Origin of the sequence: Vibrio azureus (assembly GCF_002849855.1) — a bacterium.
GTDB classification, from domain to species: domain Bacteria; phylum Pseudomonadota; class Gammaproteobacteria; order Enterobacterales; family Vibrionaceae; genus Vibrio; species Vibrio azureus.
The window spans coordinates 55,203-108,596 of record NZ_CP018619.1 but is presented as its reverse complement, the minus strand read 5'-3'; the positions used below and the strand labels follow the sequence as shown (position 1 = coordinate 108,596).

Below are 53,394 nucleotides of genomic sequence, written 5' to 3'. Positions count from 1 at the left end.
ACAAAAACTGTGTTTAATGTATTGGAAGATTAAACACAGTTCACTACCACAATGTCTTTAATGTCGGTAATGGTTAGAGTATCTGACAGACAGTCCGGTCCGTTTTATTTACTTCTAAGAGCCACAGACAAAGATTCACGCTCTCGTTCGGATAGAGACAAGTCGCTTTGCAGTTGAGATATTTGTCTTTGCAGCTCAACCAGTTGACCTTGTGCCGCGGCTAATTGTTTACTGTCAGATTTCGCGTCTGTCAACTCTCCAGATAAACGCTCAATTTCCGCTTTGCGGCTTTCTTCTTGAGTTCGTAACTGAACGACAGTTGTACGCTCATTAGCCAGTAGATGCAGTGCTTCATCGTGTTGGAGTTGTGTCTTTTCATGGAGAGCTTGCTCAATCTCTCTTTTGGCTTGATCGACAGTGAGCAACTTCACTTGCTCTCGTAAGCCTGTGCATTCTTGCTCAGCTTTATCGGCTCGTAGGTTTGCCGCTTGTACCAGGCTTTGTGCTTCACTTTTTGCGTTGAGGACTAAAAGCTCACATTTATTTTCATTATCAGAAATCGACTTTTCAGTTTCTTTCTTAGCTTCTTCGCTCAAGGCTATCGCTTCGGTCGCCCTTTGCTCGGCCTTGTCGACTTGTTCAAGGGCTTTGGTTGCTTTTTCATTGGCTTCATTGATTAATTGGGTTGCTTTAGCTTCAGCCATTTCAATACGGTGGAGGCAGTCTTTTTCTTTTTCCTCCAATAGCTCTATAGCCTCATCTAACTGAGCTTTTTGGTCGGAGAGCATTTGTTGAAGAGTCGCAGTTTTACGTTCGACAACGCTCTGCATTTCATCCGCTAATAACTGAGCAATCTTACTACTACCTAGCTCATCAGCCATCTTTAACACTTCAGCATTTCGCTTGTCGTTAAAGTCGCGTAAAAGCTTGGAGACGGTTTCAGTCTTGCCACCTGTCACTTGCATAACATTGCGAACCGATGGTTTAGTCCCTTGATTTAACATTGCAGTGGCAGCTTTTGATACCAAATCAAAGGTCACGCCTGATTGTTCCGCCATGGTTGAACACTCCAAATAAACTTAACTGAATAAATTATAGCCCATTGGGAAACGGGTAACAAGTGTTTCCCAACAAAAACGTTTCCCATGTGAGCCTAAAAAAACCACCATGACGGTGGTCGATTCAAGGGTTTGAAGGGATACGGATACTGAATGAAGGCCAGTTTGATTTTTGATTACGTCGTGATGAGTCGAAACTGAGGATGCAGTAGAGTTCCGCCTTCCTCAATGAACTCTTCAATATCTTTGGAATTTACGCATGAAAAGAGGTGCTCAGATAAGCACCTCAGTCACATCTACTATTTTTACAACTATCCTTGTAAAAGTGTGCTTGGTGTATTGGAAAATTAAACACAGTTCACTACCACAATGTCTTTAATGTCGGTGTAGTAGTTCTCCAGCTCTAACATTTCTATTTCACCTTGTCGCTCTTGGTAGCCGCGTTGCTGGCTCGCAAAACCGATCACACCTTTACCGAAACGATCGTTCAGTATATCTAGGGTACTGTTCAAGGTGTCTTTGTTATCAAATCGATTAAATAGCTCGAACTGTTTTACCTCAGCATCAATAAGGCTAGGGGCACCGACACCAACTTTGTATATCGGTTGCTTGGCAAGGTTATCGGGGAGCAAATCTTCGAACAAGGCACGTAATTGTTTCAGAGCAAAACAGGTATCGGTTAGGCCGTTCTCTAGAGCGAGTTCACCACGACGATAAAACGGTGGGCAAAGGTCGTACTTTGAGGTGCTGACAAAGACGGAAAGAGTTTTCATCTCGCTTTTTTGGTCTCGTATTTTTCGCATTACTTCAGCGCAGTGGTGGGCTAATTCTGCAAAAAGGTCGTCTTGATGGTGTAGGCGATCACGGTAAGAAGCGGTAGACCATATCTGTTTTTTCTTTTCTCGCTCAGCGGAAAAGTCTAAACAGGTAATGCCATTGAGCTCTGATATCACGTTGGCTACGTTGATGGAATAACGTTTTTGATAGGTTTTGATATTGCACTGTTTGAGTTGGTAGGCTGTTACAATGCCTTCTTGTGTCAGGTGTTTATTCAGTTGTCTTCCAATGTTCCAAAGCTTACCTACGGGCATTTGCTTTAAAACCATATCGGTTTCTTTTTCACTGAGTAATACACATTGTCCCTGGTAAGGTTGGCAGTTCTTCGCCGCCCACGAGGCGACTTTGGCCAAGGTCAGAGTTTTACCGACACCTGCTCCTGTCGGTACGCCAGTTTCTTTGTAGATGGCTTTGCGTAAGTTTTGTACGTACTCATTAAGATCGACGTTAATGCGGTGCAGGTGGCTCAGATCAAAAAACATTTCATCTACGCTATAGCGCATGGAACGAGCACCTTCTATGCGCTTTTCAAGGGCTGTCATAAAGCGATCTGAATGGTGAGAAAAAGTGTTGAAGTTGGCTTTATACACAATGCCTTTGTGCATCCGTAATTGGTCTATTTCTTCCCAAATTGGGGTGAATTTTGCAACACCGATGTTAGTGCAAGCGCGGTTCGCTGCAATGGAGATCCCTTGGCCAGCTGTGACCAGTAATGGGGTGTTTCTTAGGGCGGGCTTGTAGGTCACACATGCTTCTGCATAAAAACGTGTGCCATCACACAAACAGATCATAAGGAAATAGGGCGGTGTAGCCGTAAGCTGTAACGTACAACGCCGTGTAGGCGAGTGTAATCGTCTGGGTTCATTTGGTATGGCTTGAAGCTGGGATTATCTGAATACAGGGTTCTGTTGTGCAGGTTGACGCGTTTTACGACAAGATCGTTGTTTAAGGAAAGCACGATAACGTCTTCATTCTCGGGGGTTAGGTGGCGCTCCAATACTAGAATATCTTGGTCCCAAATGTACGGCAGCATGGAGAGGCCAGCTGCACGACATAAGATGGTGGAATGCTCTTGGGTGATCACAAGTTGGTGTAGGTCGAGTTCGGTTAAATCATGGTGCCATGGTAATAACGGCGGTTGTCTGAAGTGATGGATAGAGAGAGTGATAACGCCAATGACATGTAAGTCATCCCACTCTTTGTCTGATGCAGCAATGTGTTGGCAAAGCTCGTTCCAACGAGTGATATGGTTTTCACCGTGTTGCTCAAATACAACAAGATCACTGTTTAGAGGCTGAAAGACACTATCTATGAGTAACCAGTCTCCTTTAGCGATCCCCAGCCTTTTGTAAGTACTATCGGCAGCCAGTAATCGCATAGATGAATGGCTATGTACAAACATTGTTTGTAGGTTTAGCGATTTTTTTCGAAAGCGAATTGTGGGGTTTTCAAATCCGGTGATCCCTGCCTGTACGTAAGTGTTAAGTGTAATCATTTTCAAATATAACTGTATGCATGTACAGTTATATTAGGATCATTTTGTGTAGGAGGCAAGGTTTGAGAAACTTGGCCATAACGCATTGCTCAGTGATGGACCATAGTTAAAGCTTGGCGGTTCGTGAGGTTTTTGCATCAAGCCCATGTAGATACTTGCGCATATAAGAATCGAATTCCATTTACGTTAAAACCGTACGGTGCGAGGTGTCAGTTATGGCCGATAGCAGCCAGTATCACTGTGAGAGTGACACATTTAAGGATGAGTGGGGAAAAGGATAGTGGCCTCTGGATCACAATCTACAAGCATCATTTCTAAGATATCGACATCAATTTCAACCATTTCCACTTTATCTGCTTTAGCTTGAGCAATAGTTTCACGCACTTTTTGAAGTTGTTCATTGATTTCTTGTTCTATCTCAGCAAGTTCATCATGCATCAGCTCCATGTTCGTATTCCTTTTTCTTCATGTTTCTAAAGCTAACCTACCACTTTGATTATGAAACCTGCCACTCAAGAAAAGAACTTTGCGTGATACTCACTGGTCCTTTGGAAACAAGATGTTGATTAGGTGATACATGGTGTGAGGTGTCTAACGTCGCTCAGGTTTGCGTAAATTGCACATAGAAATGGATTATTTGTCGAAACGACAAATAATCAGTTTTGTGAAAATTTATACAGTATGCTATGTTGCTTTTTGGATGATTAAGTAGTGATGGCATGTTACGTGGCCGATAAGTAAAGGGCGGTAGCATTTTGAATTTAAGGAATAGGGTAACGTTTGGATAAGCAGGAGTTTACAAGTTTCTTTAGAGCTAATTTTTGCCCCATTCCTACTAAGTGTTATTTATTTTGAGGGGAAACATTGTGACTGTTGTACGTGATGATGGTAGTTGGGTTGCCGATCCTAGCGGTCTTAAAGATGGCGATTTGGATGCATGGCGAGAGCGAATGTTTAATGAGTGTCCAACCCCAGCTATTGGAGACATTGTTGTTATCATCAATGAAAAAAATGGTAAGAAAATCGGGTATAGAGCATTAACATCTGATGGTTATGATACTCGTTGGCAAAGGGTATCCTCGGAAGATGTTGAAAAACATCTACGAATGATTGATGTTAAAGATGGCGGAGATGATCTTTATGGTGATCCAGAAGACTGGGTATATTTATCCGATGGCGTTTATGTTCACAAAGATGATTGCTGGCTCTGAGCCAATAAAATAAGGCTTAACAATGTATACGGCGCTTTTACGAACGATAAAATTAATGTCGATTATAGGTTGCCTCTCGGTTGTCGGGATGGTTGATGTGTGGTCTTTTGCAGGAGTAACAAATGCTTTAATGTCGTTCATCTATTCTAGCGGACTGGGATTTTTAATTTGGTTCGGCCTTGTCTTTGCATTATTTTTCATTTGCGAAATGATTAAAAGTGCGAGAAGTCGTTCAGAAAGTGGGGAGTTATTGATCGTGAAGAACTTGAAACTCTTAGTTTCTTGGTATTGCTCTATAACGAAGAAGCAACGAAATATCATTTGGATTTCGGCGCTAATTATTTGTGCAATACCAATTGTAGGATGGATGTTTGTTACTCCTTGGCTAATACCGTTGATGTTGTTTTTAGAGTACAAGCGCTCCTAATGAGGCTTTGCTCATAAAAAATAAGAATAAGTGTCGCGCAGTCGACACTTTATCTGGGTGTTGGACAAGCTCGCCCTTTATTAAGTCAATTCAAATCTGTAGGTGTATGTAAAAATAGATTGAAAATGATTAACCACAATATATAGTGTTTTATTGATGCTCATTTTCAATATCTTGGTGTCTTCCCCACGTACGTGGGGGTGTTTCTGGATATATTGAGAAATACACTAGAGCTGACACGTCTTCCCCACGTACGTGGGGGTGTTTCCTGGTGCGGTGGTTCAATTACTCGCAATGAAGGGTCTTCCCCACGTACGTGGGGGTGTTTCCTTGATAGCGATTTTATATGCAGCCAAGTCGTTGTCTTCCCCACGTACGTGGGGGTGTTTCTGTGCAGTCTGCTGGTAAGGTTTTTGTTAATGAGTCTTCCCCACGTACGTGGGGGTGTTTCTTAGCTTTTCAACATCATGCGATGTACTAGGGAGTCTTCCCCACGTACGTGGGGGTGTTTCCAAAGACTCTAACCCTATGATCGAATCAATCTCGTCTTCCCCACGTACGTGGGGGTGTTTCCGGCCCAATGATCATAAGCGATACGCTTGAAGTGTCTTCCCCACGTACGTGGGGGTGTTTCCTGGTCCGAGGGCGAAAATTACGTCGCATATCCGTCTTCCCCACGTACGTGGGGGTGTTTCCATTGCTGATATCTGGGAATGGGACGACAAGAAGTCTTCCCCACGCATGTGGGGGTGTTTCTGCGTTGTAATTTAATTTTATCAAGTCACGGTACCTTCCCCACGAATGTGGGGGTGCTTTTCTAGAGAGCGAGATGAACCTTCCTTTTCTTGTGCTGTAAAAGTGGCGGAACGGCTTAAGAAAATCTTCAGTAATTTATTTTAAGTTGCGGGGGGCGTTCTGATTAAATAATTATTCAATTAATTCTGAGGTGAAAATAAATTATTAATTTATATAACAATGGCTTATTGGTGTTTTCATGATGTTTGTTAAGTTTATTTAATACGTTTCGCTGTATGTTTTGTAGCAGTGTATCGTTTGTTTTTATTGCCAATTGAACGGCCGATAGATAAATAAAGATACATTTTATCTAATAGTAAAGCGTACATACTGTTTGCAACCAATTTTTCCTTTTGAGGGGGTGAGTTCGTCAATGAGGCGCAGAAAAATAAATACATTATCGCAAGTGCCTTTAGTCCCCTACGCTGAATGTCCAGCAAAAACCTTTACTGATAAATATGGTCAAGTGTGTTTAGGTCGGAGTGTGTTTAATCATTGCCAAATTGTTGGACATATTGCTAGAAAGCTATTGAGTCAATTGCCTGTCTCCCTAACAAACCAGCTCTTTCCGACAGGCTCTGAGCTACTTGCGGCTGCGCATGACATTGGTAAAGTCAGCCCTACTTTTTTTCTCAAACTGCACAGAGCTACGCATCATTCGTGTGATAGTAAACTTTCTAAATTCAGTCTTTTTTTTAGCCTAAACGAAACCAGTTGGGGAGGGCATGCTGGGGTCAGTGCTCTTACTCTGAAACAGGTTGGTTTTGATGGTCAAGCTCAGACCGTCGTTGGACAACATCATGGCTTTAATCCAGAAGTTAACATGCGAAGTGCCTCTGACGAATGTTTTGGCGGTGAAGTATGGCAAAAAGAGCGCAAAGCTTTACTTGATGCTTTGGGCGATGAGTTCGAGGTGAACATTCCAGAAAATCTTACTGAAGCACAAGTACGAGCCATATCTGGCCTGACAAGTGTGGCGGATTGGATAGGCTCGGGTTCCTGGTTTGATAATCCGGCCTCACCGTGGCAAATCAATATAGACAAAGCCATTACCAGCGCAGGCTATATACCGTTTAAGGTTCGAAAAGGGCTGACATTTTCGGACACATTTGGATTCAGTCCAAGAGAAGCACAAAGTAAGCTGCTTGCGACTTGTGATCAACCTGGCGTGTATGTTCTTGAAGCTCCAATGGGGTTAGGAAAAACAGAAGCTGCCCTTTATTGCGCTTATAAAATGTTGGCAACAGGTATCGCAACAGGTATCTACTTCGCGCTGCCAACGCAATTGACCTCCAATAAAATTTATGAACGCTTTAATCAATTTCTTACAACCATTCTTGATGAGGATTGCCCTCATCGGCGTGCTCTTTTGCTTCATGGCAGTGCATGGTTGGAAGAAACAGAAATGGCTGAAGAAGGGGCTCCGGGTAGCAGTTGGTTTAATACCAGTAAACGTGGTTTGCTTGCGCCTTTTGCTGTAGGAACATTAGATCAGGCCCTGATGGCGACGATGAATGTACGCCATGGATTTGTCCGTGCATTTGGTCTTGCTGGGAAAGTGGTCATACTCGATGAAATTCATAGTTATGACGCCTACACCAGTGTAATTTTAGATGAACTCGTCGCCCTTCTCGTTGAGCTGAAATGCACCGTGATTATTTTGAGCGCTACGCTCAGTCAGGCAAGGCGGCAGTCACTTCTTTCCATTGACGTTTGCAGTAAACACTATCCTCTGATCACTGCCGTTAAAAAAGACGTGGAAGAAATCCTGGTTTCACCGCCACCTGTTCAAAATGTGCATATCCAATTTGTCTCTAATGAGTCTATGGCTGTAGAAGAATCATTGCGTCGCGCAGAGCTTGGCCAGCAAGTCCTGTGGGTTGAAAATACGGTAAAAGAGGCCCAAGAGCGTTATCTTGACTTCGCTGCTCGATGCCATGAACTGGGCATTTCTTGTGGTTTATTGCACTCTAGATTTACACCTGACGATAGGGCTAGTTGTGAAGACAAATGGGTAACGGCCTTGGGCAAGTCCGGTTGGCACACTCGACAACAGAAAGGCTGCGTGATTGTTGGTACGCAGGTACTGGAGCAGTCATTAGATATTGATGCCGATTTTCTTATTACCCGTTTTGCGCCGACCGATATGATGTTACAAAGATTAGGGCGTCTGTGGCGTCATAACGATACCCCTCGTCCGGACTCTGCACGTTGTGAGGCATGGTTGCTCGCACCTTCTCTGAACTCAGCGATACACACACCACGAACCAGCTTTGGTGCATCGGCGGCGGTTTACAGTGAGTATGTTCTGTGTCGTTCACTAGAAGCGTGGACGAAAAAGCTCACCAAGACGAGCTTGATTTGTCTTCCCACCGATATACGTCCCCTCATCGATGACACTTATCACGAACGAAAAGAAGAGGGGCCGATGGCGGCGATGCGTTATCAACTTATGGAGGGCTCCCCTCATAAAAAAGGCCTGAATGCTCTACGACAACTGGCCAGGCTTACGCTTTCTGAAGCAGGGAAAGCTCGCTCAGATACAGACGCTCAAACTCGTTATAGTGAAGAAGATTCAGCAGAGATTTTGCTGTTGTCCTCCATGCTCCCTGACTCAGAAAACAAACAAACCAAGCTTACCTTATTGAACGGTGACCAACTTATTTTACCTTGGCAAAAACACCGCCTTAACGCTCACCAATGGCGCAGCCTTAGCCGTAAATTAATGCGGCAGGTGGTGCCTTGCAGGCGCTCTCAAATGCCACAGACTTTACCCCGTGAACGCTGCAGACAATTAGGTTTTGGTCACGTGTTTTATCTGGGGCATCCCGAGTTTGCTGAAACGGTGCCCTTTGCCATTGCAATTCAAAGCTTGGATAGAGAGCTACAAGGTTTTGAACAACGTCTTTCCGATCGTTTTACTTATCAGTACAGACAAGACATTGGCCTTCAAATTTTCAAAAATAAGGAATGATAGTGGAAAATCGCTTTAATCTCATTGATGAACCATGGATACCCGTAACAGACATTGGATTGGTGAGCTTGAGACAATTATTTTCAAGCAAGGATTATCGCTCATTGGGCGGGACACCTTTAGAAAAAATCGCGATGACCAAATTATTACTGGCCATCGCGCAATCAGCTCATACTCCGGACAACAATACCGACTGGGAAATGTTAGGGGCTGAAGGATTGGCTTCATCTTGTTTGGCATATCTTGAAAAGTGGTACGACCGTTTTTATCTCTATGGAAAGCTCCCCTTCCTTCAAGTACCAGCGGTAAAAGGGGCAGAAATCAAGTCGTTTGGGGCGGTGATGCCTGATGTTGCGACTGGTAATACTACCTGCTTGACACAGTATCATGCTGAGAAATCTCTAGATGATAGCCAGAAAGCACTTTTGCTTATCACGCAAATGAGCCTTGCCTTTGGTGGAAAGAAAACGGATAACAAAATTGTTTTAACTCCCGGATACAAAGGGAAGACAAACGACAAAGGCAAGCCGGCAACAGGAAAACCCGGTCCAGCCGTCGGGTTTATGGGGCTCCTACACAGCTTTGCCATCGGGCCAACGTTACATGTTTCTTTATGGCTAAATTTACTCACTCATCAAGATATTAAAGAGGTGGGGTTGTTTAGTCATGGTCTTGGTCAAGCGCCATGGGAGAATATGCCAGAAGGTGAAGACTGCGAAACAGCAAAAGCTCTCAAAAACAGTTTAATGGGGCGCATCGTTCCACTTTGTCGTTTTTGTTTACTCTCAAAAAATGGGCTTCATTACACCGAAGGACTGCATCACTTGGGTCATAAAGAGGGCTTGTTTGATTTAAGTATTACGACAAAACAGGCGGGAAAAGAACTGAAAGTCGTGTGGTGTGATCCCGAGCGAAGACCATGGCGACAACTCCCATCGCTGTTAGATTTCATTTCTCATCGAAATGGAAACGGCGGTTGCTTGCAACTGAAATACGCTTTTAAAAAAGCCGATTTACAGAATGGAGAATATGGCGTTTGGTCAGGGGGAGTCAAAGTTAACAGTAATGCCGGTGAGCAGTTTCTGAGTGGTAAAGACGATGTATTAGAGTCGAGCCTGCTTTTACCCGCTGGTAATCAAAAAGAATTATGGTTTGAGCTCTACACTGCTCAAATGGACGCGCTGGATCGATTAGCAAAACGTCTTTTTGGTTGTGTTAGCCATTACTACAAGGCCCAAAATAAAGACGGAAAAGAGCAGGCTGCTAACGCGACGTTGGTATTTTGGCAATTGTGCGAGCGTGATGCACAGGCGTTGCTCTACGACTGTGAAAATCCCGAGGCAATGGGAAGGCTTCGCCGCCGTTTTGCCACCTACCTGCAAAACACCTTTGACTCATTTTGTCCGAATCAAACGGCAAGGCAACTGGACGCATGGGCGCAATGTCGTCCGAATATTTCAGACTACCTGAAACAGGAATCATTATGACATCTGTACCTTCAAAAACAGATAAATGTTCCGCATTTATCGATTATCTCTTTGCTCAATGTGAGCGAGATAAAGGGTTCGCAGCTCGGCTTCGTCGAGCGGATAATTCAGCAACAGAATATCAGTGCTGGGAAACGCTCGCCAAGTTTAACATTAATCTCGATTTTTCATCTGAGCGTCTTCCACATGCACTGATTGCTGCTGCTGTGGCGAAAAGTCGCTCCGACAGTAACGGAACTCTTCCCTTAGGAAAGGCCATCGCTTTGGCATTTAATGATGGCGTTAAAAGTGATCAAGCAAATATGCGACTGCGTCGTTTATTAGCCTGTCATGATGTTGAAGAAGTTTGCCGAATTTTACGACCACTGATCACTTTAATACAAAGTCGAGTCACTTTGCCTTTGGATTTCACTGCATTATTGAAAGACTTGGTGTGGTTTAATCATGACCCACAACGTGCTAGAGCACGCTGGGCCCAGCAGTTCTATCAATCTGAACGATCTGGGCAAGTGGCGGAGGGGCAATATTGATGACGCTTTTTGCGAGTGTACTACGTCTTGACCGAGCAGCCAGTAAAGCTCTGAATATTAAAGATACCTATTCTCTACATCGTGTGGTTTATAGCCTGTTTGAAGATGTTCGTAATGAACAAGAAAAACAGGCAAGTAAGAGTAGTGGTATTCAGTGGGTAGACAAAGGCGGTGATGCTACTTGCCGTCAGATCTTGATGCTTTCTAATCGTGCGCCAATGGAGCAAGTCAACAACCAACACGGCGAAGTGGTCACGAAATGTTTACCTGAAGGGTTTCTTAACCATCGCACTTATCGTTTTGAGGTTGTGCTCAATCCAGTACGCAGAGATCGCCAGACAAAAAAGAATGTACCGATCAAAGGCCGTAAAGAAATCGTGCAGTGGTTTATCTCGCGTGGGCAAGAAAGCTGGGGTTTTTCTGTGAATGCAGATCAACTGCAGGTTGAACAAGTCCGCGTTCTTCAGTTTGAGGCAAAGCATCGTGTCACATTACAACAAGCTAAATTGAGTGGTTATTTAACCGTGACAGACTCCGAAGCGTTTGCCCACAGTGTTGCCAATGGCATTGGCCGAGGCCGCAGTTTTGGTTGTGGCTTATTACAAATTGTTCCTGTTATTGAATCGCCTTTATTTTAATCAGAGAGTTATCCCATGAATGCAGCAATGAAAAACACACGAATTGAATTTCATATCCTCCAGTCTTTTCCTGTAAGTTGCTTGAACCGTGACGATGTTGGAGCCCCCAAATCAGCGATGGTTGGCGGCGTAAGTCGAGCGCGAGTAAGTTCACAGTGTTGGAAACGTCAAGTACGCCTTGAAATGCAAAACTTTGGTATCAAACTTGGCCTACGTACAAAAAAAGTGGAAGCGTTGCTTGAAAAAGCTTGTTTGATATTGGGGGCAAGTGAAGACGCAGCAACAGCCTGTGCGCTGAAAATGGCCAAATCTTTGGCTGACGATACCCTTTTATTTATTAGTACGAAAGAATCGGAAGCCTTGGCAAGTTATGCACAAGAAAACGAATTTGATGCGAGCAAGCTCAAAGATAAGGACTTAGCGAAAAGAGCGAAAAAGGCCCTCAATCCTGCTTTTGATGCGTTAGATATTGCCCTGTTTGGGCGTATGGTCGCCAAAGCAACCGAGATGAATGTCGAAGCGGCAGCATCCTTTAATCATGCAATCTCAACGCATAAAGTAACCAACGAAGTTGAATTTTTTACCGCACTTGATGATTGCCAAGAAGAGCAAGGATCTGCACATATGGGGAGCCTTGAGTTTAACTCAGCAACGTACTATCGCTACGTCAGTCTCGATCTTGGGCAATTGGCGCAAACATTAGGTAATGAGGAGATGGAAGCAAGCGCTGAGCAACTTCAGCAGGCAATTGAAGCGTTTACTAAAGCATTATTTGTTGCTTTACCGTCAGCTCGCCAAACAACCCAGTCTGGTGCGAGTCCATGGGAGTTTGCAAGCGTGATGGTACGTCGTGGCCAACGTCTGCAAGTCCCGTTTGAAACCCCAGTTAAGGCGGAACAGGGGGGATACTTACAGCCTAGTATCACAGCACTCAAAACCTATCTTCAGAAAAAAGAAACCATGTCGGGTAGCTTATTTGGGAAGTTGGGTGCCTATGAATGGGGAGAAAATGAAGACTACAGTATCGATGCTCTTATCGCTGACTTAAAAGCGCACGTGGAGTAAGCATGACTCACCCATATATTTTGATGTGGCTAGAAGGCCCACTGCAAAGCTGGGGTTATGATTCGCGCTATGGCAGGCGGGATACCCTGAGCTTTCCGACCAAATCTGGTGTATTGGGCATTGTCTGTGCAGCGTTAGGAGCAGGGGGAGAACAAAAAGATCTGCTTGCAAAACTCGCTGAGCTCGATATGCAGATATTGGCCTTTCCAATGAAAAGGGAGGGTAAAGTTCCTTCTTTACCTGTATCGCTTCAAGATTTTCAAATGGTCGGAAGCGGGTATGATGATAAAGACCCTTGGCAATCACTGCTCATACCCAAAACAAGTCAAGGTAAAAAAGCGGTAGGCGGGGGGACAAAAATGACCTATCGTCACTATATTCAAGATATGGCTTATGCTGTGATGCTAGAGGTGCCTGTGGATATGGCCCCTATCATTTCTAATGCCTTGGTTGCTCCCGTATGGGATCTGAGCTTGGGTCGAAAAAGCTGTGTACCAACGGAGTTTATCTATCAGGGCACTCACAAAACAGCGCTCGAATGCGAGCAGCAAGCGTTGTTTCTTGCGGAAACAAAAGGTCGTGGCCTTGCCTTTGTTGTAAAACAGGGGGCCGTCGAAGGGGATGAGTTACTGACCCTTAATGATGTCCCTTTGCAGTTTGGTGAAAATAAGCGTTATCGAGACAGACAAGTGACTCTGATTTATCCAGAGGAGGCATAACGTTGTCACGTTTATTCGTCAAAGTGACTCGGGAGACGTTACCTCAGATCAAAGATAAGTTCCCTTTCATTTACCTTGAAAGGGGACGTCTTGAGATTGATGATTCAAGCCTGAAATGGCTGGATGCAGACGGTAATATTGTGAGATTGCCAGTAGCAACGATCAATACGATTTTGCTTGGGCCAGGTACATCTCTGACGCATGAAGCAGTGAAAACGGCAGCTGCTGCTAATTGTGCTATTTGTTGGGTAGGGGAAGATAGCTTGCTCTTTTACGCGGCGGGTTTTGTACCAACCGCGACGACTCGTAACCTTAAAAAGCAAATCAAATTGGCTTCAGGTCGTAATACTTCTATAGAAGTCGCAAGAAAGATGTTTAAAAAGAGATTTCCAAACGATGATCTCAGCGGTAAGTCTCTTAAAGAAATGATGGGCATTGAAGGCAGTCGAGTTCGTCAGCTTTATGAGATGAAAGCGAAGGATTATGGCGTGGGATGGAAGGGAAGGCAGTTCACTCCAGGAAAATTCCAGATGAGCGATATGACAAACCGTATCCTTACATCAACCAATGCAGCTTTGTATGGCATATTGTGTTCTTCTATTCATGCGATGGGGTACTCACCGCATATTGGTTTCATACATTCAGGCAGTCCAATGCCCTTTGTTTACGATATTGCGGACCTGTATAAAGAAGAATTAACGATTGATCTTGCATTTTCGCTGACACGAAAAATGGCGGGGCAGTATGATAAATATGTCGTTTCCAATGCATTCAGAGAAAGGGTTATAGAAATGGATATACTCCAGCGTGTTGGTAGGGATATCAGCGAATTTATGGGTATAGAGGAATGTTAGTGGTGATTGCAAATGATTTGCCTCCTGCCGTTCGTGGCCGCATGAAACTTTGGTTTGTAGAAGCAAAGCCGAATGTTTTTGTTTCAGGCCTAAAAGATTCGGTTGCCAATAAGGTTGTAGATTATCTGTTCCAACACTGCCCATCTCAAGCTGGGTTGACGATATTCAAAAGTATAAATAAGCCTCCAGGGTATGAGATAAGGACATTGGGTGAAACCAAGAGGTCACTCATTAACCTCTCAGGCTTGTTTTTGGTTTCTGAAAAGACCGTTAGTTAATCATTAAACACATCATATGGTGTTTTACTTGTGCTCTTTTACAATATGTTGGTGTCTTCCCCACGCACGTGGGGGTGTTTCCTGCGATGGTAAGATAGATGGCAAAGAGGCTTAGTCTTCCCCACGCACGTGGGGGTGTTTCTGAGAGAAAGCTCATTTCTGATACTAATGCGTTGTCTTCCCCACGCACGTGGGGGTGTTTCTGAGATCGACGGTCAAGAGCTTTTTGCACCCAAGTCTTCCCCACGCACGTGGGGGTGTTTCCCTTTTGCTTTTCGTTGTACCCGGCAAGGTCTGGTCTTCCCCACGCACGTGGGGGTGTTTCCTTCTGGGACGGCTCATATGGCGAGAAGTTTGAGTCTTCCCCACGCACGTGGGGGTGTTTCTGGGTACTTAATCAGAGCCGATCTCGCGGCTAAGTCTTCCCCACGCACGTGGGGGTGTTTCCTCTGCATAGCCTAGCTTCGCCAGCAGAGTATCGTCTTCCCCACGCACGTGGGGGTGTTTCTGTGTCTGATGCTAAGGTTTATCTGGGCATGGAGTCTTCCCCACGCACGTGGGGGTGTTTCCGTTATCCAGATCTATGATTGGAAAGACTTATTTTGTCTTCCCCGCACTCGTGGGGGTGTTGCTAAACATCACAACTTGCCAGATTTTAACTTTAAAATATAAAGCAGACGTGATTAACCCTCACGCTCAGCTTTCATTTTCTTAACTACACGCACAACCGTTCTGGCAGAGACGCCAATCATCTTGGCCGTTTCGTTGATGCTCATTTGGTTATCGACTCTTAACTTGTAGATTTTTTCATGCAGTTCTAGGTCAGGTTTCCTCCCTTTGTATTTCCCTTCGTTCATGGCCTTCTCGATGCCTTGCTTTTGGCGGCGGCGTCTATCTTCATAATCTTTTCTAGATATCGCGGCCAACATGTCCATCATCATGTTGTTGATGGCCTTGATCATCGAGTTGGTGAATTCATCAGAAATTTCTGGAGCCAGGGCAATATGACTGGTAGGTAAATCCAGGCTAATGACTTTCAATTCCTTCTTGTACAGCATTTCTTTTAATTTAGACCAACTAGCTTCATTTAAACGTGAAAGGCGGTCTATCTGCTCAATGATGATCACATCTCCTTTTTGAGCATCATTAAGTAATTGCAGCAATTTAGGTCTTTGCAGTGATGCACCAGATTCTTGCTCAACATACCATGCAGCAACTCGCATTCCTTTTTGTTCAACAAACTGTGAAAGTGCGCCTTTTGCCCTTTCTGCATCCTGCTCACTTGTTGATGCTCTGAGGTATCCAAATATGTACATAATTCACTTTCTATGACTTTTAGGTTATGACTTTATAGGGTGTGTCATTTATATTATGACATTAATGGTTTTTATGCCACAAAAGAATACTGTTCTTAGGGTATACCCTAATGACACAACTGGGTTTTAAATAAGTACGGAACTATGCTGTACAGTTTGTAATGGTCGTGTTTTTGTCGTATATTGACTATGTACAGAACTTATCCGTACGAAAGGAGATTAAAATGGCCACAACACGTTTAGACATTCGGCTTGATGAAGAAATCAAAGCGAAAGCAGAGAAAGCGTCTGCTTTGCTTGGGTTAAAAAGTTTGACTGAATATGTCGTCCGCCTTATGGACGAAGATTCAAGTCATGTGATCGCTGAGTATGAAAGTATCACAGTAAAAGATGATGTCTTCGATGAGTTTCTAGCGGCTTGTGATAAAGCTAAAGAACCTAATGAAGCTTTGATTTCTGCGGCTAAGTTTACGAAAGAGAGCGATATCAAGTGAGCTGGAGTAAAAAATTTGAAGAGTTGAGTAAAACCAAGCATGATCGTAATTCATTTGATTGCGGTGAGCATGAACTCAACCAGTTTATTAAAACTCAGGCAGTAAAACACATGCAAGCGGGTATTAGTCGCACAATGGTTCTTCCAAGTGATGTACCTATGATGAATCAAAAGTATCCGATTTGCTCATTCTACAGTGTTGCTCCAAGCTCTATTTGTCGGGAGACTTTACCTGAGAACCTAGCGAAAAAATTGCCTCGTTACCCTGTTCCAGTTTTCTTACTTGCTCAACTGGCGGTTCATAAAGAATTTCATGGTAGTGGTCTAGGCAAAATCAGCTTAATTAAGGCTCTAGAATATCTGTGGGAGGTTAATCATCATATGCGAGCATACGCGATAGTTGTAGATTGTTTGACAGATTCAGCGCAGACGTTCTACACCAAATATGGTTTTGAGGTTTTATGCACTCATAGTGGGCGCACCCGAATGTTTCTCCCCATGAAGACGGTAGAACAACTATTTATTTAATAATAAATTAATGGTAAAGATCCCGCACAACGTCATAATTCCCTCATTCAGGTTTTTCAGTATTTAATCTAAATTAATCGACTGGGAGGGATAGGGTAATGTGGAAGTTCACCCTAAGAACATCAAGAGGCGATGGCCTTGGTGAATATAGAAGAAAATTGAGCTTTGTAGTGTTATTGCTTATTTTTCCTTTTACCCATGATGTGGCTGCATCTCCCCCTTCATCTGAAGAGCCTATCAATATTTCCGCAGAGTATTACATGTTTGGCTTAATGTCTCCGGAAGTGATCAGATCAAAAAAATCTGCCTTGTCAGGTATCGCAAGAGCGTCCTTAGACTATAAAGCCTATGAAGAGGGTGAAGACAGTGGCTCATTCAAATTGAAAGTTGATCATAAACATTCGTATTCAAAAAACTCACCTTCCTCATTCGTTATGAATAACATTGGTGGCTTTGGTCTTATTGGCCCTGCTTTTAGTGATATAGGTTTCAGACTCACCCACTTATATTGGAAGCAGACTTTTAATGCACAGCAGACAGCGCTCATGGTTGGTTTTCTCGATAGTACGGATTACGTCGATATGTACGCATTAGGGAATCCGTATTTTGGTTTCTCAAACGTGCAATTCAGCACTGGGGCTGGAACTATCGCGATTCCAGATGAGTCAACGTTTGGCTTGTCTATGTCTCACTTTGTCTCTGACCGATATTATTTAAACCTGAGTTTGTCTGATGCTCTAGCCGATTCCACAGAACCCTTTGATGGACTGAGTCATTTCTTTAAAGACCATCAATTTTTCAAGTCCTTAGAAGTTGGTTTAGTTTCATCGCAAGATTCTTTTTTATACCAAAATATCCATCTTACGGTTTGGCACAGTGATGGTATTATGGAGCAAGCGGATGAAAATTACGGTTTTAACGTGTCTGCTGTTTATCAAACTGGCAATTGGATACCTTTTTTTAGAGCGGGTACTGCTAAAGGGCCTGAGTTGCTTTATCAATCTTCTGTCGTTGCGGGTTTCGGCTACAAAGACTTCGGTCCTGGTACCTTAGGGTTTGCAGTGGGGTGGGGTGAACCGAACAGCTCTGACGATGAGGTTTATAACGCTGAGCTTTTTTATTTAACCCATATTGGTCCAGTTTCTCTGACGCCGACTGTACAATATTTATCTCCTCTTCCTTTCAATTCTCGAGCGAGTGATGCTTGGGTATTTGGCTTGAGGGGGAGAGTGAGTTTTAGTTTGTGATGGGGGCTTTTGGCCACAAGGAGACACACGATGACTTACCGTTTTAGTCCAGCTCATGATCCTATGGATATTAAAGAACAAGAATATCAGAGCGCAAAAGAAGTGCGCTTTTCAAAATTTACCTCTTGTATTGGTGTGCTTGCTAAGAACGATGAGATTGTGACAGGAGTTCATCTCGTGATATGGTCAAAAGATGAGACGAGATTTGATGATGCCGCTGCCCGTGAAACGGTTGCTTTGTTATCCAGGTACCAGCAAGTTGTTGTTATCGGCCATACGGATTTATGGGAAAGCAATCTTAGTGAGCAATATAAATATTTGCTGTCACTTATCAAGGGGCCTCATATCATTAATACAAATGATGGGGTCTATGGAGGAAGAGTCCACAATGGCACTTTTCAAACCTATCAGAATGGTAAGTATGTGGACGTTTAATTGATTATTGCGTTAGCTATTCCCAAGCTTCTGAAAAGTTTTGGTCTTTAAACGCTTCCGCTAACCCAGTGATTTGCTGCATTCTCAGAACCTCATCTTTGTCCATGCCCAGTTCTTGGCCAATTTTCTCATCCGTCCATTCACTTTGTCGCAGCCGCATCACTAAATTGGCTGTAAGCTCAACTTGATGTTCTCCGCGGGCCATATTGTGACGAATAGAAGAAGACATTCTTTCCTCGTTACCTTTGTCTAAAACGACGACGGGAATGTAGTTCGCTAAAGATTGATTTATATCTGATTCAGTTTTAATAATGCGTGTTCGATGTGCTCCATCAATGACAACGTAACCACTGTTATGGGGGGACTTTCCCACGACCACAGGCATGGTTAAGCCGTCGCTTCTAATTGAGTGCTTTAGTAAACGGTATTCAGGGAGAGCCACAGAGTTTGGATTATAATCGTTATCTTGGATTGATTCCGCTTCTACTAATCTTACGTTTAAAGCAGGGTGAGACAGGCCTACAAGCTTTGATGATAAATCGGATATCAAGTTAAATATTCCCACTCGCTCTTTAAAGCTTAACTCCTCAATGTCATCAAAGTGGAGAGATATTTCATAAAGTAACTGCGCGGCTGTTCGTAATGATTTTACATTCATGATTTGTTCTTCCTTAAGTAATCACTATACAAAGAGATATATTCATCGGTGAGCTTTTTATTTGGGCTAAAGGAAAGCCCACGACACCAATAATCATTTTTTATAAGAACTTTACAAATACGGCGCCAACTGGGTACTTTCTTTTTCGCTTCTAACTCTTTTTCTGCGAAGTCTGGGATAGAATAAATGTTGTGCTTTTTCCCATTTTTTCTCCACCAATTTAGAAACTTAAATAATCGTTCACGATAATGTTTGGAAAGGTGTGGGGGCATAGTATCTAATAAGTACTTGCTGTAATCCCGGTAGGTATATCCATCTGGAAGCTCGAATTTATAATAACCAAGAATACGTCCTTGGTTTTTACAATATCTCGCCCCAAAATTACAGCCCTCCACCCTTTGTACTAATTTTTGCCAAGTTTGTGGCTCTAAAATATGATAAAGCCAAAGTCCTTTCCTTTGGTCGTCTCCAAATGGCTGGCAAAGGCGTTGTTGAGAGAGGGTAAGCCCTGCTTGATGCATGAGATCATAGGTATGATTATAGGACCAACCAAAACGGCTATTCGCGATCCATATATCGTCAACTTGCCAATCGTATATTGGATAAGCTTTGTAAAAAAGAGGAGTCACTTGTGTTGTCCAGTTATAATGTTCGAGCTTGCGTTTCTTTTTATTTTTTATGGTGTTGTATCGGTTAAGAGATTCATCAGACCGAATGGCGATGAGGCAAATACAACGTCCATTTTTTGTCTCCCCGTACCATTTCCCGAAACCAGTAACAAACTCTTCAAATTCCATTGCGTAAGTATAGAAGGGGAAGTAATCCATGTTCTTAATCACAGAACCATGGTTTGGCTTTTCTCTTACCCACAAAGATTGCTTATCTGGTTCCCAACAAATCCACTTTGGCTGGAATTGTGAGACAGCATTTCTCAAACTTAAGGGTAAACAGACCCAGAAAGCATTCACTTCATTTTTATTTACCATTTGTTCGATGTAACGCATCGTATGTTGATATTGAGCTTCTAAATCCACAATTAACACATCCACGGGCAAGCGCTCTCTTTTTTTCGCTTCTTCTATCACGAGATTTAGAAGAACTCCCGAATCTTTTCCACCTGAGAATGATAAATAGATATGTTCAAATTTATCAAAGATGACCCCAATTCTGGCTCGTGCGGCCTCGTTAACATCATGACTTAACCCTATCTTCATATGGTGACCATTGAACAATAAAATACCGTATATAAAAGTATTATAGAAAGATTTTAATCAATATATTTCATTGTAAAGGCCTTTAGAGTATTCGCTAAGCTTAAGTTTTTAATTTGTTAAATTAAGTTTATGTTTTATTTGTTGATATGGTTTTTAAATTTTAGCGAAGTTAGATTAATTTGTTTTTATAGAACAAAAATCACATCATGATGATTTGTTTTTAATTTTGTTGAAGGTTTTTTGATATTAATTGTAATTAACATAAAAATTATTTTCATTATTATAAATCAGTAACGCTCATAAATGATAAAATTAAAAAATACGATAAAATATTCATCCATAATTATTTTGCCGTAAGTAAACGTTTAATAGGATGATTAAAAATGGCTGATACATATACAATATACGTTGTTAATAACGAGACGAGTAACGAAACCTTTTGGTGCTTTCTACAGAAGCCTGAAGTAGATTTTGGCGAGAAGGTTTACGCAAACTCGAGCAATTTTCTCACGGTTAGACCTAAAAAAAGCGGTCAAACCTATATAAATAAGTTCGAGATACCACTGCAGTATATGATTAGCTCAGGTGCTGATACGAAAGCGGTTGGTTTAGAAGTCAGAGTCTCATCGGACTCAACCTTGAATGTAGATTTAGGCAATCAATCTGTCGCTAAATTCTATCCTGGTCCAGAGCATGAAGGGCCAGTTCTTAATGAAGATGGGAAAGGTAAAGATCCCAGTAAACTGTCCATTCATGTTTTACCATATAATCAATCTGACGAAGGTAAGAATCATTGGTGGGGGAATTTAGGTTTCGGCATTATGACAAGTAATGGTTTTATGGGAATGAACTGGTCACCTAGGCCAAATACATTGGTTACGATCAAGCCCAACCTTGCTTTTTATATTTCAACGGGAGATTTTACTCCAGGCGTGTTGGCTGATATGAGCACTGTCTCAGCAGAATCTCAGTTAGTGAAAGATACCGATTTTGATGAAACTCTAACTTGCACAGTCACGCTCACAAACGAAGGAATATTTGAAGTTGAACCAGGGTCTCCTTTGCGGTCGTTATAAGTGTTTTGTAAATTTTGTAGGCGGCCTTTGAGTCGTCTCATTTTTTGATATTAATGAGGCGTGTCGTGTTAATAATTAAAAAGCTTTTATCATGAAGGGTATGTCATGATAGAGCAGGAGCTGTAATTGAAGGTGGATTGACAGTAGCAATTACAAATCGAATTTAGACACAAGAACGGCTCCCATCAAGAGCCGTTCTTCGTTATAGGGGAGCGCGATTGAATATAATAATTGGATAATATTTTAGCTATTATTGAATTCTAAGCTGACAGGCAACTGCATGTGACCAGCCCGTTTGTTGATTGTATAGTTGCTGACTGCCTGTATATGAAGGTTCTTTATAGCCTCCATCTCCATCTTTCATAGTAAATCTCCAGCCGTTCTGAGCTAAAGGAGAGCCTTTAATTCTATTTTCAATATTTTGCTTAGTTGGTGCGCTTATCCAAGTTGTAGGCTGTTGGCTTAATCCCCCATTATTTGGTAGTTGGAAAGCCTCTACGACATTAAGCATCTCCCAGCCATCACCCAATGATGTCTGACACAAATTATCCAGTCGATCATAGTCTGCTTGCGAACTATATCCGTTATACGTTCCGTTGTCTGTTTCAACCAGATCTATGATATCAACTTGACCGTGTCTGGGGTTCTTGCATGACTTGAATGCTGTTGAGTCTGATACAACTCCCTTGTTGATCAGTTCATCAACAAGGGAGTTGTATGTTACACAGTCGGTATAATTTTCGTGGAGATATTGTTCTGTGACAGTGGTATTGCCACCTGAAAATGATGCTGAAGAAATGAGTACCGTAGATACTCCGAAGATAAAATAATTTTTCATTTGTTTAACTCCGCTCTTATAGTGTAGTTGTTTTGATAAAACAAACATTAATATATCGATTTTATTTAAAGGCACTTAATAAGCATCAAATCTGTAAATCTCAGTTTAAAATGTCTTTTTTAGGCTGTGAAGATACTCATTGGTACATAGATCGATGTTTAGTATGGAGAATAAATTTCTTTAAGTATTAATAACAAATAAGTTATTTGGTCAGGTGGATACCTCAGAAATTTTTCAGTTTTAGATGCTAAGATTATATGAGTTATCAAAGAAATCTATTTCATTATTTAAAATAATTTATTTTATCTATATATAGCCAAATCCTGGAGTTGTTTATAATCTTTTAACGCATTTTTTGTTTTTATGTAACCGACAGTACGTTAATAATAAAAGGATGATGTTATGAGTTTGTACATGAAAGCTGCTATTTTGATACCTTTACTGTTAGGGGCTGTAGCTAATGCAACTGAGCCTACGATAAAAGAACATTTTAATCAGCTAAATAATATATATGGGCTTATGGAGGACAGTAAAAGTAGGCTTACTATTCAAGAAGTTAATGGATTGATTTCTTGTGATGCTGATAGTAATTGGATTGACTCTCCTTCATTACCCGTTGATCCTCTTGCTTCAAGTGAGTTTGATATTATATGTAAATTTCATAAATTTGCTTGGCAGTCTTTCGCTTATTATACATCATTTGGAGAAAGCGCCCCAAAGTTCCTAGAATTAATGCCTAAAGAGCGTATATTCAAACGAATACCTGATGAGTGGGATTGGAATGGCGATAAAAATTTGGTTTTGGATAATATGTTACAAGCAGGTTCACAACAACCACTTATTGATTGGCAGGATAACCCTGTATTTTACCAACAAAGTGTCAATCAAATCTTTTATGATGATATTGTAAGTAATGAATTGAACAATAGTCAGTGTGTTGCAAAGGTTGATAGTGGTGAGTTTCCTTTTGACATATCCGCTGGCTCTACAGAAGTGAAGACTTCATGGAAAATCCTGTCACCGACAGATGACGAAGATAAGTTTTTTACAATTAATCGAAGTATTAATAAAAGTGGCGTGATAGAAGATGCTGTTAAATTAGGTTTAGTGGGAATGCATATTGTGCGGAAAACTCCAGCTCACCCAGAATGGATATGGACGACATTTGAGCATAAAGATAATGCACCAAATTGCGATGAGGTTGAAGATAATGTGACAGTAAACCCTACAGATAAGTGGCTGTTCTTCAATGAAAGCTCTTGGCAAGGTAAAAATGTTTATATTCCTAATAATCCCACTCAAGTATGTCGAAAAACTCCTTATGGAGCTGGATTTTTAGCCAAGGCAGGGTTAAGAGTAATTGAGGACATAGAAGATCTAAATCAAGATATGCAAAGTTATTATCAGCAAAGAGGCTCTATTTGGGAGAATTACTTTTTAGTTGGTAGCGCTTGGACTCAATCTATTAACCCATTTTCTACTAATGGTGAACTACCACCAACATGGAAGAATGAAATAGGGGGGTCTAGTTTGTTATCAAATACGACAATGGAAACATATAGGCAGAACCCTAAATGGTTTGATTTAGAGCATCCAACTAAAGATAGAGGTTGCTTTGGTTGTCATAATTACAACTCTACGAAAGAGAGCCCTATACATTTAAGCCATATGTTTAATGCCGCTAAGGATTATGGGGACTGTAAGGGGCTTGTTGCAAAAACCTCGCAGTCAGCCAGATTTTAACTATGATTCACCACTGAGCAATGCGTTATGGCCAAGTCTGAATTCAAATGGCAACTTTTTACCCTTGGACTTATCTTATGGTGTGTGGTGCTATGGCCGCGGGTTTGGTCAACGATTCAAAGTTTTGAGGGGATAAGGATGTTGAATAAAGGCCAGTTTGATTTTTTGTTACGTCGTGACGAGCCAAAGCTGAGGGTGCAGGAGAGATCCGCCTTCCTTAATGAACTCTTCAATATCTTTGGAATTTATGCATGAAAAGAGGTGCTAAGATAAGCACCTCAGACACATCTTCAATTTTTGCAACAAGCCCATTGTGGTTGCTAAATGTTCATATGTGGACAGCCATACCCAAATCACCCCCCTTAGCGTTTACCACAACCGTGCTCATAGGCATAATTTGTTATCATTCAGTTTCATAATTAAGGACATTTCATGATAGAGCAGGAGCTGTACGATTATGCGGTCTCTCTACTTTCCAAGCGAGATTACTCTTCTGGCGATTTAAGATACCAATTGTCGACACTTTCTTCTGATGAAAGCGTGGTTGATTCCGTCATGGAAAAACTGTTGTCACATCATTATGTCGATGATATGCGGCTAATTGAAAGAGAGCTTGAAAAGCAGTTAGCGAAGCTTCATGGGGAGTCACGGATCAAACAAGAACTCAGAAAAAAAAGATTGGATGTTTTACTGATTGAGCAAGCATTAGAAGATCTCGATGTTGATTGGTTCGAGCTTTGTCAAACCGCTAAAGAAAAAAGTTTGGTGGGGATGTACCCACAGATGCAAAAGAAAAGGCTAAAGTGATCCGTTATTTACAATATCGCGGTCATGCTATGAGTGCCATTATGGAAACACTTAACCCTTGAAAGGATTATAAAATATGACTGAAACAGTAACCAAGATCGTTCAAGAACTAAGTCGGTGGAGTTCTACATTTCCAGAAGAGACGCTAAATTCAGCAAGAAAAAACTGGCCAGAACTATTACCTGAAATTACCAGTTTATTTGATCATATTATTCAACGTAATCCGATAACTGAAAAGCAAGAGTCGTTTTTATTTTGGTCGATCTTACTCGTAGGGGATCAAGGTGAAAAAGCCTGCTTCGAACAGCTGATGGCTTTGCTTGAGCATGACAAAGAAAATGGATTAATATTGGATCGCGTCTTGGGTGATGCCACCACTGAAACCATGCCGGCTATTCTTTATCTACTCGGTGAGCATCATCCTAATAGAATGAGCCGAGTTGTTTCTGCAAGTGGTACCGACGAATATATCAAATCAGTTATCATGCGTGTGCTATTTAGTATGGTTCAAGACGGCAAGTTGAGCTCAGACTTATTTGCGACTCATGCGCCTATTTGGCTCGCTTCAATGACAAGCTGTGATGATACTTTTTCTGCGGCATGTTTAGGTAGTTATCTGATTCATTTTGAAATCGTCTCTTTTCAAAAAGAGCTCCTTGCTTTAGAGAAGGAAGGAAAAATTGACTCATCTATGCTGACTTTGGAAGAAATTCAAAATTGGCAGTTGTCTTACCCTTTAGACAGAAATGAGTGCGTGGCTCCCACCTTTGACATTATATCAATCAAAGATTGGGCGTGCTTTAGAAAAAACGAGTGGTCAATTGAAAAACCTTTTGTTAAATCTTTAGCCCCCAAAAGAAACGACCCTTGTTTCTGTGGGAGCGGGAAGAAATATAAAAAATGTTGTTTAAATTAAACGAATTGAAAACTTTCTCGTTGAGTCAGAGAAGGCTTTATGACAAGGGGATGATTGAGTTGGGCTTGTTGCAAAAATTCCAAAGATATTGAAGAGTTCATTAAGGAAGGCGGATCTCTCCTTCACCCTCAGCTTAGGCTCGTCACGACATAACCAAAAATCAAACTGGCCTTTATTCAACATCCTTTGTTGCAATCAGCATATGAGGAATTATGAAGCAAATTATGAGGGTATCTAACAATGTTTGATGAAATTGGAAAGATTAACTGGGCCGAGTTAAAACAAGCTAATGGCTATTCAGGCCATATCCCAGAAGCAATTAAGGGTCTTATTTCAGACGATAAGCTAGATCAGGAAGCTTCTTATTGGAAGCTTGATAACCACGTTGTGTTGCAAGGTGACTTGTATCAGGCTGCTTTTTATGTAGTCCCATTTTTGCTAGAAATCTTAGCTTCTAAAGTTAAAAACGGTCGAGCTTATACCTATGATTTACTCTTTGAAATAGCTAATGGATTCGCACTTGAAGAAACACCATGTGTTTATAATGGAGACACTCTACCTTTGACCGAAGCTTGTAAGAGTGCAGTTGTCGGTGGAGTAGATCTATATTTGAATGAAGTGTCTAATATCTCGTCAACTTGTAGGGAAAACTCACTAGAACTACTTGTTTCGCTCGGTGAGCGAGCAGAGTATATTCTAATTAATCTACAGAAGATTGAAGGTGAGGAAACTGATTCATATTTTCGTAGCAAGTTAAAAGAAGCCATAGTTGAAATTAGTGGTTAGTTTTAAAAAATTAGCTTGTCGTAAAATTTAAAGATCATCTAGGGGGGGCAAAGGTTAATTATTCTGCTTTTGAAGCCTCTATTTTATATACAAGTGCGTTGTTTGTTTGATTTTCGCGTGACTAAAGTCACATTTTTATCTGGTTATTATTGGTTGGAATAAAGTGGAATTTTGGCGCTTTTATGCATTTCTCCTAAAAATAATGCCACTTTGGATTCTATATCTAATGTTTTAGGTTTCTTAATTACATTTTATTAGTTTCTCATTCTGTTTATATCACTTTAAACATTATTTTTTGTTGTTATTATTATCTAAACCCACTTTGTGGGGACGATTATTAATTACCAAGTCGTTAAATTTAAGTCTAATCAGCTTAAGTTATCACCGTGACCTTTTTATTTAATGATTTGGTCACGGAGATCTCTCATGAATTCTAATGTTCGCTTTATTCCTAGCTCAAAACTATCAAAAGCGGAGTTACCTTTTGTTCTTACTCCTGATGAGTGCATAGACATATTTTCGCGTGTGCGAAACCCCAATGATATCCTGAAAAGTTTACCAAACGAGCTTTCGCAGAGGATCTCGTTGTCTGCAAAAAAATCCACTTCCGGATTGTTAAAATCTATGGAAGCCGAATTGGTTAAAGTCGACTGGATCGCAGTCTCTAATTCCCCACGCAGAGGGGCACTCAGTGATGCTCAAATCAATCGCTACCCAAAGTTAAAAACGTACATTCAATCGGTGATTTACACTGGCAAAACCAAGGTTAATAAAGCAAGTTATCAACCCGTAACTGATGATGTCGTTCTACCAAAAGATTATATTTACGTACCTTCCGATCCGATACCTGAGAACAAAATTGTTGTTGAAGTAGCGGGGCAAAGTCCTGCGAGTAATGCGGCTTTCTATCTCAGCAAAAGCAATGACTTATCAGCAAAAATTACTCAAGCCAAACCTGACAAGAAGGTGAGCCACCGTAGCTTGGTTAAATTTGAGCAACTGGAATCGGTCCCTCGTGATTTGTATCTACATATAAAGATGCAAGGTCATCCTAATCCACTGAGTTTACGTTTGGCAGAAGGTATTATGCCAGTAAGTAAAGAGACTGAGATGGCTGAATGGGATAATGTACTGGTTCCCGTTCGTCCACTTGCTTATCTTAACGAGGAAAAATCAAAATCTAAATCGGCTGAGCTTAAAGCTGGATATCTGTATATATTCTGGAAAGGTAAGTTGTGGCGTGAGCTATTCATCACCGATAAAAGTTATTATCAGGACATTGACGTCGAATACTTTCGCCACCTTGAGCAACAAGAAAAGAAGAAACAGAATCCTCAACCTATTACTCGTTATCCTGAAGGTTTTGATCAGCAGCATGTATTGCTCCCTTATAAAATCAAAGGAAAGCTGCAACAAGGTGAGAATGGCCTTAAGTTGCTATTCCGCCCACAGGCATTAACCTTTGCTCAAATTGAAAAGTTTGAGCAAGATAGTGCGAAGCTGGATAAAGAGAGTACTGCTCTTGATGACATCAATACCTATTCCGCGGAGCAGTCTTTTTCAGATAAAAACCATATTTTAGGTGTTTCATCCGCTCAAATACATGAAGTTTCTGAGAAGGATATGCCTTGGCTTTCAGATAATGCTGTCGTGGTTGACAGTTTAAAAGACACCAATATCGCTGTAGCTTATGTTGATGGCCACAATTCTGGGCTAAGGGTAGAGCTAAAAACGCTTGGGAAGTACCCTATTCCAGAAGCGGATTTTTTAATCCAATTTGAAGACGGCACTTCACAACAAGAGCGCTTAGACGAAGAGGGATTTCATTTCTTCGAAAGTATTCCTGAAGGTGAATTCACGATCACTTACAGTGATTATGATGATGTCTATGTTAAATCTGTTGCTGCTCATATCTGCGATGCCATTAAACACCGTAATAAAAGTAAAACCTTCCGTTTATTAAGTCAATCAACGGAAGCCATTCCAATGATTGTTGAAGCCTACGATAAGTACTTCAACAACAATCAAGGAAACGGACTGGTTAAAGACATTCTCCATCTTTTCACCAGACCAAACATTCGCGTTGCAGTCATTGGATTATTAGTTGCCGGGGGTGTCGATGTTGGAGGTGGTGAGACTTATTATCCTCCTGAGGCTACCCAAAATACGATACTAGCAATACAGGCTCAGCCTGCACTCAGCACTGTCATTAAAGACAGCGTTCTTAAGCTTAAGTTGAATCGGCAGCGGGCGATTGTTGAATCGACAAAAGCTTATTCTGAGTACAAATGGTTTATTGCACACAGTCAACAAGCCATTAAGGATGAAGGTGCTCCGCCTTTAGCTTATCTCGGAAAAGATATTGATATTGAATTTAAACCAGAATTCTATGGCCAACACATTATTATGTGTCGCCATCAATATCATCCTGGAGATGGCAGCACTAGACCTGCGGAATATTACAGCTACCCAATAAACGTAGGTAATGCGCATTCTATTCTCGCTCCTGATCTTGAAAAAGCAAAAGATGTAATTCAGCAACCTGAAACATCTCTTATTGCTGATCAGCGTTACATCGATACTCTCAAACAAATTGCCGATAATACCGAAATGGATAAAGAGGCAACGGAAAAGCATGAAGAAGAACTCGAGAAATTAGAGAATAATGCGGAGAGGTTGCGAGATCTACTTGAAGATTCTGCTGGCAAAACTCGTTATCCGATTAAAGCAGTTGCCATCTCCACAGACACACATGCTAAACAGCCTTTAAAAGCGTTTTTGTACCAAAAGCGTATTAAAGACAATTGGTTCAGCGATGATGAACATGTGTGGGGATTAGTTGATTGGACTTATTGTGGGCAGACGGCTTTTTGCGGAGAGTACGAAGGTACAGGTCGCAATGCTGAAGAAGCAATTTCAAACGCATTAAAAGATTGGGAATCGAACAGCCAAATTGCCGAAAGTCATATCAGCTATGAAGTTGATATTATCGATAACAATCAAGCTATCAATCTAAAAGGTGATTTAAAAACCAGCGGTGGATCCAGTTTAGATACGGCTATCGAGTGGTCTAGCAATATTGCGCTTGGTGCCACAGCAGTGGCACTTATATTCGCACCAGTACCAGGCTCAAGAGTAGCCAGTGCCGCGATATGGGCCAGTATTGCAACGAGTACAACGGCAAGTGCCCTGAGTATTTATCAGCGTTATGATAAAGGGTTTAGTAACGTAAGAGATGATGGTTTAGATACGCTTGCGATAGTAGGAAATATCTTTGGTGCTGGGTGGCTACGCCAAAGCTCGCTGAATTTCTCTGGAACGAATCAAGGACTGAAAGCAGGTAAATATCTACTTTACGGTCAGGTTGCTGCTGACGGTGCCAGTGCCATTGCCAATGGGGTTGTTTTAACTACTGAGGCGATGGATCAAATTGATGCTATCAAAGTCAACAGCTCTTTAACCCCAAGTGAGAAAACGCGTCAGATAGCAGAGCTTATTCGTTCGCTGTCATTAGCGGCTGGATTGACGGTTTTAAACGTAAAGGGTAACAAGGATGATTTAGCGAAGTTAAAAGCGGGTAAACCAGATACCTCTGTAGAGCCTCCTTCTTATGAGCTTAAAGGGCAATCAAGCAATAAAACTCATCAGAGTGTGGTGGAGCCTGAAAGAACGGATTATAAAGTCTACGAAAAAGATGCTGATGGCACAGTTAGGCCTACAACTCAACGTCTTGATCCGGACTTGCTGGAAAGAATAGAGATTGCCAAAAAGCATGCTTATGAATATGCTAAAGAAATTGATCAAAATTGGATTGGAGGGAAAGGTGAGAAAGGGCTTAAACCTGCCGAAGGGGCCAAAAAACCGGGCATGGTGTCTGTATTAGTCACCAAAGATGGGCAAATTTTTAAAGCTTACAGTACCAGAAAGGGGAATCCACATTACCCTGACCCTCTAGAACATGTAAAAGGTCGAGTTAAGAAAGCTTATGACGATTTAGAGGAAGAGCTAAAAAAGAGGCCGACTCATGGAAAGTGTGCAGAGGTTTATAGTATGCATAAGGCGCTACGTGCTAAAGCAGATTTAGATGGTGCAGTCAGTGTGGCCGTAATTGTAGGCAAAGATAAACTTGATGAAGCCTGTTTATCATGTTTCCCTGCAATGCAATCCCTTGGTGTATTTGACGGTGTAAGAATGGAGAAATAGATAATGCAAAAAAAAACTGAAGAGTATTTAACCTCCATTGGTTGGAGTAGTGAACGTATGGTTGAATTACCAGAAGAGTATTCAGCCTATTCAATCAATGACAATATCAAAAGAATTCTGAGAAATATATACGGTCTCACTTTAATTGATGACAAAGGTTATAAGAGGCCTTTACTTCTAACGAGTAAGGACTTTGATCGCGTAAAAGAAAATGTTGAGGAAATGATTGAGGATTATAAACTCCCTTTAGATTTGTACCCAATTGGCGAAGTGCCTGAATTTGCAGCTTACCTATATATAGATAAAAATGGGGACTTTTATTACTTAGATGGAGAACTATGCTTTTTAGGTTCAAATTTAGATGAGTTTCTTGAGACGATGGTTTTCTTTGAGAGGGATATGATCGGGATTGACGAGCCTGAACCTTATTGTTGTACCAACTATCCAGAGGGCGCTGAAAGCAAATTAACACCCTCGCAAAGGTTAACGTATTACAATTCGAAAACGCCGGCCCCTTGGTTGTATGACATCGAATTAGGTCTTATTCCGCTGTAAATCGCTTTTTTAAAACGTAAAGTTATATCTGGGGTGTTCTTATGAGCACCTCATTTTTATTCTCTGGTTAATAATATTTCCAGAGCCTGTGTCTCTACACCTACACATCGACCTATGTCTTGATGAGTATTGTCACAGCCTAAACAGGACATTTTAAAATTGCTCAAACCGGACATTACTAAATTGCGCCTACACCATTAATGCGTATTAATATAATTATGTTAAATAAAGTCGTTGAGCGCCCTTCTTTCAGGCATGATTAAGCAAAGTGATTTTAACCCAAGTTACAACGTAACCTAGGTTGTACCGCTTACCCACTTACCTAACCTTAGATCTTCAATCTTTAAGCTTTGCAAGCTGACGTTTGTATGATTCGTCATATTGAGCCTGAGTTGGAATAGGAGGGAATAATGCATCTAAATCTATATTATCGAATCTCGCTGCTAATGCTTGAGGAATATATATCTTTAGCTTAGAGTACCGAGTAAAATCCCCATCCTCATCTTGATTACCGTAAGAGTAAGTCATTATTTTAAACATCCCTGGGTCTCCTTGCTGACGGATACGATAGATATAATCGCCTTTCGCTTCCATATACCATTTGCCTGGTTGCAGCACGATACCTTCTGGCGCCTCTTCGATTAGAGTACTTGGGTCACTGAAGGCATAAACATAATTGCGTTTGCCTTCAATACACACAAAATAACGGTAAGCGGGGCCTGGCCTAAAGCCACGCTCACAATGTGGTGACCACAAATCTTGTAACCCAATCAGAGACAGATCTGAAAGGCGGTATAAAATCTGATCATGGCTTAGTATTTTATAACCATTTCCATCCAGATTTCTGCGTGTAGCGGTCCAGGTTAGTCGGTCCAACGCTTCATTGATGGCAAATGAACTTGTGTGAAGTGCTCGGTAAGTAACCCCTCCCTTTTCAAATTGGAGTGTAGCCGGTGTTAAATCTTCAACCTTGCCAGTACTCAGCTCTAAACGACTCACCCCGACAAAGGCTTTGCCACGGAAATAATAATATTTGCTATCTTGACTGAATTGAGCATAACCACAGTGATCGGTAGTTTGGAGCAATCGGCGTTCTTTTAAATCAAACACCATACAATCTGTACTGGCATTACCAAAGTAACTCATTTTTAAGTAACGACCATCAGGAGTTCGCTCAGCGGAACCAGGGTAAATTAATCGGTCACCTAACTCTTCTCGGCCCACAACTTTGCGTATATCAGTGCCATCGATGTTCATAGTAAATAAGGTCGAGTCTTTACTGTATGTGAACATTAATTGCGGCTGGGTATGTACTCTATCCCACGGCTCCATAGTAGGTTCTTGGGGAATATTAGAGATAATACTCCATCGTTCTATCTCTTTATTTTCTCTGTACTGCGCTGACTTATAAAATTCACGAACCTTAACTAGTAAATCTAAGTATTCTTGATAAGCGCTCGGTTCTTTAGGCTGACTGTGCATCTGCATCCAACCACCTACACCAGTGGCCAAAACAGTAATGGTGCCTAAGGCAACCCATAGTGTTGTTTTCTTCATGTACTTTAATATGACTAAGCTTTTATCACCCAAATGAAAGTGCGGTGTCTTTACATCTAATATCGAACCAAATTAGCACAGACAGTGATTGCGTTTTTACTGATTTGATAGCTGAAATGATGGTGTGCCCAAAAATTTTTAGCAAGCCCCAAAATAAAGCTTCAACTTGCATACTTTTTTGAACCCACCTAGAATCATAATCACATGGGTTCAAAAAAGTATGGTTTGTTATGCCAGTCTATTTAAGCTTTGGAAAGGATATCCAAGGGAACTTCTTTCACATTGATGCACAGAAATCAGGTAGGACTCCATTAATCTGTCCTTTTTGCTCTTGTTCCTTGATTGCTGTGAAAGGCGCTAAAAAATCAGCACACTTTCGTCATGATGGCGAAACGTGTCATGAGTCGCTCAATGAAATCCCTCAGATACCGGCTTGGCATCACTTTCACCTCAATTATCCATTGAAGGTTGTTGAAACATTGAAGCAAGGTTATGACGCGGAAAGTAAATCACCGAACGTCTTCAAGTTAAATGCCTCTCACCTGCCGCACTCGCTTCATCATGAACTGTTAGAACATGATGTTTGGAACGATAACGTAATATTTACCGAGACTGCAAAAGTCATACTCGGTAGTTTAACAATGGAAAAATTCAGTAAGTGGATGCGCGACCATTTACAGCAACGTATACAGGACTTACGTAATGCTATCGAGCAAGGTCAACAACATCGTGCTTGGTTAGAGATTGAATCGCATCGTCAACAATCGATACTCACCGCATCACTGTATTTATTTGAATATCAATTGGGGGATGGTTCAATCATTCATAAGGTAGGTCGGACATCGAGACAACCAGAGCAGCGCCTTAAAGAAACCGTCCAGGATCTTGAAAAAGCAACAGATCAAAGTGTGGTAAAAAGTAAGATTTTGCGTGTTGTTGCCAATTGTGGCCATGTTGAACAGTATGTCTTTCATCGCTATCGCAACCAAGTAGCGAAGGTGGGTTTGCACACGGAATACCTGGTTCTTGATAAACGAGCATTGAAGAAACTGAAATCGGAATTTACTAGGCTTGCCAACAGTACGGAGCCTTTCAATAAAAACGAAAGGTTCATTGCCACAGGTCGTTGGAAGTATGAAGAAAAACGTTTAATGGCTTCAAAACGTGGTATTGAGCTCACCCAGCGTGAAAATGGTAAGTTTGGTCGCCCGAAAGGCTCAACCTTAAGTCATGATGCGTTTCTAGAAAAACACTCCGATATTTTCGCCTACTTGAAGCTTGGAAAATCGATAAATCAGACGGCAGAAATGACTGGCAAAGGCCGTTCAACCGTGAAGCGTGTAAAGGCAGTTATGAACAAAAAACACGATGAAGTCGCTTTGTAATCACAGACATGACGGCCTTAGCTAGCTTAATTTTGGACAGTTACGAACCAGTGGTTAGTTTTACTCATCCACTACATATCGAAGTACCATAATTAAAGATGTTTAAGCGTTCGTTGATAAACCTTAAGCTAGGCCGACTACGAGCATTAAGTCCATCAATAATGCCAACCTCTTTTTTCGAATATTTCGAATGTTGACTTTTTTCGAATATTTCGGATAATGTTATTGTATGCAGATTTGTATACCAAGATACCAGAAACAAAAAACTAGAGAGAAACACGATGAATACAGCTACAAAATTGCCAAGCGCTGAAGACATGGCACTTGCTAAGCTTGGTAGCCAAGAGTTGTCAGCCGTTATAGAAATTAATGGTGAAGCTCAAAGGATTAATGTGGTCGATAAGTCTGGTAATACTCACGGGGTAACTATTCCAGCAAGCGCATTAAATATGATGATCGAGGTGCTTACTCAATTAGGTCAAGGTAACTCTGTTAGCATCACCCCTATTCATGCGGAGCTCACAACACAAGAAGGTGCTGATATGCTAAATATGTCTCGTCCTACTTTTATTAAGCTTCTTGATTCAGGTGATATTCCGTATAGTCGTACAGGCAATCGTAGAAAGGTAGCATATGTTGATCTTATGGAGTACAAGAACCGCCTAGAGGAAAATAGACTAGCTGATCTTGCTGAGTTATCTGCATTAGACCAAGAAATGGATATGGGATATTAATGGCGTCATATACGGTAATTCTAGACGCATGTGTAATGTACCCAGCTCCACTCCGCAGCTACCTAATGTACTTGGCCAATACTGGCCTATTTAGAGCGCGATGGACAGAACAAATACATGATGAATGGACTCGAAATTTACTGAAAAATAGGCCAGGGCTAAATGCAGAACAACTGCAAAAAATTCGACAGTTAATGAACGCGAATGTTCCAGACTGTTTGATTGAAGGATTTGAGCCTTTAATTGATGGCCTTACTTTACCCGATGTTAATGATAGACATGTTGTAGCGGCCGCCATTAAAGGTCAGGCTGAGTCTATCATTACTTTCAACCTAAAAGATTTCCCTCTTAACGAACTCGAGCCTTTAGGTCTATCAGCGATACATCCAGATGAGTTCCTGTGTGATATGTTTGAATTGGACAGTAGCGCATGCGTTAAGGCTGCCCAACAACAAAGAGCTTCATTAAAAAGACCATCAATGAACCAAGATGAGTTCTTAGCTTGCTTGCAAAAACAGAGACTCCCAAGCTTCATCTCATACTTAAAGAGCTTCAAGTTGATGCTTTAGAACTGATTTTTAACCTTTAAATTAGGTCGCTTAATTGCGGCCTTTTTTATACATTCATTCGTGAGAGGGTCAAATGTCGCGTTTCAGTGCGGCACTTTGATGCAATCACAAATCATCCAGAAAATGCACCTGACTACAAAAACAAGCCTTTTGATGTATACAGCGAATCTTAGATAGAATACGGCTTGAAATTTCAACACAGTGCAATTGGGCTTGTTGCAAAAACCTCACAACCCGCCAGACTTTAACTATGATTCATCACTGAGCAACGCGTTATGGCCAAGTCTGAATTCAAATGGCGACATATCACCCCTGAACTTATCTTATGATATGTACGCTGGTATGGCACTACCGCAATGAGCTATGCAAACCTCAGTGATATGTTGGCCGAACGCGGTGTATTCGGGAATCGCTCCACGATTTATCGTTGCTTTATCCACTATGGGCCTATCCTACATAAGAAGTTACGCCGTTATCAATTCACCCGTATTGATTCTTCTTGGCAGCTTGATGAAACTTGCGTCGAGGTGAAAGGCAAATAGCATTATCTCTATCGAGTCATCAATAAACGTGGGGAAACGGTGGATTTCTTCTTCTCTCATCAGCGTAATAAAGAGGCCGCTTACCAATTTCTGAAACCACTGCTTACGTCGCTATAAAGCCTCCTTTCATCCCAACGCATTAAATACTGACAAACATTCGTCTTATGGGAACGCCATTGCTCGTCTCAAGCGTGAAGGCCGCTTACGCCAAGATGTAGAACATCGACAAATGAAATATCTCAACAATGGTATTGAATCTGACCACGCTCCCGTTAAAAAGCTTCTCGAAGCCACCGGTGGCTTCAAAGTGCGAAAGCGGGCTTGGTCAACCATTCAAGGTTTTGAAGGAATACGGATGTTGAATAAAGGCCAGTTTGATTTTTGGTTACGTCGTGATGAGCCGAAGCTGAGAGTGCAGGAGAGATCCGCCTTCCTCAATGAACTCTTCAATATCTTTGGAATTTACATATGAAAAGAGGTGCTTATTTAGGCACCTCAGAAACATATTTAATTTTTGCAACAGGCCCATGTACAGTTCGTAGGTTATCAAAGATTGTCCAATATACTACAAAACTAATATCATATATGCTACAAAACTAATATCATGCTGAGGTATTGGATATGATGTAACGTCCAAGTAAGTGTTTTAAATTTTAGGTAAACGTTTGTCTGACAGCAATCGTTGACAAAGAAATCCGCCAAGCATCGACAGGAACTTACCTAGTCGCCATGTACAGCCTACTCCCCCTAAATGATATACAACGTTCATTAGCTTTATTGGCTCTACACTGTCCGTTGGAAAGATGATGTTAGGGTTGTGGGTTGAGTTTGTTTGGTTTTAGAAAGACTAATTGTTAAGATCGAATAATCATGAAATTACCCGAAACGTTAGTAGATAAGCTATCCCAAGGCAACGTTATCCCACTGGTTGGTGCCGGTGTATCAATGTCCATAAAAAATAAAAAAGGTGAAAGGGTTTTCCCATGCTGGAAGACATTACTAGTAAACGCAGCGAACAAAGCAGCTGAGGAAGGCAATGAAAGCGCCGTAAATGCAATTAACGCGCTAGTTAATATAGACGAATTACATACAGCTGCTCAAATGGCAAGGAAACACCTGCCAGACGCCACATGGTATGAATTTCTTAAAAAACAGTTTAGTCCTGACTTAGATCAACTTGATGAAACGAGTGCAAAATTACAACGTCTCATCTGGGATATAAGTCATAGAATCATTACACTTAACTATGACAAGTGTTTAGAATGGGCTCATCGCTCCCCAGCAAGCGTTACTAGCTTAGACAACTCTTATAAATCAAAATTAAGGGACTTTAAAGCAACTAACTCCACTGAAGATATGGTATGGCATTTGCACGGATTTATTGACATTCCAGAAAATATAGTTTTGACGCCTGAAAGCTACAACCATCTTTATTCTTCCGGAGAAGGTGAAGAAAACGAGGCGGCAATTACTACACTTCGAGATATTTTTTCCACAGAAACAATCCTGTTCATTGGCAGTTCTTTGGGTGACGTTGAGATATTAGAAGAAATGCACAAGCAGAATGACTTGTTTGCCAATAATACAGGTCCCCACTATGCTCTAGTAAAAGAATCCGATAGTTCTACTATAAAAACCAAACTTAAAGCAATAACAAATTCAATTCATATTATCCCTTTTGATGATTTCGGCGAACCTCTTGAAACTTTACTTAACTCTATCGCAAGCAATTCATTAAAAAACAAGCAAAAAAAAGAAGTTAAAGCTGATGAGCAGATCAAACAGATAGAGAGTTCAAAAAAAATTGAAGCGATTGATAAGATATCAGTTCTTATAGCGAACCCTCTTGACTATCAATTCGATTATGATCCATATGTAAAATCTCTTAAAAAGTTCAAGTCAGAACTTTTTATTAAACCTCTAAATGGTGAGACAATTTGGGATGAATCGGATTATATATTCATTTTGTCAAAATTAACAAAAAACGGACTTCAAATTGAAGATGACTCTTGTTGTAGGGACTTCCTAGAACTCAACGACCTATTTTACTCTTTACCTACAAATGCAAAAGGTATATTTATAATTGTCGAATCCATACCTAAAAACATAAGAAAAAATAATTTAGAAGAAATTACAAACCTCCCAATCGTAATTTTTGAAATTGACAATAAAAATAAAGACTCATTGAAGAAATTAGACCAATTATACTATCAAGTTTTCAAAAGAAAAAATCTTGGCTATATAGAAGGATCAATTGTTGTTAACGAAAATAATTTCAAATTTGACATAAAAAGCTCGACAAAAAATAAAGTTACTAGTAGCTCAGAATCAAGACTATACAATATTGACAAATCCACTACTACAAACTTTGTGGGAAGGCATAGTGACCTTTCTGCAATTAGCAGAGAAATTACTAGGATTGAAGATAAAGAATTGGTTCTTGTTATAAAAGGGAGTGGTGGTATAGGAAAAACCACTTTAATTAATAAACTTGCCATCGAACTATCTAAAAGAGATAAGTATAATGGTGGCATACATTTTATTGATTGTGAACCAATAGCAGACTTCAATCTGTTTTATCAAAAGATATCATCAATATTTAATCTTCAAAGTGCACAATATTTGATTGAGCATCTAAATGATTTTTTTGATGAAAAAAAACGACTGATAATCTTAGATAATTTTGAGTCGATATTAAACAATACTGAAACATCCAAAGATATAAAATCAAGGTATTTAACTTTAATTGGTGAGTTAAGTCAGTTTTCTTCTATAGTTATAACGACAAGGGAGTCTTGTGACGAGCCTTGGGAAGAAGAATATACTTTGCGATCACTGGAATCAGATGAAGCTATACAGTTATTCAATAAGATCACAAAAAATAAGTACTCATCACCAGGTGAGCAACTATATATTAAAAATAATATTATTGAAGAACAGCTAGATAGAAACCCACTTGCTATAAAATTAATAGCATCTAACATACCTCCGGGTAAAAGTACCCATGATCTAGAAAAGGATTTACAAGAACTTTTTTCTAGCATTGACTGTTTAGGTTACTTCAATCATAGTACAGATTTGAATATCAATAGAAAAAACTCCCTTCTTGGTTCCGTAGTTTACTCTTATCGAACTCTTAATGACATAGACCAGAAAGCATTAGAGCTCATTTCTTTCTTTCCTGATGGAATCAGTCTTAATTCTCTTAAAAAAATAGCTGAAAGCAAACATGATAGTCACAAGAACAAAAAATTCAAAAGCCTTATTACAGATAATTCAATTAAAACACTTTCTAATAAGTCATTGATAGAAGATTCAAGTAGAAACATAAAACTTCATCCAATAATTAATCGATTTGTTTTAATCAAGGCCAATCAAAATAACACCTATGATACATACTGGCAAAATATAGTAGATTATAATATGTCGTTTATGAAATTATTATATGACCTTAGACTCGATAAGGAAAATATAGGCTTTGATATAGCACTATCGAACATAAACAATTTCTTACTTACTTTAGAAATGGGTCATAAGACTAACTTTGACATTATAGACCCTACTGAGTATTTGGACTTTATCGATTCACTTTCAGCATTTTGTGTTGATTTATGTTTATCTAAATCATTTTCTGATAAACTTTCTATTTTCATTGAAAGTATTGAAAGTGAAGCAATCGCTATTCCTAATTTTTTGCTAGAATCATTCAAGGTACAGCTCTGTTCTAGTCTGTACTTTAGTGGAAGCTTTGATAATGCATTTGAGATGTTACAAAGCTTATTCCCTTATGAAAAAACAATTGCTATAAACCCTGAAGTAAGGCATGAATATATCAATTCAATGGTAGCACACTCCATTTACTCTATGGAAGGATATACTAACTTTGACTTGGAGCATTTAGTTAAAATTCAGCAAGACAGTCCACGTCGATATCCTCCGGTATTATATGAAAAGTGCATATTTCATACAGTGTATTTAAATAATTGCGATAAAAACTTGTCTTACTATGAATCTAATCGATTACTTAACACTATTAATATAGATGATTTGAAATCAACAATTTGTTCTTTACACCCAAATCTACATTTAGAAAAATGCCAACTTAGCTATATTCTTCACTTAGTATGTCCCTTATCAGACTCTGAAATAAAAAAACTTGTAAGTGTAAATCCATTTACAAGTGGGTTAAAATATCTAATGCTTGCTATTAATGAGGAAAGAAGTTCCTTTGATATCTCTAGCGAAACTATACAGAGCCTAAGTAACATAGAAAGTCTATATAAAAAGGCATCAAGTTGCCTTTTTCATATAAAATATTACTACATACACTGCCAATATCATCATTGCAAGTTCTTACTAAAATCTGGCTCATTAGATAAATTTAAAAAAATTAAAGATGAAGCATTAGAGTTATGTAAATGCTATGGCTATCCATTTTGGGTACATGAGTTTGAGAATTTGTTATCGCCAAAGCCATATCAATTCAAAATAAATGAACATTTAAGTGATAGTGATATTGTCAATTTTATTAACCGTAGCATGAAAAACACTCGACGTAATAAAACCACCTCAGCTAAAGTCAGTTAATTATCAAACCCGTTGTAAACCTTCGCCCTGCTGAGGGCGAAGATATACACTAAAGTGCGATAGTACTTTAAGATAGACAGAATATATTTAGTTGGTAAAACGTTCGAACCTAGATTTTTAGATAATTTAGTCTAATTGATATAGAAGCAAAAATTACCGGCCTTGTTGCTTAAATCAATGGAACTAAATCTAGAAGCTACACCCATCAATCGTCGTAGTCTCATGCCTAAACCTTGTTACAAAACAACCAACTGGAAGCAGTATAATAAAGCCTTAATCAACCGCGGCTCTCTGACCTTTTGGATTGATGAGGAAGCGATAGCCGAGTGGAAGCAAAACAAACAAGGCAAGCGTGGTAGACCTCGCCGATTCAGCGACTTAGCCATTACTACCGCTTTGATGGTGAAACGCGTTTTCTCTATGCCATTGAGAGCGCTGCAAAGTTTTCTAGACTCCGTGTTTAAGCTGGCTAACATCCCGCTGGTTTGCCCCCACTACACCTGTATAGGCCGTCGTTCTATGGATGTTGAGGTTTCATTTAAAACTAAAACCAGAGGTGCGATACAACACCTAGCCATTGATGCCACTGGTCTCAAGGTTTATGGCGAAGGTGAATGGAAGGTCAAGAAGCATGGAACTGATGGGAAGCGCAGAGTCTGGCGTAAGCTGCACATCGCAGTAGATACAAACACCCACGAAATAGTCGCCGCAGAGCTGAGCTTATCTAACGTAACCGATGCCGAAGTGCTCCCCAACTTACTCAAGCAGACACGTCGTAAAATCATTGAGATATCAGGTGATGGCGCTTATGACACAAGGAGTTGCCATGATGCCATACGGATCAAGCGAGCGGTTCCGCTTATCCCGCCACGAGAAGGTGCAGCCTTCTGGGAGCAAGGGCACCCTCGCAATTTAGCTGTGGGTTGCCAGAAGCTCTTCGGCTCCAACGAGAAGTGGAAAGAGCGGTATGGTTATCACAAGCGTTCGCTCTCCGAAACAGCCATGTATCGAGTGAAACAGTTATTAGATGGGAAATTAAGCCTAAGAAATTACAACGCCCAGGTTGGTGAAACTTACGCCATGATTAAAGCGCTGAACAAACTTACAGGGCTTGGTATGCCTGAAACTCAGTATTTTGTATAGGAATCAATAAATTGCAGGCAGTTTGGTTCTCTGGCCGAATTACGCAACAAAGCCAATTAAATGAAGTCAGTGATGTGGTAACTTTATTACCGACAACATCAATATAACGTGAGACAATGATTATGGCAGTATTAAACCCGTTTAGTTTACCAAGTGATTACACAATAATTTTCGACGAACCCTATTTGGGAATAAAAAAGTTTGACCAAGATGTGGATGTACCGTTTAAAATAATCAAAAATAATAAAACACTTATTATGCAAAAGGTTAGGCCAATATTATTTGGTCGTCCGAACATACCAGGATATACAGTTTTTCAAATCGAATTACCACTTTCTGCTGCTAAATGGTTAGTAGATACAATTGAAAATAAGCTCTGGAAAAGTGCGGCCCAAGGTGGTTTACCTTCAGGTGTTAATTCTTATAAGGGGCATGTTGAAGGTGAAAAGCTAGCTCTTTACCGTCAAATGCATGTAGAGGATGAAAATCAAAAAGGGTTTCTACTAACCAACTTTAGTCGTAAATCTCCAATGTTTCGCGAAACGAATTACCAAGATTTTCATATTACTGACTGGATGCTAATTGATGGTAAATTGCTTGATTTTTTAAAAACGTTGTAGCCATCCAAGGGGCTTGCTACAAAAATTTAAGATCTATCTGAAGTGCCTAATTGGGGCTTGTTGCAAAAATTGAAGATGTGTCTGAGATGCCTATCTGAGCACCTCTTCTCATGCGTAAATTCCAAAGATATTGAAGAGTTTCTTTGGGGAAAGTGGCTATTTTCTGCCCCCTCAATTCTAGGGAGGGTTACACAGGTATGGAAAAGTGCTAGTACCATGAGCAAAGTGATCTCAACCCAAGTTACAACGTAACATAGGTTATGCTACTTACTCACTTACCTAACCTTAGGTCTTCAATCTTTAAGCTTTGTGAGCTGACGTTTGTATGATTCTTCATGATCCGCTTCAATCGTAATACGAGGAAATAAGGCATCCAGATCCATGCTTTCAAAGTTTTAAGCAAGTACCTGAGGGATAAATAAAGTCATCTTCCGGTACTGCTCAAAACTGCCATCACTATCTTCATATTCATAGTAATAAATCATGCTTTTGTATTTCCTTGGGTCTCATTGCTGACGAATTCGATAGATATAATCACCTTGCGCTTCCATACACCATTTGCCCGGTTGCAACACGATACATTCTGGCGTCTCTTTGATTAGAGTGCTTGGAAGTGCCACTGTTTAATGAATGTAAATGCGAAAGTTATCTGATTTAGTTGTTTAGAATAGACAAGCGTGTACCTCACGCAGCAACGTTCTGGATTTGACTTGATCAACAAACAAGATGTTTGCGATACGTTTCAGAAGCCACTAATACAGATTAAAAGTTGTTTACCCATCCATAAGTCACCAGTAGCAAAATATTCACAGATTAATCATTGAAATCATATGACATTAGGAAAGTAGACTTTAATAACCCTGCCTCAATTATTCGACTGCTCAAATAGTCATCATCCGCATGGATCAAAGGTTGCCGAGTAAGAAATTGCTCAAAGTTCTAACAAAAAACACTCCACTGGAAATAGAATATTCGATTAAAATCACACGCTTAACGTAAAAATTTCAAGGACTGGGTATGAATAATCAGGGCTGGATTCACTATTGGCGTAATTCTCTTGCCGATGCCGACAGCGCGAAAGGTGCATTAAGAAAACAAGATCTGAAGAATTATGTACGAGCGACAACTGACGAGTTCAAAGAAGGTAAGCTTAAACCTGATTCTACATTGCTAGAAGATCTGTTTCGCAATGAACCAGATACCCTAACCGCCGTACAAATTCATCATCGACCGATCACCTATTATCTTCGTAAAGTTCATGGCAAAGATTACAGTGGTAATATGCCTGTTGTACTGACACCGATTGTCTGCTCTTTATGGGTCAATCGTGAAGGACTATTATTTCCTCACACAGCGCCATTAATACCTCGTGATTTGCTTGCACCTCAAGGAGACGACACTTTTACTATCGCTGACGTTTATAAGATCGATGAATTCCTGACAACAAATGAAATTCCAGCGCTGTCTAATGAAAGTATTCCAGCCAAATTCGAACAAGAAGAAGAGTATAAAAACCATCAAAAAGATTGGCACAACTACTATGGACTCACTAAACAATTATTTGCCAATTACTGCGATAGAAATCGAATCGAGCAGTTCTACGAAGACATTGAAAGTCGTGGCTTGGTCAACAAAACCAACGAGTGCTCGGGTGCTTCAAAGCATATTTTAAAATTGTACGATAACCTTAGCAATTCACGCATATCCTTGCCTCTGCTTGATAGCTACGCGGTAAAAACAGTAATCAATCACGATGAATGTATTGATGTATCTCATACGGTGAATTCGCGTTTTGGCCACTCAAATAGTCAATTCCCGCTAGCTAAAGCACAATGCGATGCTTTGGCCCATACCTTAGCTATGCAAGAAGGCGATATTCTTGCGGTAAATGGTCCTCCTGGCACAGGTAAAACAACGTTTGTTCTATCTGTAGTCGCATCACTTTGGATCGAATCTGCGCTAAAAGAGAGTCAGCCGCCGCTAATCATTGCGGCATCGACTAATAATCAAGCAGTAACCAACATCATTGATGCCTTTGGTAAAGACTTCGATGAAGGCGACGACGAACTATCGGGTCGATGGTTACCTGACATTTTTAGCTATGGTGGCTATCTGCCATCAGCGTATGGAGAAATGGAAGCTGCCAAAAGTTACCAAACTAAGCATTTCTATGAAAAAGTCGAGCAGTTGGATTTTGTCGATCAAGCCCAAGCGCATTATTTGGATAGAGCAAAACAGGCGTTTCCACAACAGAATTTTGCTGATGTAACGCAAGTTAAAGCGTATCTCCTTGCTGAATTGCGCCAACATCAAAACCAGTTAGATTGCATCCAATACAATTGGCATAACTACAACCGCCAACTGACTGACATCCATTCTCGGCTGGGGCACAATCCCCAACAAACATTGGCAGATCAACAACAAGCTGTTTCTAATGCGCAAGCATTGAAAGATATCGCTAAAGAACAGTTAATTGCGTGGCGAAACTACCTCGGCAATGAATCTCCATGGCTAACACTGTTTAAGTGGTTACCTCCAATCAAGAATAAACTTGAGTTCCAACGTAGGAGTTTCATGTTTAACCTTATTGAGCACGATGAAGAGCAAATTGAAAACCTGTCATCAGACCAATTTGAGAGCCTGCTCAAACAAATATTTTCTAGTAAAAAAGAAGATTTTAACGAACAAAGAAATCGGTATCAATCTTGGTTAAAGAAGTATCAAGAGTTTGAACAATCACAACTGAATTGGCTTAATTCTATCAATAACTTTACTGAAGACTCTCCAGAACAAACTATTCCACAATTGACCGACATCGATTCGGTTTTAGATATCACGCTCCGTTTTCGCATGTTCCGCTTAGCTGTCCATTACTGGGAAGCATGCTGGCTACTCAGTTGCCGAAATTTGGGTCATGAGCTGAACAAGCAAGCCCGGAAAACAGGTTTGAAAACAGTTCGCCCTCGCTGGCAACGTCGAATGATGCTCACTCCTTGCATTGTATCAACGTTCCATTCTCTGCCTTCTCATATGACTTACAAGACTCACGTTGGGAATAATGAATTTGAAACTGACTATCTGCTTAATGAAATTGACCTTTTGATCGTTGATGAAGCAGGCCAAGTAGCTCCAGAAGTTGCCGCAGCATCGTTCTCACTAGCGAAAAAAGCGTTGGTGATCGGTGATATTTACCAAATCCCGCCGATTAGAAATGTGTGCTCATCAATTGACCGAGGTAATTTAAAACAGCATAAAGTTATCTGCTCTGATGATGAATACACCGTCATTCAAGAGCAAGGCCGAAGTGCAGTGACTGGCAGTGTGATGCATGTAGCGCAACAAGCAAGCCGCTTTCATTGTATGCCAGAAGTTGAGCCCGGAATGTTTTTGCAAGAACATAGACGCTGCTACGATGAATTAATCTCATACTGCAATGACCTTTGCTATCAAGGTATCCTGATCCCCAAGCGAGGACAAGCGACCGAAGATAGCCTCTACTCTCCTTTCAGTCATTTGCACGTCGACGGTATTGCGGAATCATTTAGTGGTAGCCGACGCAATAAGTTAGAAGCAGAAACTATCGCTGCATGGTTACATGCCAATATAGTTGACATAGAGAATTACTACGGCGAGCCACTGGTCAAGTGTGTGGGTATAATTACTCCATTTTCAGCCCAAGTGAACCAGATCAAGACAGCGTGTAGTGAGTTCAATATCAAAGCTGGCAAGGGGGATGACCAACTAACCGTTGGCACTGTTCACTCTCTTCAAGGAGCTGAACGCAAAATCATTATTTTTTCCCAAGTGTATACCAGACACAACGATGGCGGGTTTATCGATATGGATCCGTCAATGCTCAATGTCGCTGTTTCTCGAGCCAAAGATGCATTCTTGGTGTTTGGTGATTTGGATATCATTGAAGCTGCGCCATCATCTTCTCCACGAGGATTTCTCGCCAAGTATCTCTTTTCTGACGAGCGAAATGAGCTGAAGTTTAGTGTTGGTCAACGCCCCGATTTATTACAAATATGCGGCCATCCGAAACTGCTAACCAATGCCGAAGAACACGATGCGTTCCTATCAAAACTACTAAGGGAAGTAAAACGAAAAATAGATATCGTCTCACCTTGGTTGCGATTAGACAAACTGCAATCAACAGGGCAGTTAGAACTACTAAAAACAGCACTGCACAAAGGTGTCCGGATTACCATACACACCGACAGACATTTCAATACCACGGTCGCAAACCACCCGGATACCAATAAAATACAAGCGTTTCGACATTGCTGCGCGGTCTTGGAACAGCTTGGTATCGTTATCAATGTGATAAGTGGTGTCCATAGTAAAAGCATTTTTGCTGATGATCGGTATATGGCGGTGGGGTCATTCAACTGGTTTAGTGCAAGCAGAAGCGGAAAGTACGCCAATATCGAGACATCATTAATCTATGTCGGTGAGTTAGAGAAGGAGAGCAAAACTCAACTCGACTTCTTAAATAGCAGAAGCTGCAACACAAACAAGCAGCCCGTAACGTAGACAAAAGCGTTACTTTTTTGTCCCGAAGTGACTCAAAATCATTTTCAGCATGCCCTCAGACAATTAATTCTTTTAATTAGCAATTACGAAGTGAGTCGCATGCCTTTCACATGAACTTTAATGGGGAGAAATTTGAAGCTAGAGGAGTAAGCGATTTCATGAGCAAAAGAATGACAATGGGGCAAGGACGTGCTTGTCGGGCTTTGTTTCCGTACTCAACCCATCCTGTCTTTTGATATAACTAGGTAACTCGGTAGCTCTCGGGCATACCAAGCTGCGTAAATCGATTTAATACTGATGCCGCCAGCATCATTTCCTGTTGTTGATTGTTAAAGTCTCTACTGTGTAATTTGGGCCCGATGATTGCTTTGTAACGTTGCATCGTATTCTCTGACACATTCCTCCTTAGAGAGACGCTTTGATAGACACGAAAAGTCAGAACAGGAGAGATTCGTATGGCCAATTTCCTTTAGAAGACTATCGATAAAGCCTTGAGTCTGGCGGAGAGGTTGTTTGAACACGAGTCTCAAATAATGGCATGCCATAAGTGTGCTGTCTGGATATTTTGGGGATGAATCAGTGCCATCGTAAGCGCGTTGCTTAGTTTGCCAGTTCTCTATGATGTCGTCAGATAACCAGATCTCAATGCGCCCACGATCACGTAGACTTTGGTTGTATTCGGCATAATTGGTTTGCCGATAGGTAGGCTTTTTGAAGTGATGACGTCTGGAACCGTTGTATTTGTAAGGCATGGTTACTGAGCTAGATACGGAGATAGATGGCAAGGATAAAAGAAGACACGCTCAAATCAAAATTGATGATTTAATGAGCGCGTCAACAAAGCCCCACAACACAACTTAGTGATGAATCATAGCTAAAGTCTGACGGTGCATGGGTCTTTCTACCAACTATTTACAAATAAGAAACGGTATAAACAGCAACACCACTAAATTTCCCTTTTTTAATTTCTCCTGCTCCCACGGAGACCAATCTGGCAAAGTACCTATCATATCCCATCTTTTTAATGGTAAATCCATCACCAATAGGTTCGTTAATTTTTATTTGGCTACCGTCTGATGTGTATAATTCAATTCCAAGTGATTTTATTTCTTTGTTTTCTTCATCAACAACTGTTATATATCTATTATTATTTACAGTATTAGTTTTAAAGTAACCACGTAATTTAACTGATGGGCATTCAGAACTATATGTTATATTTTTAACTTGAATGGTTAATGGCTTAGAAACTTCGCTAAAGCTTACACCGGCACTAATTGTACCAAAATCAACATTGTCACCTTGGACATCTAACTCTACCAAGCACTCAGTGGGTTTTATATTATTAAAACTATCGATGATTGTTCTATAGTTTCTAAATCTCCCATTGTATCCAAACTCGCCATCCACTTGAAAAATATTGATTGAGGATCTGTACCCAGAGAAGTCTCCAGGGCCCGTTACGATGATCGGTTGATAAGTGAACGTTTTCGTCTTTATAGTGCTTTTCTCACAGTAGTCATAGCTAACAGAATGGCTACACCCCTCTACTTCAAAACCAGGAATAGGTACTTTTTCACCATAATAATCCCTGCCTTTGAATCGAAACCCAACTTTTATACCGGGTATATGGGTGATGCTTGGATTGCCTGTCATACCGGGCCAAAAATGAACTTGTTCCCTATGGTTCATTAAACCAGGGTAATTATTCGCATCTTTGTAACAACTAATGGTCACCGTTTTAGAAGGCCCTCGCCATACAACCTGACCATCAGAGGCACCATTTGGAACTGAGGCAGAAGGGTCTATCTGAAATACTGTAATACCACCATGGCCATTTTCGCTACCAAATCTGCCACCACTCTGTTCATCATAGCAGGCCAGTGCCCAGACAGTTGAACTCCAGGTGACACCAAATGACAACATATAAAAAAGAAATAATATTTTTTTCATTTTACTCTCTAGTGTTATGTAGAATAATATTTTAGAAATTAAAAAGGTCAAATAAATGAAATTTTATTTAAAGTTAATTGGATTTAAAGATAGTGATAGTAATGTTATTTCAAATTGATGGAATTAAATTATTAAAGATTGACACCTTTAATTAACACAGCTAACAGTAACATACTTATAAGTGATAATCACTTTAAATGTCATGATAAAACCTTAAGGTATATGTCGTTCTCTTTTTTTATTAGATGAAAATTCAAATGAAAACATATTCATTGACTCTGTATAAATTATACAATTACAATTTAAAGCTCTCTTACACCTGAATAAAAACCTTATAAAGCGAGTAAAATTTGAATAAGCATGTAATAATTTCATCATTTTTAATGACTATATTTTCAGATATGTCGTTAGCATCTAATGTTTCAGTAAAGTGTACAGATACGCAGGTTGGTACCAAAATAATAAAGGGTTCTGACACCTATTTAGTCGTGGACAATGAACTTATTCGGGATAAAGATATAAGGGAACAACTTAAAAATGGTCAAATTCGACTCTGTACGACTCAAGTTACAGATATGAGCTTTCTTTTTGTTTCAGAGAAGAATTTTAATGCAGATATCGCCGATTGGGATACATCTAACGTTACTAATATGTCTGCAATGTTCCTAAAGGCAGCTGACTTTAATCAGGATATTAGTCAATGGGATACAGCAAGTGTCACAAGTATGGGCTTTATGTTTTGGCATACAAATTCATTCAACCAAGATCTTGGCAAATGGAATACCGCTAATGTAAAAGACTTTCAGCACATGTTTACTGGCTCTTCATTTAACCGGGACTTATCAAGTTGGGATACTTCTGGTGCAGAAAATATGAGTGGGATGTTTGAAAGGTCTCAATTTAATTCTGATATTGCTAGTTGGGATACATCAAATGTTAAAGATATGAGAGCTATGTTTTCTGAAGCGACTCGGTTTAACCAAGATATCAGCCAGTGGGATACATCAAATGTCACTGACATGGGCTATATGTTTGATGCTGCAATAGTATTTAATCAAAATATAGGAAGTTGGAATACAGCTAATGTTCAAAGTATGGAGCATATGTTTCAGTCTGCTAAATCTTTTAATCAAAATCTCGGTGATTGGGATGTAGGCAGCGTAACCGATTTTAGCTATATGTTTTATAATGCATCATTGTTTAACGGTCTCCTGTCCAACTGGGATACATCAAAAGTCGCTAATATGGAATATATGTTCCATCTTGCGACAATATTTGATCAGGATATTAGCGAATGGAATACTGGAAATGTAAATAATATGAGAGCTATGTTTGCTGATGCTATAAGCTTTGATCAAGATATTTCTCAATGGGACACATCACAAGTTAAAAATATGCATACAATGTTTGCCGGTTCCTCAAGGTTTAATCAAGATATAGGTATGTGGAATACTTCAAATGTTGATGATATGGGTGCGATGTTCGCTGGAGCTGTCAGTTTTAGCCAAGACTTGAGTAAGTGGAATGTTGAAAATATAAGGGATAAATACTCATATTATGATTTTGGTGAACAAAGTGCTCTATTGATCAATCAGATGCCATACTTCCAAAAAAATTAGCAATTTGTATATTTAAGGGTATTCCTGAGGTGCTCATCTGAGTACCTCACCTATTCGTTCAGGACGGCAGAACCCACCTATGACCTCATTTTCAGCCATTATGATGTAACCCAAATATCAAATTAACCCTCGCCCGATTAGGCCGGTGAGTACTCACTTGACAATCCTCTCTAAACTCAATTAACCTCGGGCCGTTTTCGTTGAACACTTACGTACAGTGTTAAGCACACGGGTTTAACCACCCTTAAATGGCTTTCTGAAACGTGTCGCGATTTCCTCTGCTTGGCAAGAGAGAAATTGGAAAGCATTCTTTAACTGCCCTTAGCGCAAGCTTTGGCGCTATCTACTTACTACCACCCTCGCGGAAAATATGATTTTCCAGAGGGGAATTATCGTTTTTCCGTGCAGCATCTATACGGAGAAATGCCATGACTTCTAAACGTAAAGTTCGTTCCAGCGTATCAGCTGATATTAAATCAGAGGTTGTCTGGCTGAACTCAACCGATCTTGCCTCTACCATCAGAATCGTGAAGATTCATGAAATACTTGTTAATGATTGCGGTTACACAGATTCATTGATACTTGAAGGAGGTAAATTAGGTCAAGGGATCAGTCTTTCTGTTTGTGATCAGCATACTACGATAAAAGAACTGCGAGACTCATATCGATTCGCAAAAAAAACTGAACGAAAAACGGCGACGACATATAAACACGAGTCATATGCGAGAGAGCTGTTACAAGAGGTTTACCCTGATATTCAGCTACCACCTATAAAGTAACACTCACCCATTCGGGCAATACATTGCCTGTTGGGGGAAGGTATTGCCTTTTATTATTAAAAAAGGAAATACCTATGTGCAAAGAACTTTTCGATAACGGAAATGGTTATTTAGTGGAAGCTGGCATCTTTGTTCGAGATAACGTACTCGATGCAGACGGTGACCGTAATGATACTGAATGCCCTGACTGCGGTCATCTAGCATTCGAATGCGTTTTCGATGAATGTTTAGGGGGGAGCATAAATCAGGTGTCTTCACTTGATTGCACTCACTGCGGATTTCATCAATGCTCTCAAGAAGTTTGCCATACATGTGAAGAGAATTTGGAAGCTTCAATTCAAGCATCCGCGGATGCTTTGGATAGAGATATGGAGGACGGCGGCAAGCTGAGTTTTATCGCTGAATGCATCGATGAACAAATGTCTGAGGGTAGGCCAGTTTCTGGATGCACTATAACGTTGTTTAAGCTGATCATGACGAACAACCCTGGTGCACGCGCTTTTTGTTATCTGGATGATCAAGATAATGATGGCATGTACCGTAGCTGTAGCGTGAAAGAAGCCATAAACATATTCAAAATGCATTTGTTAAACTTAAAATTCAATCGAAATCTTGAATTGAAGATAGCTCAAGCTAAGAAAGCCCCTTAAAGGCTTAACTGAAAATAAAAATCTTTGTAAGTAAGGCGTTTTTTGGCCTTGCTTATCGAAGATTTGAGTAAGCGTAGCGCGCTAGCTCGTTTTCTTAACAAACTTAAACCCTATGGGGCCATCAAAGCCCCTAGGGCATTGCTGGCCTTTTTTTTTAAACGGAGGCCGATATGGCAATGGTAAAACCTAACATGAATTTAGTGATTAAATCTGAAGCTGAATACAAAAAAGTTATGCATGAACTGTACGAATTGACTTCACATCCGCTTTACTACGAGTGTCGACAAAGCGATCAATATGTCGAAGAAATGACGGATGCGTTGGAAAAATGGGAAAAAGATAACGGACTTTAACCACTCTTCAATTGTCCTTGATTAACTCAAATGGACCACTTGCCCTTACGGGCAGTGGTCATTCTAACTTTGGTGATATGTGACGCTTTTAGGAAGCCCGTTCATCAATAAATCATCTACTAGAACGCGTTCTGGTACACACAACGTCGGTACTTGTGCTGACAAGCAGAAATCAGCTTTATTGATTAATTCGTGGGAAACCACGTCGCCGAGAGGCGTTAACTTAAGAAATATCGAAAGCCTGGTTATCAGGCTTCTCTTTTTAAAAGCGACTAGTTTGGTTGTGAGCCTATATACCGCTCAGTAATGTCTTCTCTAAAGTGGCCTAGTTCTTGGCTAACGATAAGTTTCGCGTCCTGGTATGGGACACCTAGCATTTCCTCATCAATTCGACGCTGCGCATAGCTAAAGCGCAGTCCGTGGGCACCAAGTGACCAACCTAAAACTTGCCTTGAAGCTTTCGAAAAAGCGCTAGAAAATTGCAGTCCACCGAGAACGTCATAATGGATCTTAAAAGGCAGTTTACGATCATGGATTAATTCTGGCTTTTCAAAGCGCAAGGTTTCTAATACCCCTGCCAGATCCTTTTCTATCATCACTTCACGTCTTAGCCCATTTTTGCCTGTCACAATGTAAATAAGACCAGGCTCTCTACCTTTGAAACGATCTTCTATCCAATCTCTTCGAGTGGAGGGACTTGCCTCATCTCTTCGCTGTAATGTCAGTATCTCTTCTGCCCTCAGGCCCGCGTTGTATGCCAGTAGTAATGACAGCTTTCCTTGCGGAGTTAGGCGCTCATAGATTAAAGAAAGTTGCTCAGCAGTGTAGGCCCGGTTCTGCTCTTTTAGGCTTCGTTCATGCTTGGGTAATGCCTCAACCCTCATCAATCTTTTACCGACTTCCTTTACGTACACGACGCGCTCTAGTGCCACTCTTATGGTCGATAAATATTTCTGACTTAGCCCTTTATCGCGGCATCGTTCTAGATATTCTTGCGCCATTTCAGGAGTAATAAACTTGAGCTTTTTTACACCCATATCATAAGCCGCTTTACTGACGATCCTTATTTGCTCTGCGTAGGTTCTTCGGCCGTGAATAAGTCGGCTTCCTTTTGATTTGATTTTTCCTAAACCAAAGTAGTGATGCTTAAAAAACCGTTCGGATTGGTCGTTTAATTTCTTTCTGGT

44 protein-coding genes, 4 pseudogenes and 2 CRISPR repeat arrays (1 of these 50 cut by a window edge) are annotated in these 53,394 nt (G+C 40.6%); of the genes and pseudogenes, 34 read left to right on the top strand and 14 right to left on the bottom strand.

The annotated features are described in order from the left end of the window. Positions 1–104 precede the first annotated feature (104 nt). The 4 genes from BS333_RS21975 to BS333_RS21960 all read right to left on the bottom strand — a co-directional run bounded on the left by BS333_RS21975 (position 105) and on the right by BS333_RS21960 (position 3,837). Positions 105–1,058 (bottom strand): DNA-binding protein, encoded by a 954-nt coding sequence (locus BS333_RS21975; protein WP_021709075.1) that lies wholly within the window; start codon positions 1,056–1,058, stop codon positions 105–107. 347 nt (positions 1,059–1,405) lie between these two features. Next, positions 1,406–2,686 carry a Y-family DNA polymerase gene (locus BS333_RS21970; RefSeq protein WP_101903995.1) on the bottom strand — a complete coding sequence of 427 codons (1,281 nt, stop codon included), beginning with the start codon at positions 2,684–2,686 and terminating at the stop codon, positions 1,406–1,408. Then, positions 2,683–3,390 (bottom strand): S24 family peptidase, encoded by a 708-nt coding sequence (locus BS333_RS21965; protein WP_101903994.1) that lies wholly within the window; start codon positions 3,388–3,390, stop codon positions 2,683–2,685. Before BS333_RS21965 ends, BS333_RS21970 begins: the two co-directional genes overlap by 4 nt. A gap of 255 nt (positions 3,391–3,645) precedes the next feature. Further along, the gene (locus tag BS333_RS21960) at positions 3,646–3,837 is read right to left on the bottom strand and encodes a hypothetical protein (protein WP_021711501.1); all 192 of its coding nucleotides are present in this window, start codon (positions 3,835–3,837) and stop codon (positions 3,646–3,648) included. Between the two features lie 419 nt (positions 3,838–4,256). Between BS333_RS21960 and BS333_RS21955 the strand changes: the two genes are divergently transcribed. From BS333_RS21955 to cas2e, 9 genes are all read left to right on the top strand, one after another. Beyond that, the gene (locus BS333_RS21955) at positions 4,257–4,601 is read left to right on the top strand and encodes a hypothetical protein (RefSeq protein ID WP_021711502.1); all 345 of its coding nucleotides are present in this window, start codon (positions 4,257–4,259) and stop codon (positions 4,599–4,601) included. 606 nt (positions 4,602–5,207) lie between these two features. Next, a CRISPR array of direct repeats spans positions 5,208–5,785; the repeat unit is 29 nt; unit sequence GTCTTCCCCACGTACGTGGGGGTGTTTCC. A 411-nt stretch (positions 5,786–6,196) separates the two neighbouring features. Beyond that, entirely contained in the window at positions 6,197–8,797 is a 2,601-nt protein-coding gene (cas3, locus tag BS333_RS21945; protein WP_021711505.1) for a CRISPR-associated helicase Cas3', read from the top strand. A 2-nt stretch (positions 8,798–8,799) separates the two neighbouring features. Continuing rightward, entirely contained in the window at positions 8,800–10,284 is a 1,485-nt protein-coding gene (gene casA / locus BS333_RS21940) for a type I-E CRISPR-associated protein Cse1/CasA (RefSeq protein WP_021711506.1), read from the top strand. Beyond that, positions 10,281–10,814, top strand: coding sequence for a type I-E CRISPR-associated protein Cse2/CasB (gene casB, locus BS333_RS21935; RefSeq protein WP_021711507.1), 534 nt, complete (start codon positions 10,281–10,283; stop codon positions 10,812–10,814). Before casA ends, casB begins: the two co-directional genes overlap by 4 nt. After that, positions 10,814–11,452 carry a type I-E CRISPR-associated protein Cas6/Cse3/CasE gene (cas6e, locus tag BS333_RS21930; protein ID WP_021711508.1) on the top strand — a complete coding sequence of 213 codons (639 nt, stop codon included), beginning with the start codon at positions 10,814–10,816 and terminating at the stop codon, positions 11,450–11,452. Before casB ends, cas6e begins: the two co-directional genes overlap by 1 nt. A 15-nt stretch (positions 11,453–11,467) precedes the next feature. Further along, positions 11,468–12,517, top strand: a complete 1,050-nt coding sequence (gene cas7e, locus BS333_RS21925) for a type I-E CRISPR-associated protein Cas7/Cse4/CasC (protein ID WP_021711509.1) — start codon at positions 11,468–11,470, stop codon at positions 12,515–12,517. 2 nt (positions 12,518–12,519) lie between these two features. Next, complete coding sequence (gene cas5e / locus BS333_RS21920; RefSeq protein ID WP_021711510.1) at positions 12,520–13,236, top strand: type I-E CRISPR-associated protein Cas5/CasD; 717 nt, start codon at positions 12,520–12,522, stop codon at positions 13,234–13,236. A gap of 2 nt (positions 13,237–13,238) precedes the next feature. Further along, the gene (gene cas1e, locus BS333_RS21915; protein WP_021711511.1) at positions 13,239–14,090 is read left to right on the top strand and encodes a type I-E CRISPR-associated endonuclease Cas1e; all 852 of its coding nucleotides are present in this window, start codon (positions 13,239–13,241) and stop codon (positions 14,088–14,090) included. After that, positions 14,084–14,368, top strand: a complete 285-nt coding sequence (gene cas2e / locus BS333_RS21910; protein ID WP_021711512.1) for a type I-E CRISPR-associated endoribonuclease Cas2e — start codon at positions 14,084–14,086, stop codon at positions 14,366–14,368. Before cas1e ends, cas2e begins: the two co-directional genes overlap by 7 nt. Before the next feature lie 53 nt (positions 14,369–14,421). Beyond that, positions 14,422–15,000: direct repeats of the CRISPR family, unit length 28 nt; unit sequence GTCTTCCCCACGCACGTGGGGGTGTTTC. A 51-nt stretch (positions 15,001–15,051) separates the two neighbouring features. Here cas2e and BS333_RS21905 read toward each other — a convergent pair. Next, positions 15,052–15,684: a recombinase family protein gene (locus BS333_RS21905; protein ID WP_021711513.1), complete on the bottom strand. Its 633-nt coding sequence runs from the start codon at positions 15,682–15,684 to the stop codon at positions 15,052–15,054. Positions 15,685–15,908: 224 nt separating this feature from the next. Here BS333_RS21905 and BS333_RS21900 point away from each other — a divergent pair, with 224 nt between their 5' ends. The 4 genes from BS333_RS21900 (at position 15,909) to BS333_RS21885 (ending at position 18,387) form a co-directional block, all read left to right on the top strand. Further along, a complete protein-coding gene (locus BS333_RS21900) occupies positions 15,909–16,178 on the top strand; it encodes a type II toxin-antitoxin system TacA family antitoxin (RefSeq protein ID WP_021711514.1) in 270 nt (89 codons plus the stop codon). After that, positions 16,175–16,705 (top strand): GNAT family N-acetyltransferase, encoded by a 531-nt coding sequence (locus BS333_RS21895; RefSeq protein ID WP_021711515.1) that lies wholly within the window; start codon positions 16,175–16,177, stop codon positions 16,703–16,705. The genes BS333_RS21900 and BS333_RS21895 overlap by 4 nt, the downstream gene beginning before the upstream one ends. Positions 16,706–16,803: 98 nt before the next feature. Continuing rightward, positions 16,804–17,952: a carbohydrate porin gene (locus BS333_RS21890; protein ID WP_021711516.1), complete on the top strand. Its 1,149-nt coding sequence runs from the start codon at positions 16,804–16,806 to the stop codon at positions 17,950–17,952. Positions 17,953–17,982: 30 nt separating this feature from the next. Beyond that, on the top strand, positions 17,983–18,387 hold the full coding sequence (locus tag BS333_RS21885; RefSeq protein WP_021711517.1) for a hypothetical protein: 405 nt from the start codon (positions 17,983–17,985) through the stop codon (positions 18,385–18,387). Between the two features lie 16 nt (positions 18,388–18,403). On the opposite strand, the gene BS333_RS21880 is transcribed toward BS333_RS21885, so the two are convergent. Beyond that, entirely contained in the window at positions 18,404–19,045 is a 642-nt protein-coding gene (locus BS333_RS21880) for an IbrB-like domain-containing protein (RefSeq protein ID WP_021711518.1), read from the bottom strand. Then, positions 19,042–20,259, bottom strand: a complete 1,218-nt coding sequence (locus BS333_RS21875; RefSeq protein WP_021711519.1) for a DUF3440 domain-containing protein — start codon at positions 20,257–20,259, stop codon at positions 19,042–19,044. The genes BS333_RS21880 and BS333_RS21875 overlap by 4 nt, the downstream gene beginning before the upstream one ends. Before the next feature lie 383 nt (positions 20,260–20,642). Here BS333_RS21875 and BS333_RS21870 point away from each other — a divergent pair, with 383 nt between their 5' ends. Further along, on the top strand, positions 20,643–21,335 hold the full coding sequence (locus BS333_RS21870; RefSeq protein WP_021711520.1) for a hypothetical protein: 693 nt from the start codon (positions 20,643–20,645) through the stop codon (positions 21,333–21,335). A gap of 250 nt (positions 21,336–21,585) precedes the next feature. On the opposite strand, the gene BS333_RS21865 is transcribed toward BS333_RS21870, so the two are convergent. Then, complete coding sequence (locus BS333_RS21865) at positions 21,586–22,173, bottom strand: hypothetical protein (RefSeq protein WP_021711521.1); 588 nt, start codon at positions 22,171–22,173, stop codon at positions 21,586–21,588. A gap of 414 nt (positions 22,174–22,587) precedes the next feature. Between BS333_RS21865 and BS333_RS21860 the strand changes: the two genes are divergently transcribed. The 5 genes and pseudogenes from BS333_RS21860 (at position 22,588) to BS333_RS21845 (ending at position 25,639) form a co-directional block, all read left to right on the top strand. Continuing rightward, positions 22,588–23,916, top strand: coding sequence for a hypothetical protein (locus tag BS333_RS21860; protein WP_152428743.1), 1,329 nt, complete (start codon positions 22,588–22,590; stop codon positions 23,914–23,916). Between the two features lie 99 nt (positions 23,917–24,015). Continuing rightward, positions 24,016–24,171, top strand: a pseudogene (locus tag BS333_RS22465) (IS6 family transposase); the annotation flags it as partial. A 177-nt stretch (positions 24,172–24,348) separates the two neighbouring features. After that, positions 24,349–24,723 (top strand): regulatory protein RecX, encoded by a 375-nt coding sequence (locus tag BS333_RS21850; protein ID WP_021711523.1) that lies wholly within the window; start codon positions 24,349–24,351, stop codon positions 24,721–24,723. Beyond that, positions 24,717–24,785, top strand: a pseudogene (locus BS333_RS22695) (regulatory protein RecX); the annotation flags it as partial. The gene BS333_RS21850 and the pseudogene BS333_RS22695, both read left to right, overlap by 7 nt. A gap of 14 nt (positions 24,786–24,799) precedes the next feature. Then, the gene (locus BS333_RS21845) at positions 24,800–25,639 is read left to right on the top strand and encodes a DUF1186 domain-containing protein (protein ID WP_021711524.1); all 840 of its coding nucleotides are present in this window, start codon (positions 24,800–24,802) and stop codon (positions 25,637–25,639) included. A 72-nt stretch (positions 25,640–25,711) separates the two neighbouring features. Here BS333_RS21845 and BS333_RS22455 read toward each other — a convergent pair. Further along, positions 25,712–25,825, bottom strand: a pseudogene (locus BS333_RS22455) (IS6 family transposase); the annotation flags it as partial. A gap of 54 nt (positions 25,826–25,879) precedes the next feature. Here BS333_RS22455 and BS333_RS21835 point away from each other — a divergent pair. The 3 genes from BS333_RS21835 (at position 25,880) to BS333_RS21825 (ending at position 31,183) form a co-directional block, all read left to right on the top strand. After that, a complete protein-coding gene (locus tag BS333_RS21835) occupies positions 25,880–26,425 on the top strand; it encodes a hypothetical protein (protein WP_021711525.1) in 546 nt (181 codons plus the stop codon). A 426-nt stretch (positions 26,426–26,851) separates the two neighbouring features. Further along, a complete protein-coding gene (locus BS333_RS21830) occupies positions 26,852–30,628 on the top strand; it encodes a hypothetical protein (protein ID WP_101903992.1) in 3,777 nt (1,258 codons plus the stop codon). A 3-nt stretch (positions 30,629–30,631) separates the two neighbouring features. After that, on the top strand, positions 30,632–31,183 hold the full coding sequence (locus tag BS333_RS21825) for an SUKH-3 domain-containing protein (RefSeq protein WP_021711862.1): 552 nt from the start codon (positions 30,632–30,634) through the stop codon (positions 31,181–31,183). Between the two features lie 336 nt (positions 31,184–31,519). On the opposite strand, the gene BS333_RS21820 is transcribed toward BS333_RS21825, so the two are convergent. Further along, a complete protein-coding gene (locus tag BS333_RS21820; protein ID WP_021711861.1) occupies positions 31,520–32,740 on the bottom strand; it encodes a TolB-like translocation protein in 1,221 nt (406 codons plus the stop codon). Positions 32,741–32,970: 230 nt separating this feature from the next. On the opposite strand from BS333_RS21820, the gene BS333_RS21815 reads away from it, so the two are divergent. The 8 genes and pseudogenes from BS333_RS21815 to BS333_RS21780 all read left to right on the top strand — a co-directional run bounded on the left by BS333_RS21815 (position 32,971) and on the right by BS333_RS21780 (position 46,856). Next, positions 32,971–34,125 (top strand): GIY-YIG nuclease family protein, encoded by a 1,155-nt coding sequence (locus BS333_RS21815; protein WP_021711860.1) that lies wholly within the window; start codon positions 32,971–32,973, stop codon positions 34,123–34,125. Between the two features lie 281 nt (positions 34,126–34,406). After that, a complete protein-coding gene (locus BS333_RS21810) occupies positions 34,407–34,859 on the top strand; it encodes a helix-turn-helix domain-containing protein (protein ID WP_021711859.1) in 453 nt (150 codons plus the stop codon). Then, positions 34,859–35,428 carry a PIN domain-containing protein gene (locus BS333_RS21805; RefSeq protein WP_021711858.1) on the top strand — a complete coding sequence of 190 codons (570 nt, stop codon included), beginning with the start codon at positions 34,859–34,861 and terminating at the stop codon, positions 35,426–35,428. Before BS333_RS21810 ends, BS333_RS21805 begins: the two co-directional genes overlap by 1 nt. A gap of 275 nt (positions 35,429–35,703) precedes the next feature. After that, positions 35,704–36,442: pseudogene (locus tag BS333_RS22470) on the top strand (IS6 family transposase). 398 nt (positions 36,443–36,840) lie between these two features. Further along, complete coding sequence (locus tag BS333_RS21795) at positions 36,841–40,557, top strand: SIR2 family protein (RefSeq protein ID WP_021709996.1); 3,717 nt, start codon at positions 36,841–36,843, stop codon at positions 40,555–40,557. Positions 40,558–40,779: 222 nt separating this feature from the next. Continuing rightward, positions 40,780–41,700, top strand: a complete 921-nt coding sequence (locus tag BS333_RS21790) for an IS5 family transposase (RefSeq protein WP_033003861.1) — start codon at positions 40,780–40,782, stop codon at positions 41,698–41,700. A 122-nt stretch (positions 41,701–41,822) separates the two neighbouring features. Then, on the top strand, positions 41,823–42,320 hold the full coding sequence (locus tag BS333_RS21785) for a hypothetical protein (protein ID WP_033003860.1): 498 nt from the start codon (positions 41,823–41,825) through the stop codon (positions 42,318–42,320). Positions 42,321–43,337: 1,017 nt separating this feature from the next. Next, on the top strand, positions 43,338–46,856 hold the full coding sequence (locus BS333_RS21780; RefSeq protein ID WP_021709993.1) for an AAA domain-containing protein: 3,519 nt from the start codon (positions 43,338–43,340) through the stop codon (positions 46,854–46,856). 241 nt (positions 46,857–47,097) lie between these two features. Here the strand turns inward: BS333_RS21780 and BS333_RS22435 are convergent, their stop codons facing one another. From BS333_RS22435 to BS333_RS21770, 3 genes are all read right to left on the bottom strand, one after another. After that, on the bottom strand, positions 47,098–47,253 hold the full coding sequence (locus BS333_RS22435; protein ID WP_227739155.1) for a hypothetical protein: 156 nt from the start codon (positions 47,251–47,253) through the stop codon (positions 47,098–47,100). Beyond that, positions 47,195–47,608 carry a transposase gene (locus BS333_RS21775; protein ID WP_227739154.1) on the bottom strand — a complete coding sequence of 138 codons (414 nt, stop codon included), beginning with the start codon at positions 47,606–47,608 and terminating at the stop codon, positions 47,195–47,197. Before BS333_RS21775 ends, BS333_RS22435 begins: the two co-directional genes overlap by 59 nt. A gap of 160 nt (positions 47,609–47,768) precedes the next feature. Then, positions 47,769–48,806, bottom strand: a complete 1,038-nt coding sequence (locus tag BS333_RS21770; protein ID WP_021709991.1) for a fimbrial protein — start codon at positions 48,804–48,806, stop codon at positions 47,769–47,771. Between the two features lie 350 nt (positions 48,807–49,156). Here BS333_RS21770 and BS333_RS21765 point away from each other — a divergent pair, with 350 nt between their 5' ends. The 4 genes from BS333_RS21765 to BS333_RS21750 all read left to right on the top strand — a co-directional run bounded on the left by BS333_RS21765 (position 49,157) and on the right by BS333_RS21750 (position 52,207). Further along, a complete protein-coding gene (locus tag BS333_RS21765) occupies positions 49,157–50,425 on the top strand; it encodes a BspA family leucine-rich repeat surface protein (protein ID WP_021709990.1) in 1,269 nt (422 codons plus the stop codon). Between the two features lie 428 nt (positions 50,426–50,853). Continuing rightward, a complete protein-coding gene (locus tag BS333_RS21760; protein ID WP_021709989.1) occupies positions 50,854–51,204 on the top strand; it encodes a hypothetical protein in 351 nt (116 codons plus the stop codon). 74 nt (positions 51,205–51,278) lie between these two features. Next, entirely contained in the window at positions 51,279–51,854 is a 576-nt protein-coding gene (locus tag BS333_RS21755; protein ID WP_021709988.1) for a hypothetical protein, read from the top strand. Positions 51,855–52,030: 176 nt separating this feature from the next. Then, positions 52,031–52,207, top strand: a complete 177-nt coding sequence (locus BS333_RS21750; RefSeq protein WP_156007114.1) for a hypothetical protein — start codon at positions 52,031–52,033, stop codon at positions 52,205–52,207. A 272-nt stretch (positions 52,208–52,479) separates the two neighbouring features. Here BS333_RS21750 and BS333_RS21745 read toward each other — a convergent pair whose 3' ends face one another. Further along, positions 52,480–53,394, bottom strand: the 3' portion of a protein-coding gene (locus BS333_RS21745; protein ID WP_021709986.1) for a site-specific integrase. The gene runs 18 nt beyond the window's last position; only the last 915 of its 933 coding nucleotides appear in the window; its start codon lies beyond the right edge, outside the window; its stop codon occupies positions 52,480–52,482.

What these genes read in the sequence shown, in the direction of transcription:
- BS333_RS21975 (WP_021709075.1), bottom strand. Translation starts at nt 1,058, where the DNA reads ATGGCGGAACAATCAGGCGTGACCTTTGATTTGGTATCAAAAGCTGCC.
- BS333_RS21970 (WP_101903995.1), bottom strand. Translation starts at nt 2,686, where the DNA reads ATGATCTGTTTGTGTGATGGCACACGTTTTTATGCAGAAGCATGTGTG.
- BS333_RS21965 (WP_101903994.1), bottom strand. Translation starts at nt 3,390, where the DNA reads ATGATTACACTTAACACTTACGTACAGGCAGGGATCACCGGATTTGAA.
- BS333_RS21960 (WP_021711501.1), bottom strand. Translation starts at nt 3,837, where the DNA reads ATGGAGCTGATGCATGATGAACTTGCTGAGATAGAACAAGAAATCAAT.
- cas3 (WP_021711505.1), top strand. Translation starts at nt 6,197, where the DNA reads ATGAGGCGCAGAAAAATAAATACATTATCGCAAGTGCCTTTAGTCCCC.
- casB (WP_021711507.1), top strand. Translation starts at nt 10,281, where the DNA reads ATGACATCTGTACCTTCAAAAACAGATAAATGTTCCGCATTTATCGAT.
- cas6e (WP_021711508.1), top strand. Translation starts at nt 10,814, where the DNA reads ATGACGCTTTTTGCGAGTGTACTACGTCTTGACCGAGCAGCCAGTAAA.
- cas7e (WP_021711509.1), top strand. Translation starts at nt 11,468, where the DNA reads ATGAATGCAGCAATGAAAAACACACGAATTGAATTTCATATCCTCCAG.
- cas5e (WP_021711510.1), top strand. Translation starts at nt 12,520, where the DNA reads ATGACTCACCCATATATTTTGATGTGGCTAGAAGGCCCACTGCAAAGC.
- cas2e (WP_021711512.1), top strand. Translation starts at nt 14,084, where the DNA reads ATGTTAGTGGTGATTGCAAATGATTTGCCTCCTGCCGTTCGTGGCCGC.
- BS333_RS21905 (WP_021711513.1), bottom strand. Translation starts at nt 15,684, where the DNA reads ATGTACATATTTGGATACCTCAGAGCATCAACAAGTGAGCAGGATGCA.
- BS333_RS21900 (WP_021711514.1), top strand. Translation starts at nt 15,909, where the DNA reads ATGGCCACAACACGTTTAGACATTCGGCTTGATGAAGAAATCAAAGCG.
- BS333_RS21890 (WP_021711516.1), top strand. Translation starts at nt 16,804, where the DNA reads ATGTGGAAGTTCACCCTAAGAACATCAAGAGGCGATGGCCTTGGTGAA.
- BS333_RS21885 (WP_021711517.1), top strand. Translation starts at nt 17,983, where the DNA reads ATGACTTACCGTTTTAGTCCAGCTCATGATCCTATGGATATTAAAGAA.
- BS333_RS21880 (WP_021711518.1), bottom strand. Translation starts at nt 19,045, where the DNA reads ATGAATGTAAAATCATTACGAACAGCCGCGCAGTTACTTTATGAAATA.
- BS333_RS21875 (WP_021711519.1), bottom strand. Translation starts at nt 20,259, where the DNA reads ATGAAGATAGGGTTAAGTCATGATGTTAACGAGGCCGCACGAGCCAGA.
- BS333_RS21870 (WP_021711520.1), top strand. Translation starts at nt 20,643, where the DNA reads ATGGCTGATACATATACAATATACGTTGTTAATAACGAGACGAGTAAC.
- BS333_RS21865 (WP_021711521.1), bottom strand. Translation starts at nt 22,173, where the DNA reads ATGAAAAATTATTTTATCTTCGGAGTATCTACGGTACTCATTTCTTCA.
- BS333_RS21860 (WP_152428743.1), top strand. Translation starts at nt 22,588, where the DNA reads ATGAAAGCTGCTATTTTGATACCTTTACTGTTAGGGGCTGTAGCTAAT.
- BS333_RS21850 (WP_021711523.1), top strand. Translation starts at nt 24,349, where the DNA reads ATGATAGAGCAGGAGCTGTACGATTATGCGGTCTCTCTACTTTCCAAG.
- BS333_RS21845 (WP_021711524.1), top strand. Translation starts at nt 24,800, where the DNA reads ATGACTGAAACAGTAACCAAGATCGTTCAAGAACTAAGTCGGTGGAGT.
- BS333_RS21835 (WP_021711525.1), top strand. Translation starts at nt 25,880, where the DNA reads ATGTTTGATGAAATTGGAAAGATTAACTGGGCCGAGTTAAAACAAGCT.
- BS333_RS21830 (WP_101903992.1), top strand. Translation starts at nt 26,852, where the DNA reads ATGAATTCTAATGTTCGCTTTATTCCTAGCTCAAAACTATCAAAAGCG.
- BS333_RS21825 (WP_021711862.1), top strand. Translation starts at nt 30,632, where the DNA reads ATGCAAAAAAAAACTGAAGAGTATTTAACCTCCATTGGTTGGAGTAGT.
- BS333_RS21820 (WP_021711861.1), bottom strand. Translation starts at nt 32,740, where the DNA reads ATGAAGAAAACAACACTATGGGTTGCCTTAGGCACCATTACTGTTTTG.
- BS333_RS21815 (WP_021711860.1), top strand. Translation starts at nt 32,971, where the DNA reads ATGCCAGTCTATTTAAGCTTTGGAAAGGATATCCAAGGGAACTTCTTT.
- BS333_RS21810 (WP_021711859.1), top strand. Translation starts at nt 34,407, where the DNA reads ATGAATACAGCTACAAAATTGCCAAGCGCTGAAGACATGGCACTTGCT.
- BS333_RS21805 (WP_021711858.1), top strand. Translation starts at nt 34,859, where the DNA reads ATGGCGTCATATACGGTAATTCTAGACGCATGTGTAATGTACCCAGCT.
- BS333_RS21795 (WP_021709996.1), top strand. Translation starts at nt 36,841, where the DNA reads ATGAAATTACCCGAAACGTTAGTAGATAAGCTATCCCAAGGCAACGTT.
- BS333_RS21790 (WP_033003861.1), top strand. Translation starts at nt 40,780, where the DNA reads ATGCCTAAACCTTGTTACAAAACAACCAACTGGAAGCAGTATAATAAA.
- BS333_RS21785 (WP_033003860.1), top strand. Translation starts at nt 41,823, where the DNA reads ATGGCAGTATTAAACCCGTTTAGTTTACCAAGTGATTACACAATAATT.
- BS333_RS21780 (WP_021709993.1), top strand. Translation starts at nt 43,338, where the DNA reads ATGAATAATCAGGGCTGGATTCACTATTGGCGTAATTCTCTTGCCGAT.
- BS333_RS21775 (WP_227739154.1), bottom strand. Translation starts at nt 47,608, where the DNA reads ATGCCTTACAAATACAACGGTTCCAGACGTCATCACTTCAAAAAGCCT.
- BS333_RS21770 (WP_021709991.1), bottom strand. Translation starts at nt 48,806, where the DNA reads ATGAAAAAAATATTATTTCTTTTTTATATGTTGTCATTTGGTGTCACC.
- BS333_RS21760 (WP_021709989.1), top strand. Translation starts at nt 50,854, where the DNA reads ATGACTTCTAAACGTAAAGTTCGTTCCAGCGTATCAGCTGATATTAAA.
- BS333_RS21755 (WP_021709988.1), top strand. Translation starts at nt 51,279, where the DNA reads ATGTGCAAAGAACTTTTCGATAACGGAAATGGTTATTTAGTGGAAGCT.
- BS333_RS21750 (WP_156007114.1), top strand. Translation starts at nt 52,031, where the DNA reads ATGGTAAAACCTAACATGAATTTAGTGATTAAATCTGAAGCTGAATAC.